Below are 56,847 nucleotides of genomic sequence, written 5' to 3'. Positions count from 1 at the left end.
GGAGCGTCGCGCGGCGGACATGGTCAGCGCCGCGGAGGAGACCGCCCAGCAGGTGCGCGACTCGGTCACGGGTCTCCACGAGCGTGCCGAGGAGGAGATCGCCCAGCGGCGGGCCGCGGCGGAGAAGGCGGCCGCGGAGCTGCGCCAGGAGGCCCAGGAGGAGTCCGACGCCGCCAAGTCGATGGCGGAGACGACCGTTTCGGAGGCGCTGGAGGAGGCGGAGCGCTCCCGTACCGAGTCCGAGCGGGTCCTCGACGAGGCGCGCGAGGAGGCCGCCCGGCGGCGCAACGACGCGGCGGAGCAGGCCGACCGGCTGCTCGCCGAGGCCCGCGAGGAGGCCCGCCGTACGCAGACGTCGGCGGAGGAGCAGGCCGACAGCATGGTGGGCGCGGCCCGCCGGGAGTCCGACCGGCTCCTCGGCGAGGCCCGCGACGAGAGCCGGCAGATGGTGGAGAAGGCGCGCAACGACTCCAACACCATGCTGGAGGAGTCCCGTAGCGACGCCGCCGCCATCAGGGAGCGTACGCAGGAGCAGCGCACCCGTGTGGAGCGCGAGATCGAGAAGCTGCACGAGCGTGCACGCAGGGAGTCCTCCGAGGCCATGCAGGCCGCCGGGGAGCGCTGCGACAAGCTCGTGAAGGCGGCGCAGGAACAGCTGCGTGACGCCGAGGAGAAGGCGGCTCGCGTCGTGCGCGAGGCCGACAACGAGGCGGGCAACGTACGCGTGTCCGCCGTGAAGAAGGCCGAGGGGCTGCTCAAGGACGCAGAGCAGCGCAAGGCCCAACTCGTGCGCGAGGCCGAGCAGATCCGTGACGAGGCCAGGGCCGAGGCGGAGGCGACCGTCGAGGCCGGGCAGCGTGAACTGGAGGTGCTGGAGCGCCGCCAGGACGACATCAACGCGGAGATCTCGCGCGTGCAGGATGTACTGGAAGCACTGGAGTCCTTTGAAACACCCGGAGCGGGCGGCGGAGCCGAGAGCAAGAGCGGCAAGAAGGGCAAGCCCGACTCCGGCTCAACCAATGGCGTGGCAGCGGGAGTTGGCGCAGGTACGACTCGGTCCGCCGGCAAGGAGTCCGGAAGTTAGCCACTCGAACGAGCGCACATTCTCCAGATCAAACCCGCAATGGCTCGATGACACGCCGTCTTGGCCCCTAGGATTCCCCTATCACTCCCCGTCTGATAACCCGTCTGACTCGACAGGAACCCCATGAGCGACACTTCCTCCCCCTTCGGCTTCGAGCTCGTGCGACGTGGCTACGACCGCGGGCAGGTGGACGACCGCATCACGAAGCTCGTCGCCGACCGTGACAGCGCACTCTCCCGTATCACCTCGCTGGAAAAGCGGATCGAGGAACTCCACCTCGAGACGCAGAACGCCCAGGCCCAGGTAAACGACGCCGAGCCCTCTTACGCCGGGCTGGGCGCACGGGTCGAGAAGATCCTCCGCCTCGCCGAGGAGGAGGCCAAGGACCTGCGTGACGAGGCACGCAGGGCCGCCGAGCAGCACCGCGAGCTCGCCGAGGGCGCCGCCCAGCAGGTGCGCAACGACGCGGAGGCGTTCGCCGCCGAGCGCAAGACCAAGGCCGAGGACGAGGGCGCGAGCATCGTCGAGAAGGCCAAGGGCGAGGCCACCGCGCTGCGGACCGAGGCGGAGAAGGACGCCCAGTCCAAGCGCGAGGAGGCCGACTCCCTCTTCGAGGACACCCGCGCCAAGGCCGCCCAGGCCGCCGCGGACTTCGAGACGAACCTCGCCAAGCGGCGCGAGCAGTCGGAGCGCGACCTCGCCTCCCGCCAGGCGAAGGCGGAGAAGCGCCTCGCCGAGATCGAGCACCGCGCGGAGCAGCTGCGGCTGGAGGCCGAGAAGCTGCGTACGGACGCGGAGCGCCGTGCCCGTCAGACGGTGGAGACGGCCCAGCGCCAGGCCGAGGACATCGTGGCCGACGCCAACGCCAAGGCGGACCGCGTGCGCAGCGAGTCCGAGCGCGAGCTGGCGGCCCTCACCAACCGCCGCGACAGCATCAACGCTCAGCTCACCAACGTGCGCGAGATGCTCGCCACCCTCACGGGCGCGGCGGTCGCCGCCGCGGGCCAGGGCGGCGAGGAGGGCGAGGCCGCGGTCGACGAGGAGTCGGCCGCGCGCAGCGTCCCCGCGCAGCAGTCGCGCTGACGCGCACCCGTCGCGCTCCGGCGCACGGCACATCGCGGATACGGGCCCGGCACATCGTGTGCCGGGCCCGTACGCGTGTCCGGGGCCGTGCGCGTGGCGGGCCCGTGGCTCGTAACGGCGGGCCGCCCGCCACCGGCCGTGGTGCAGGGCCGGTGCACGAGCGAGCGTCTGCGGGCGGTGCGGATGACGCGCGTCGTCCCGCCGGCACCGCTCACTTCCGTTACGTCCATATACGCCCGCAACCTCCCGAAGGCCCGTTACCTGCGGCGACGCCTTGCGCACGCAGGTGAGTGAGCCCGCGTACCCACTGGCATCGGCGCCTGCGCACGCATAGCGTCGGCGCATGATTGAGCTGCGCGGGCTGACCAAGCGGTACGGGGACAAGACGGCCGTCGACCACCTGACGTTCACCGTGCGACCGGGCATGGTCACCGGCTTCCTCGGCCCCAACGGTGCGGGCAAGTCCACGACGATGCGCATGATGCTCGGCCTGGACAGCCCCACGAGCGGCGACGTGCGCATCGACGGCAAGCGCTACGACCAACTGCGCGACCCCCTCGGCCACATCGGCGCGCTGCTGGAGGCCAAGGCCGTGCACGGCGGGCGCAGCGCCTACAACCACCTGCTGTGCATGGCGCAGGCCAACAACATCCCGAAGAAGCGGATCAACACGGTGCTCGATCTCGTCGGGCTCGGCGACGTCGCGAAGAAGCGCCCCAAGGGCTTCTCGCTCGGCATGGGCCAGCGGCTCGGCATCGCGGCGGCGCTGCTCGGCGACCCGAAGATCCTGATGTTCGACGAACCCGTCAACGGCCTCGACCCCGAGGGCATCCACTGGATCCGCAACCTGATGAAGCACCTCGCCTCCGAGGGCCGCACCGTCTTCGTCTCGTCCCACCTCATGAGCGAAATGGCGCTCACCGCCGAGCACTTGGTGGTCATCGGGCGCGGCAAGCTGCTCGCGGACACCACGATGGCCGACTTCATCGCCAAGAACTCGCGCACGTTCGTACGGGTGCGGACCCCGCAGCCGGAGAGGATGCGGGACGTGCTGGGCAGCGTCGGCGTCATGCCGGTCTTCGAGCAGGACGGCGCGATGCAGGTCGAGGGCGTCGAACCGGCCCGCATCGGCGAACTCGCCGCCTGGTACCAGGTCGTACTGCACGAACTGAGCCCGCAGAAGGCCTCGCTGGAGGAGGCGTTCATGCAACTGACGGCGGAGTCCGTCGAGTACCACGCACACGATCAGGCCCAGCAGCAGCCGGCCCGCCGGGCGGACCAGGGCGGCGGCGCCAAGCCCGTCAGGAGGAAGCGGTAGACCATGCCACATACGACGCGCGTACTCCGCTCCGAGTGGACGAAGATCCGTTCCGTGCGCTCCACGCTGTGGACGCTGGCCACCGCGCTGGTGGTCACGGTCGGGCTCTCCGCCCTCATCTGCGCTTTCACCGCCACCCAGTTCGACAAGCTCGGCAAGCAGCAGCAGCTCACCTTCGACGCGACGCAGACCAGCTTCTCGGGCTCGGGCCTCGGACAGCTCGCGATGATCGCGTTCGGCGTGATGGTCGTCTCCAGCGAGTACAGCACGGGCATGATCCGCAGCTCGCTGGCGGCCGTGCCGCAGCGCACCGTCTTCCTGCTCTCCAAGATCTTCGTCGCGACCACGCTCGTACTGGTGGTGGGGATGGCCACCAGCTTCCTCGCGTTCTTCGTCGGCCAGGCGCTGCTGGGCGAGCACAGCGTCTCGATCCAGGACGAGGGCGTGCTGCGTGCGGTGCTGGGCGGCGGCGCCTACATGACGCTGATCGCGCTCTTCTCGATGGGGCTGAGCTTCGTGCTGCGCAGCCCGCTGCTGGCCTTCGCGATCCTGATGCCGTTCTTCTTCCTGATCTCGAACATCCTCGGAACGGTCAGCGCGACGAAGAAGTACGCGCAGTATCTGCCCGACCAGGCGGGCAAGACGATCACGGCCGTGGTGCCGGAGTCGCTCAACCGTCCTTACGGGCCTTACGAGGGGCTGGCGATCATGGCGGCCTGGGCGCTGGCGGCACTGGTGGCGGGCTGGATCGTCCTGAAGCGCCGCGACGCGTAGCCCTTGCCGGGCGGGCGCTCATCCGTCCCGCGGAGCGGCCCGGGGGCGGTGCGAGGAGCGTGCGCCGCACTTCACCGACTCCGGCGACTCGGGCGGGCGGGCCCGCGGCCCTCGCCCCTCGGCCCGGCTCGCCTCCGGCCCGGGGCGGGCGAAGCCGGGCCGACTCCGGCTTCAGGGCCGCCAGTTCGGGCCCAGAGCTTCTGCGCCGGGCCTGCGGCCCGGGTTCCCGTGGGCCGTTGCGGTGGGCGTCGGCTGGAACCGAAACGGCGCCTTGTAGCCTCCTAGGCCATGTCCGGGGGCGAGTGCGCCCCGAACTTCGTCCAGGGACAAAACGGATGATTGAGGCGTACGGCCTGACAAAGCGCTACGGCGCCAAGACGGCCGTCTACAACCTGTCCTTCCAGGTGCGGCCGGGGACCGTCACCGGCTTCCTGGGACCCAACGGCTCCGGCAAGTCGACGACGATGCGGATGATCCTGGGCCTGGACGCGCCGACGGCGGGCCAAGTCACCGTCGGCGGCCACCCGTTCCGCAATCTGCCCAACGCGCCGCGCCAGGTCGGTGCCCTGCTCGACGCCAAGGCCGTGCACGGCGGCCGCTCCGCGCGCTCCCATCTGCTCTCGCTCGCGCAGCTGTCGGGCATTCCCGCGCGCCGGGTCGACGAGGTGCTCGGCGTGGTCGGACTCCAGCAGGTGGCCAGGAAGCGCTCGCAGGGCTTCTCGCTCGGCATGGGCCAGCGGCTCGGCATCGCGGCGGCGCTGCTGGGCGATCCGCAGGTGCTGCTCTTCGACGAGCCCGTCAACGGACTCGACCCCGAGGGCATCCTCTGGGTCCGGAACCTGATGAAGCAGCTGGCGAGCGAGGGCCGCACCGTCTTCGTCTCGTCCCACCTCATGAGCGAAATGGCGCTCACCGCCGAGCACTTGATCGTCATCGGCCGCGGGCAGTTGATGGCCGACACCTCGGTCAAGGAGTTCATCGCGCAGAACTCGGTGGGCTTCGCCCGCGTACGCACGCCCGAGGGCGACCCGGCGCAGCGGGAGAAGCTGACGTCGGCGCTCCGGGAGGCCGGCGGGCAGGTGCAGCCGGAGGAGGACGGTGCGCTGCGGATCAGCGGGCTGCCGCTGCCGCACATCAGCGATCTCGCGCACAAGGCCGACGTACGGCTGTGGGAGCTGTCGCCGCATCAGGCGTCGCTGGAGGAGGCGTACATGCGGCTGACGCAGGGCGCCGTCGACTTCCGTTCCACCGCGGACCAGCGGTCGGGGCTCCAACACCAGCAGCAGCCGCAGCAGTTGGCGCCCGGGCAGCTCGGGGTGCCGATGCCGCCCGGCGGGCCGGGGGCGCCGGGCGTGCCGCCCGGTGTGCCGGGCATGCCCGGGGCGATGCCACCGCAGGGACCGCCGCAGGGACCGCCCCCGCAGGGTCCGGCGCAGGGTCCGCCCGTGGTCCCGGGAGCGCCTGGCGGTGGCTGGGGGCCGCCGCCGGGTGGAGCACAGGTGCAGCAGGGTCCGTACGGGAGCGCACCGGACCCGTACGCGCACATCGCCGCTCAGCAGCCGCAGGGCGGCCCGCCGCCGGTGCCGCCGACGCCGGGCGCACCCGCGGCACCCACGGCGCCTGCCGCCCCCTCCGACGCTTCCCGGCCCGACAGCGAGGACGACGCCCGATGAGCACGCCGAACCCGCAGCAGCAGCCGTACCAGGCCCCGCAGCCCGCGCAGGCCCCGCAATCCGCGCAGGGCCCGCCCCCGCCGCCCGCCGCGCCGCAGGCCCAACAGCCGCACCCGGCCCACGACTTCCAGCACCGGCAGCCGCAGCCGCAGCAACCACCGCAGCAGCAGTACGCGGGCGGCCCCCCGGCCGGCGCCGCCGCGACGGCGACCGCCACCGCGCCGCCGCAGCAGCAGTACCAGCCGCAGCCGCAGCCCGGCCCGCCGCCCGGCGGCGGCTACGCCTCGCCGATCCCCGTCACCCGCACCCACCTCGGCCACGCGATCGTCTCCGAGTGGACGAAGATCCGGTCGGTGCGCTCCACGGTGTGGACGCTCGGCGTCATGTTCGTCGTCACCGTGGGGATCGGATTCCTCACCGCGTTCGCGCTCAGCGGCACCGAGTTCGTCGGGATGCCGCTGCTCGCCCCCGGGCTCTTCGGGCTGATGCTCGGGCAGATCTGCGTCATCACCCTCGGGGTGCTGGTGGTCACCTCCGAGTACGGCACCGGCATGATCCGCACCACGATGACCGCGTGCCCCAAGCGGGGCCGGGTGCTGATCGCGAAGTCGTTGATCTTCTTCGTGCTGGCGTTCGTGATGACGACGGCGGCCTGCTCGGTCACCGCGCTCGTCAACTCCGCGATGCTCAGCGGCCAGAAGGTCCCCGCGTACGCGGGGAAGGTGGACGCGTTCAAGGACTCCGTGGAGAACGGCGAACTGGTCGCGAGCGGCAGCCAGTGGCTCGGCGCCACGGTCGGCGCGGGCCTGTACGTCGCACTGCTCGGCCTGCTCGCGCTCGCGGTCGGCGCCCTGCTGAGGCACTCGGCCGGGGCGATCACGACGATGCTTGGGCTCGTGCTCCTGCCGCTGGTCGTGTCCCTCTTCATGCTCGGCGAGACGCTGGGGAAGGTGCGCGAGGTGCTCATGGAGTACTCGCCGCTCAACGGGCTCGCCTCGCTCTACCGCATCCCCATGTCGGAGGATCAGAGCGCCACGGGCTGGCCGTTGCTGGGCATCCTCGCGGCGGTCACGGCGGCGACGCTGATCGCCGCCTACGCGCTGCTCAACCGCCGGGACGTGTGACCCGCAACCCTCAGGGCGTCTGACCCGGGCACGGACCACCGAGCACGAGTGACCCGGCACATGTGACGCGGCACATGTGACGCGGCGTCCGGGCCGCGGGTGCGCGCACGCCGTGACCCCGCGCCCCGCGACCCCGCGCGCCCCGTCGCCCGCCCTCTCCACACGTCCGCCGGATCCCGCCCGCCCCCACGCGTAAACCCGGACCAGGGGGGCACTGGTCCCGCGCTATGACGTGAACGCGTGGACGGAGGACGGCGATGGGCGTGCGCACCTGGCTCGAGAGCTGGCCCGTGTACCGGCAGCTCACCGGAGACGATCCGCTGGGGCGCGGCGCCGCCGCCGCCTCCGCGTACACCCGGCAGCTGCGTCCCCGCACCGAGGACGCCGACCGGGTCGTGAAGTCGGTCTGCCCGTACTGCGCCGTGGGCTGCGGGCAGAACGTCTACGTCAAGGACGGCGATGTCGTCCAGATCGAGGGCGACCCCGACTCCCCCGTCAGCCGCGGCAGGCTCTGCCCCAAGGGCGCGGCGACCCTCCAGCTCACCACCGGCGACGCCCGGCGCCACGAGGTGCTCTACCGGCGCCCGTACGGAGAGGACTGGGAGCGCCTGGATCTGGACACCGCCATGGACATGGTGGCGGAGCGGGTGATCCGCACGCGCCGTGAGACCTGGGAGAGCGAACACGAGGGCCTGCGCGTCAACCGCACGCTCGGGATCGCGACGCTGGGCGGCGCGGCTCTCGACAACGAAGAGAACTACCTGATCAAGAAGCTCTTCACGGCTCTCGGCGTCGTCCAGGTCGAGAACCAGGCCCGGGTGTGCCACAGCTCGACGGTCGCCGGCCTCGGCACGTCCTTCGGGCGGGGCGGCGCCACGACGTTCCTCCAGGACCTCCAGAACTCCGACTGCATCGTCATCGAGGGCTCCAACTTCGCGGAGGCGCATCCCGTCGGGTTCCAGTGGGTGATGGAGGCCAAGGCCCGCGGTGCCAAGGTGATCCACGTCGATCCCCGGTTCACGCGTACGAGTGCGCTGGCCGATCTGCACGTGCCGATCCGCGCGGGCACCGACATCGCCTTCCTCGGCGGCATCGTCAACCATGTGCTCAGCACGGGCTCCGACTTCCGCGAGTACGTGCTGGAGTACACCAACGCGGCCACGATCGTCGGCGACGAGTTCCGCGACACCGAGGACCTCGACGGCGTCTTCTCCGGGCTGAACCCCGAGACCCGCCGCTACGACATGACGACCTGGCAGTACGAGGGAGGCGGCCCGATACAGGCCGCCTCCGGCGAGCGTGACGCGCTGTACGACGAGCGGGTGCAGGGTCCGCGCGCCCCCGCGGGCTCGGGCAAGGCGGAGGCCGCGGGCTCCGGCGGACCGGCCCTCTCCGGCGAGTCGGAGTCCCGCCAGGACCGCACGCTCCAGGACCCGCGCTGCGTCTACCAGATCCTCAAGCGGCACTACTCGCGCTACACCCCGGAGATGGTCGAGGAGACGTGCGGCATCCCGAGGGAGACGTTCCTGGAGGTGTGCCGCGCGCTGGTGGAGAACTCCGGCCCGGAGCGCACCAGCGAGTTCTGCTACGCGGTCGGCTGGACGCAGCACACAGTGGGCGCCCAGTACATCCGTACGGCCTGCATCCTCCAGCTGCTGCTGGGCAACATCGGCCGCCCCGGCGGCGGGATCCAGGCGCTGCGCGGCCACGCCAGCATCCAGGGCTCCAGCGACATCCCCACCCTCTTCAACCTGCTGCCCGGCTACATCCCGATGCCGCACGCGCACGAGAACGAGGACCTGGAGAAGTACATCGAGGCGGTGCGCGCCGACAAGGGCTTCTGGGGCAAGATGCGCTCCTACTTCGTCAGCCTGATGAAGGCCTACTGGGGCGACGCGGCCACGGAGGAGAACGACTACTGCTTCGACCACCTCCCCCGCCTCACCGGCTCGCACAGCACGTACGACACCGTGCTCAACCAGCTCGACGGCGTGTGCAAGGGCTACTTCCTCATGGGCGAGAACCCGGCCGTGGGCTCCGCCAACTCCCGTATGCAGCGCCTGGGAATGGCCGCTCTGGAGTGGCAGGTCGTGCGGGACTTCTCGCTCATCGAGTCGGCGACCTGGTGGAAGGACGGACCGGAGATCGAGAGCGGCGAGCTGCGCACCGAGGACATCGGCACCGAGGTCTTCTTCTTCCCCGCCGCGTCGCACACCGAGAAGGCCGGGTCGTTCACCAACACCAACCGGTACGTGCAGTGGCACCATCCGGCGAAGGAGCCGGGCGGCGAGGCCCGCAGCGACCTGTGGTTCGTCCACCACCTGGGCAGGCGCATCCGGCAGCGGCTGAAGGACTCCACGGACCCGATGGACCGGCCGCTGCTCGACCTCACCTGGGACTACCCGGCCGAGGGGCCGCTTGAGGAGCCCAGCGCCGAGGCGGTGCTCGCCGAGATCAACGGCCACGACGCCGAGGGCCGTCCCCTCAGCCGCTACCAGGAGCTGAAGGACGACGGTTCGACCGCGTGCGGCTGCTGGATCTACTGCGGCGTGTACGCGGACGGCGTCAACCAGGCGGCCCGCAAGAAGCCCCACACCGAGCAGGACTGGATCGCCTCCGAGTGGGCGTGGGCCTGGCCGGCCAACCGCCGCATCCTCTACAACCGCGCCTCGGCCGACCCGGAGGGCAACCCCTGGAGCGACCGCAAGGCCCTGGTGTGGTGGGACGAGACCAGCCGCCGCTGGACCGGGCACGACAACCCCGACTTCGTCGCGGACCGGCCGCCCTCCTTCCGGCCCGGTCCGGACGCGAGGGGCCCCGACGCGCTCAGCGGCGTCGACCCGTTCATCATGCAGGCCGACGGCAAGGGCTGGCTCTACGCGCCCGCGGGACTCCTCGACGGCCCGCTGCCCACGCACTACGAGCCGCAGGACTCCCCCGTCGCCAACCCGCTGTACGGGCAGCAGCGCAGCCCCGTGCGGCAGATCTTCGACGAAGAGCACAACCGCTACCACCCCAGCGGCTCGGAGCCGGGTCACGGCGTCTTCCCGTACGTGGTCACGACGTACCGCCTCACCGAGCACTTCACCGCCGGCGGCATGACCCGCTGGTCGCCTTATCTGGCCGAGCTCCAGCCGGAGTTCTTCTGCGAGGTCTCGCCGCAGCTGGCCGCCGAGCGCGGCCTGGAGCACGCGGGCTGGGCGACGATCGTCACGGCGCGCGGCGCGGTCGAGGCGCGGGTGCTGGTGACCGAGCGCATGTCCCCGCTGCGGGCGGGAGGCCGCGTCGTGCATCAGATCGGCCTGCCGTACCACTGGGGCCGCAACGGCTATACGACGGGCGACTCCGCGAACGAGCTGACGTCCATCGCCCTCGACCCGAACGTGCACATCCAGGAGGTCAAGGCCCTCACCGCGGACATCCGTCCCGGGCGCAGGCCCCGCGGCCCGGACCTGCTGCGGCTGCTGGAGAAGTACCGCGAACGCGGCGGCATCGGCGCGGAGACCGGAATGGAGGTGCGCGGATGAGCTCGCTCATCGGCCGCAATCTGCTGGCGGGCCCCGAGCGGGATCCGGCCGGGGACGCGGGGCACGGCGCGTCCGGCGAACACCCGCCCCGCATGGGCTTCTTCACCGACACGTCCGTCTGCATCGGCTGCAAGGCGTGCGAGGTGGCCTGCAAGGAGTGGAACGCCATCCCGGAGGACGGGCTCGATCTCACCGGGATGAGCTACGACAACTCCCAGGGCCTGGGCGCCTCGACGTGGCGGCACGTCGCGTTCATCGAGCAGAGCAAGCCCGTCGGGCACGCGCACGCGGACGTCGACCACGGCGAGGTCGACGTGCTCGCGCTCGCCTCGCGCGGATCGGGCACGGCGCCGGAGGACGCGGCGATCACGCCGACGACGCCCGCTGACAGCGCCGGCCCGGGAGACGGAGACGGCCATGGCGACGGCCGCGGCGAGCTGCGCTGGCTGATGTCCTCCGACGTCTGCAAGCACTGCACGCACGCCGCGTGCCTCGACGTGTGCCCCACCGGCTCGCTGTTCCGTACGGAGTTCGGGACCGTCGTCGTACAGGAGGACATCTGCAACGGCTGCGGCTACTGCGTACCGGCCTGTCCGTACGGCGTCATCGAGCAACGGCCCCACGACGGGCGGGCGTTCAAGTGCACGATGTGCTACGACCGGCTCGGCGCCGGGCAGGAACCGGCGTGCGCCAAGGCCTGCCCGACGGAGTCGATCCAGTACGGGCCGCTCGACGAGCTGCGCGTGCGAGCGCAGGAACGCGTCGACCAGCTGCGCGAGGCGGGCGTGAGCGACGCACGCCTGTACGGGCACGACCCGGAGGACGGCGTCGGCGGCGACGGGGCGTTCTTCCTGCTGCTGGACGAGCCGGAGGTCTACGGACTGCCCCCGGACCCGGTCGTCACCACACGCGACCTGCCCGCGATGTGGCGGCACGCGGGAGCGGCGGCGCTCACGCTGCTCGGCGGGCTCGCGGCCGTATTCGCGGCACACGGACGCAACCGCGCACCGGCGAGGAGGTTCTGGCGATGAGCGGCGGCACGGAACACGGCGACGGCACGGGAGAGGGCCCGGCAAACGGCTCGGGAAACGGCTCGGGCAGGCGTTCCGGGAACGGCTACAAGCCCGGTGAGACGTACGGCAATCCCGCGGAGGAACGGGAGCACGGCAGCGTCGCGGACGTCACGAAGGAGGGGCTGCGCGGCGTACGTCCCGGACGTGCCGCGCTCGTCGGCGGACAGGACCTGACGGACGGAGGGGGCGACGGCTCGCGGGCGGCGGAGCACGGCGGACGCGGGGGTGCGGGACAGGCCGCGGAGGCGGATTCGTGGGCGCGCGTCGAAGCGGACGCGGGCGCGAGCGCGAGCGCGGGCCCGGCGTACGGCGAAGGAAAGGGCTCCGGCAGGGGCAGGGGCCGTGGCAGGCACCGCGGTGGCCGCCGGCGCGGCCGCAAGGGCGAGCAAACCATGGTGCCGGAGGCCGAGTTCACCTCGTACTACGGCAGGCCGGTGCTCAACCAGCCCGCGTGGCAGCCGCTGAACATCGCCGGCTACTTCTTCCTCGGCGGCCTGGCCGGCGCCGGCTCGGTGCTCGCGGCGGGCGCGGAGACGACGGGACGGCCCGTCATGGCACGGGCGCTGAAGACGAGTTCGGCCGTCGCGGTCGCGGGCTCGGCCGCAGCCCTCGTCCACGATCTGGGCCGTCCGTCGCGGTTCGTCAACATGCTGCGGGTGTTCAAGCCGACCTCGCCCATGAGCGTCGGCTCGTGGCTGCTCGCGGCGTACGGACCGGCGGCGGGCGCGGCGGCCCTGTGCGCACTGAGCGGCAGGCTGCCGCGGCTGGGGCGCGCCGCCACCGCCGGTGCCGCCCTGCTCGGCCCGGCGGTCGCCGCGTACACGGCGGTGCTGGCGGCGGACACCGCGGTGCCGGGCTGGCACGACGGCTACCGCGAGCTGCCTTTCGTCTTCGTCGGCTCCGCGGCAACCGCCGCCTCCGGCATGGCACTTGCGATGTCGCCGACCGCGGAGAACGGCCCGGCGCGCAGCGCCGCACTCGCCAGCACCGCGCTGGAGAACGCGGCGCTGAAGGCGATGGAGCGCAGGCTCGGACTGGTCGCCGAGGTCTACCGGGACGGCACCGGGGGCCGCTGGATGCGTGCCGCGGAGGTGCTGTCCGCGGCGGGCGCGGCGGGCGCCGGGCTGCTCGCGGGGCGCAGCCGCGTGGCCGCGGGTGTCAGCGGGCTCGCCCTGCTGGCGGCCTCCGCGTGCACGCGGCTGGGGGTCTTCCACGCCGGGCTGGAGTCCTCGAAGGACCCCAAGTACACGGTCGTGCCCCAGCGGGAACGGCTGCGCCGCCGCGAGCAGGACGGCGAGGGCGCCGGCTGAGCGGACGGCGGCCCCCGCGCCCCGGCGGCGGCGCCCTTACGTCCCGTCGGGTGCCGCGCCCGGTCCGGGTCCTGCTCCCGCTCCGGATTCCGCACCCGCTCCGGATTCCGCATCCGTTTCGGATCCCGGTCCCGCTTCGGATCCCGCTCCCGCCAGCAGCTCTCGGACCTCGTCCGCACCCGCGCTCCCGCCCGTCTCGTGCAGCTCCTCTCCGACGAGCAGCCAGCGTGTGACCCCGACCGCCTCCAGGAAGCGCAGGTCGTGCGCGGCGATCACCATCGCCCCCTCGTACGAGGCGAGCGCGGTCGTCAACTGCCGTACGCCGCCCACGTCCAGGTTGTTCGTCGGCTCGTCCAGCATCAGCAGCTGCGGTGCGGGCGACGCCAGCAGCATCGCGGCGAGGGCCGCCCGCAGGCGTTCCCCGCCGGAGAGGGTGCCGGCGAGCTGTTCGGCGCGTGCCCCCCTGAACAGGAACCGCGCCAGCTGCGCCCGGATGTGGTTGTCGGTCGCCCCGGGGGCCGCGCGCGCCACGTTCTCGGCGATGCTCAGCGTCCCGTCGAGCACGTCGAGACGCTGCGGCAGGAAGCGCAGCGGCACGGACACCTCTGCCTCGCCGGACAGCGGCTCGATCTCACCGGCGAGCGTGCGCAGCAGCGTGGTCTTGCCCGCGCCGTTGCGCCCCACGAGCGCGACCCGCTCGGGCCCCCGCACCTCGAACGAGGCCTCCCGCAGCCTCCCGTGGCGCGGACGCAGCCCGTGCACGCGCAGCACGGTGCGGCCCGCGGGCACCGCGGTACGCGGCAGGTCCACCCGGATCTCCGCGTCCTCGCGCACGGAGCCGGCCGCCTGCTCGCGCCGCTCCCGCGCCTCCTCCAGGCGGTCCTCGTGCAGGCCGCGCAGCTTGCCCGCCGACTCCTGCGCGGAGCGCTTCCGTCCGCCCGCGACGATCTTCGGGGCGCGCTTCTCGGCGTCCATCTTCCGGCTGTTGCGACGGCGGCGGGCCAGCTTCACGTGCGTCTCCTCCAGCTCGCGCTTCTGCCGTCGTACGTCGGCGTCGGCGACGCGCAGCATCCGGACGGCCGCCTCCTGCTGGGCCGCGAGCCCCTCCTCGTACGCCGACCAGCCACCGCCGTACCAGCTCACCGAGCCCGAACGCAGCTCAGCGATACGGTCGACGCGCTCCAGCAGCTCACGGTCGTGGCTCACGACGAGGAGCACGCCGGAACGCCAGGTGTCCACCGCCTCATAGAGACGCTGCCGGGCGAACAGGTCGAGGTTGTTGGTGGGCTCGTCGAGCAGCAGCACGCCGGGGCGCTCCAGCAGCAGGGCGGCCAGCCGCAGCAGCACGGTCTCGCCGCCGGACAACTCCCCGACCGTGCGGTCGAGTCCGACGTCGCCGAGGCCGAGCGAGCCCAGCGTCACCAGGGCCCGCTCCTCCACGTCCCAGTCGTCGCCGACGGTCTCGAAGTGCTCCTCCGCCACGTCCCCCGCCTCGATGGCGCGCAGCGCACGCCGCCGCGCGTCGATGCCCAGCGCCTGATCGACCCGGAGCGCGGTGTCGAGGGTGAGGTCCTGCGGGAGGTAGGCGACGCCGCCGGCGGCCGTCACGCTGCCCGCGGCGGGACGCAGCACGCCCGCCACCAGCCGCAGCAGCGTCGACTTGCCGGAGCCGTTGGCCCCGACCAGTCCGGTGCGCCCGCGGGGGACGGTGAGCGAGAGGTCGTCGAATACGGCGGTGCCGTCCGGCCAGCGGAAGGAGAGGGCGGAGCACGTCACGGAGGGGCCCGGCGTCTCGGGGCTGATACGGGCGTTGGTCATGATCTGTTCTCACAGTCGTGTGCGCGGGGTGGCAGGGGCTTCGTATGCGAGCACCACGCGTCGGCACGAGCCTGAGAGAACGAGATGAGTGGGGGTGCTGCCCTGGCCCTGACGGGCGGGGGACGGCTCATGCACCGAGGTCGCATCCACGCGGTTCACGGCGGCGGGCGTTCACGGGCGGCGGGAAGCCTGCTCTGCGTGACGCTCGTACGGAGAGTGCCCGTACGGGAGTGCTCGTACGGACCGTGCCGTGGCGCGTGGTGATCGCGGACCTCAGATGCGCAACGTCCACCTCAATCGGAGACGACAGGACCCTGCTGAGGATACCGGCCCGGGTCCCGCCGCGGCACCCGGATTTCCGGCCGCCCCGGCAGCGGGGGCAGGGGCAGGGGGCAGGGGGCAGCCGTCCGGGCGCCGCACGCGACAGCCCTGCGGACGTCCAACTGCCCTAGTACCGGGGCGCGTTGCGCGAGCGCTGGATCCGCGTCCCGCGCCTGTCCCGCGCGTTCCAGCACGCCTTGTGCCAGTGCCGCCGGTCGTCCACGCCGCCCGTCCGCGGCCATGCGACGACATGCGGCACTCCCGGCGGGATCTCCTGGTCACAGCCCGGGCAGCGATACCGCTTGCCCGTGGTGCCGCCGATCTGCCGTACGGCCCACTCCTCGCCGCGCCACTCCTCCGTGCGCTCGATTCCGTACCGGGTGCCGGCCCCCTCCTCGCGGCCGCCGTCGGCGGAGGACTTGGCTGCACCGCTGCGGGGGCGGTTACGACGCGGCGACACGGAACACCTCGAAAGCTCGGAGAGCGCGGATCGCTCCCACAGTAGCCACAGACCTCGCGTATGCCCGCAGCCCGGGCGGCAGAACCGTTGCGTCCGGTCCACAGACTGTTGCCACGTGCCGTTCATCGGAAGAATCTCCTGTCCAGGCCGTGCCTTTGGCACGTGTCAGCCGTTATTGCCTGGAGGCCGGAAAGATCAAGAGGACGGAGCAGCATGCGAGTTGGAGCATTCGTACTCGCCGCGCAGTTCCCCGGGCAGGGCCAGAGCGAGCCGCTGCACCGTGCGGTACGTACGGCCGAGACGGCTGAGGCGGCGGGGCTCGATTCGGTCTGGCTGGCCGAACACCACTTCGTGCCCTACGGGGTGTGCCCGTCCGCCGTGACTCTCGCCGCGCTGCTGCTGGGGCGCACCCGGCGCATCGGCGTGGGCACGGCAGTCTCCGTACTACCCAATGCGCATCCGGTCGCCCTCGGCGAGCAGTCGGCGCTGCTGCACCTCACATCCGGCGGCCGCTTCACGCTCGGCGTCGGACGGGGCGGGCCCTGGATCGACCTGGAGGTGCTGGGCGGCGGTCTCGACGCGTACGAGCACGGCTTCCCGGAGGCGCTGGACCTGCTGCTGCGCTGGCTGCGGGAGGAACGGGTCGGCGCCGACGGCGAGCGCTACCGGTTCCGCGAGGTCGACGTGGTGCCGCGCTGCGACGAGCCGTTCGCGCTCGCACACGACGTGGGCGGACAGGGTGCGGGCCACCAGGTCACGGGCGCCGGCGACCTACCCGCCCGCGACGCACCGGCCGCCGACACCACCGCGGACGCACCCGGGGAAACCGCTCCCGGCGAGGGCCACACGGGCCCGGCACCGTCCCGCCCGGCGTCCCACCCGGCGGTCGTCGTCGCCTGCACCTCGCCCACCTCGGTACGGCTCGCGGCCCGGCGCTGTCTACCGATGCTGCTGGGCATGCACTGCGGCGACGCGGAGAAGGCGGAGGTCGTCGCGCTGTGGCGGCGCGAGGCACGCGAGGCCGGGCACGACCCCGATGAGATCGCGCGGGCCGCCGCGCTGCACATCTCGGCGGGTGTGGCACAGGTCGCCGACACCACCGCCGAAGCGGCCGAGTCGCTGACGAAGGCGATGCCCGGCTGGTTCCGCACCGGACTCGGCGCGCACCGCACCGTCGACGACCGCAACCGCACCATGCGCGATCCGCTCGCCTACACCGAACTGCTCTGCGGGCTGCATCCGGTGGGCACTCCGCGGCTGTGCGCGGACCGGCTGGCCGCCACGTACGAACGCACCGGAATCGGCCGCTTCGCGCTCCTCGTGGAGGGCACCGGCGACCTGGCGGCGACCGAACGCAATGTGCAGCGACTGGGCGAGGAGGTCCTGGCTCTGCTCCCCCCGGGGCCATAAGTCCCTTGGGCCTCCCCGCCGTTCACTCACCGCGCGGCTCGCTCACCGCGCGGGGCGGAACGCGCCGCACGGGCTCACGCACCGCACGGCCCGTCACCGGCATCCACGGCACGCTGCCGCTGCCCACGGGAGCAGCGGCAACGTGGCACAGGTGCCGGCCGCCGGGTCAGCAGTCGCGAAGCGCCGGCGACTGGTTGAGCAGCTGCCCGCGGACGGAGGTGAAGCGCGCCAGCCTCTCGTCGACCGCCGGGTCCAGGGGGAAGACCGCGACACGGTGGCAGTTCTGGAAGGCGAGCCGTACTCCGAAGTGACGTTCCAGCGCGCCGCGTATCGCATTGCTCGCGAGCGCACGCAGCAGCTGACCACGGGCCTGTTCATCCGGTGGCGGCGTCTGGTTGTCGGCGAATTCGCCGCCGTCCACCTTGAGCCGTGCCACCAGGTTGCTGACCATCTCCCATGCGTACGGGAGCGACGTACGGACGCAGTCGACGAAGTCACGCTCGTCGACTTCGCCCCGTTCTGCCTGTGCCAGCAGGTCCGGTGAGACGTCGAGCGACATTGGGATCTCCTCTCGCGACCCCTGGGGATTTAGGGGTCTTCCTGATGGATTGGAAGGGACCCCGCTCGGCGCCGGGTGATTACACGACTCCGTACGGCGACACCCCCCATCGTTAACGGTAAGGGGCGGACAGTGACCGCACCATGCGAATGGGCATACATCCGGCCACACTCGAAGAGGGCGATCCAGGGGCGAATCGCATCGCCGGGGCCGGGCCGGTAGCGTGACCGCCCATGCGTCTCGTCATCGCCCGGTGCTCCGTCGACTACGCCGGCAGGCTCACCGCTCATCTCCCGCTCGCCCCACGGCTGATCCTGGTCAAGGCCGACGGTTCGGTCTCCGTACACGCGGACGACCGCGCCTACAAGCCGCTCAACTGGATGTCGCCGCCATGCACCGTGAAGGAGTCCGAGGACGGCGCGGGCTCCGTGTGGACCGTGCAGAACAAGTCGGGCGAGAAATTGATCATCACGATGGACGAGATCCTGCACGACTCCTCGCACGAACTCGGCCCGGATCCGGGGCTGATCAAGGACGGCGTCGAGGCCCATCTCCAGGAGCTCCTCGCGGACCGCATGGAGACCCTCGGCGAGGGCTGGACGCTGATCCGGCGCGAGTACCCGACCGCGATCGGGCCCGTGGACATCCTCGGCAGGGACGAGTCGGGCACGACGGTGGCCGTCGAGATCAAGCGGCGCGGCGAGATCGACGGCGTCGAGCAGCTGACCCGCTATCTCGACCTCCTCAACCGCGATCCTCATCTCGCCCCGGTCAAGGGCGTGTTCGCCGCCCAGGAGATCAAGCCGCAGGCCCGTGTGCTGGCTTCCGACCGCGGCATCGGCTGCGTCACCCTCGACTACGACTCGCTGCGCGGTATCGAGGACGACAAGCTGCGGCTCTTCTGAACGGCAGCGCGACCACGGGCCGCTCTGCGCATGCTCTGCGCATGCCCGTCCGGTTGATCCGTTCTTCTGAGAAGCGCGCGTCCGTAAGGGTCGTGTCCCCGCCGCACACCTCATGGCTCACGGAACGGCCCGCCGGGCGGGGGTAGCGTCCGGCTGTTCGCGCCGGGGGCCGCCCGGGCCCCCGGCCCGTGGGACCCGGGAGTGTGCGGTGCGGATTCTGCTCGTGGCCAGCGCGTTCAACAGCCTCACTCAGCGCGTGTACGCCGAACTCACCGATCTCGGCCACGAGTTGGACCACGTATGCGGCGGGGACGACGACGCCCTGAGGGAAGCCGTACGGCGCCACCGCCCCGAGCTCGTCGTCGCGCCGATGCTCAGGACGGCCCTCCCGGAGGACGTGTGGTCGCGGCACGTCTGCCTCGTCGTACATCCCGGACCGCCCGGCGACCGCGGCCCCTCCGCCCTGGACTGGGCGATCGACTCCGGCGCGCGCAGTTGGGCGGTGACCGTGCTCCAGGCGGACGCCGCGATGGACGCCGGTGACGTATGGGCCACCGTCCCGTTCGCGCTGCCGGAGGACGGCGCGGGCAAGAGCGACGTGTACCGGAACGAGGTGTCGGACGCCGCGTCTGCGGCGGTGAAGCTCGCCGTCGCCCGCTTCGCTTCGGGCGACTTCAAGCCGCAGCCGCAGGCGGAGGCGGCACACGAGGTGGTGTGGCGGCCGTACTTCCGGCAGGAGCTGCGCCGCATCGACTGGGCCTCGGACCCGACGGACACTGTGCTGCGCAAGCTGCGCGCGGCGGACTCCCAGCCGGGCGTGCTCGACGAACTGCTCGGCGCGGAGTGGTTCCTGCACGGCGGCCACCCCGAGCGCGAACTGCGCACGGACGGGGCGGCGCCGGGCGAGATCGTCGCGACCCGTGCCGGTGCCGTCTGCCGGGCGACCCGCGACGGCGCGGTGTGGATCCCCGAACTGCGGCCGCGGCGCACTCCGGGCGGCCCGCGCACGTTCAAGACACCGGCGGTGGACGCGCTGGGCGCACGCCTGCCGCAGTCCGTACCGGAGGTGCCCGCCCCCCTCGAAGGCGATCACGGCGGCTGGTCGGACATCCGCTACGAGGAGCGGGGCGCGACCGGCTTCCTCTGGTTCTCCTTCCCGGGCGGCGCGATGAGCACCGGCCACTGCCGGCGGCTGCTGACCGCCTACCGGCACGCGCTCACCCGCCCCACCTCGGTGCTCGTCCTCGGCAGCCGCCGCGACTTCTTCTCCAACGGCATCCACCTCGGCGTCATCGAGGCCGCCGCCGGCCCGGGCGAGGAGTCCTGGGACAACATCAACGCCATGGACGACCTGGTCGAGGCCGTGCTGCGCACGAGCGACCGGCTGGTGGTGGCGGCGCTGGGCGGCAACGCCGCCGCCGGCGGCGTGATGCTCGCGCTCGCCGCGGACGAGGTGTGGTGCAGACGCGGCGCCGTGCTCAACCCGCACTACCGCCTGATGGGCCTTTACGGGTCGGAGTTCTGGACGTACGCCCTTCCCCGCCGCGCCGGCGCGGAGACGGCGGGACGGCTGATGCGCGAGGCGCTGCCGATGAGCGCGCAGGCCGCCGCGGAGGCGGGGCTGGTGGACCGTCTGGTGGCGGCGGCGCCCGCGGACTTCGCGGACGAGACGTCACGGATGGCGGTTGAGCTGGCGCGGACGCCGGTGCTGCGCGAGCGCGTCGCAGGAAAGGCGGCAGCGCGGGCGCGCGACGAGGCGGCGAAGCCGCTGGCGGAGTACCGCGGTGCCGAACTGGCCCGCATGCACCGGCAGTTCTTCGGGCGGCACGAGCCGTATCACGCGCTGCGCGGGGCGTTCGTACGCAAGGAGCCGGTGCGCGGCACGGGCGGCGGGCGCGGTACGGGCCAGGCGGGCGGCGCGGGCGCTGCGAGCGGCGCGGCGGGCACGGCCCGTCCGTAGCGTCCACGGCGGTCGCAGCGGCCACCGCGGTCGGGCGAGCGTCCGGCCGGGCCGCCGGGCGGGCGTCGGCTCGGCCCGTGGCGACGACCGGGCGGTGGCCGCACCGGCGGTGTCGTGACCGACGACATCATCGGGTCCCTGACGATCAGCCGACGGGCCTCGGCACGCGTTGCGTGGTGCTCATCCACCACACGGGATGCGGCTTGGCCGTCAGACGGCGAAGTAGCCCGGGTCGGTGGTCGGCGCGAAGCCCATGGCGCCGAGGATCGTGCCGCTCGTGGTCCCTCCGGTGCCGGAGCTTCCGCCGCCGTCGTTGCCGCCGTTGTTGTTGCCTCCGGTGGTACCGCCGGTGTTGGTGCCGCCGGTGTTGGTCCCCCCGGTGCTGGTACCGCCGGTGGTATCGGTGCCGCCGTCGTCCGTACCACCGTCGTCCGTACCACCGTTGTCGGTACCGCCGTCGTCCGTACCACCGTTGTCGGTACCGCCGTCATCGGTACCGCCGTCATCGGTACCGCCGTCGTCCGTGCCGCCGCTGTCCCCCGGACTGCCGGTCGGGGAGCCGTCGCCCGAGCCTCCGGCGTCGCCCGGCTCGCTGCTCGACGACGGGTCGTCGGGTGCCGAACTGCTCTTGCTGGGCGACTCCTTGCTCGCGCTCTCGGACGCCTCGGGGGAGTCACTGGATTCGCTGGGGCTGCCCGACTTGCTGCTCTCCCGGCTGCTGGGGCTGCCGCTGCCGGGCTCGTCCGCGTTCAGTTCGCTGTGGTCGTCCCGCTGCGACGTCGACCCGGGCTTGCCTCGGTCCAGCGGGCCGGTGCCGTCGTCGGGCATCCGGCCCAGCCCGACGATCGTGGCGAGCACCGCGATCAGCACGGCGCCTGCGCCCGCCGCGGCCAGATTCCTGCGGGCCCCGTACGCGACCGCGTTGCGGGCGGAGTGGACGAGCACGGGCCTGGTGTCGGCGGCCTGGCCCACCGCGCCGGCCCGCGGACCGGCGATCGAGGCGGCGACCGTACGTGCCGTCTCGGGCTCCTCGTCCCGCCGCTCTCCCCGTCTGTGCCCTCTGAGAGAGGCCGCGAGCGAGCGCGTGGGTCTGTCGTCGCCGTCGTATGCGACGGGTTCCGCCCCGGCCTGACCGTGATGAGCGGCGGCAGCGGGCTTGTGCTCTCCCGGTACGGAGGGCGCACCGGGCCGCCCTCCGGCGCCCGGCACCCCGGGACCGTCCGCGGGGCCGGGCCCCACCGGAGCCGCGGGATGCTGGGCGACGAGCAGGTCCGTGGCCAGCGCGAGCGCGCGCCGCCCCGCGAAGGTGCCCTGCTGATCAGCGAGTGCGCCGCGCAGCGCGATGGACGCCTCAAGCTCGGCGACGGCCCGCGGCAACTGCCCGGCGCAGAGCGCCAGCACACCCAACTCGTGGTGGAAATACGCCTCTTGAGCCACTTCGCCCGATGTGCGCGCGGCCTCCAGACCGCCGCGCAGCACCTTGTCCCACGCGCTCCAGCGCAGCGAGGCCGCCAGCGCCGGAGCCGCCGAGCGCGCCAGCAGCACCGCCGCGCTCGCATGGCCGCCGCGGTGCGCTCCGTGCAGGGCGGCGAGCACGGTGTCCGCCTCGGCGGCGGCCATCGCGGGAGTCACCGAGGGGTGGCCGGCCCACCAGCCGTAGTGATGCGCCGCCATCAGGGCGCGGCCGCCCGTACCGTCGGCGAACCCCGCCGCGGACAGCGCGTCGGCCACTCCGGCCGCAAGCCGGTAGTGCCCGCCCGCGGCGGTGACGAGCCCGGCGCGTGCCAGCTCGCCCTCCGCCTCGTCGGCCTGCGGATCCCCGACGAGCGCGGGCAGTTGGGTGCGGTGCGGCAGTTCGCCGCCGAGGGAGAGCGCGAATCGCAGCACGTCGCGTGCGGCGGCGGACAGCCGCTCGGCGACACGTGCGCTCATGGCGCTGTTGCGGGTCCCGCTCAGCTCGCCGGTGCGGCCGCCGTAACGCAGCAGCGCGCCCGCTTGTACGAAGCGCAGCGGCAGACCGCCCGAGGACTCCTCGGAGGCGAACCACATGTCCTGCGCGGCGTCCGCCTCCTCGTCGGTCAGCGGTCTTCGTACGGCGTGCTCCAGCAGCTCCAGGCATGCGGTGCGGCTGAGCCCGGCGAGCCGGAACTCCTCCACGTGGACGTCGCCGGAGGCAGGCGCGACGTCCGGGGTGACCGCGAAGAGGAAGGCGCATTCGGGCGTGGCTTCGAGGAGTTGATCGAGTGCGTCACCGCCGAAGGAGAGGTCGTCGACGACGACCACGGCGCCCACGCCGTGCAGCGCCGCGCGTATCTCCTCGTCGTCGGGGCGGTGGAACGGTGCGTCGTGCACCGCGGCGAAGAGTTCCTGAAGGAGGTCGGAGACCGTACGGCGGTGGCCGCTCAGCCGGATCACGCCGTCCGGCGCGAGGTCCGCGACATCGGAGGCGACCGCGTCCAGGAGCGTGGTGCGTCCGGAACCGGGAAGGCCGGTCAGCCGTATGGAACGGCCGCGGGCCAGCTGCCCTGCCAGGCGCTCGCGGTCCTCGTCCCGTTCGAGCATGGGTATCGCGCGTCTGCCGGGAGCGCCGGGCGCCGGCGGCTGCCCGCCGTCAGCCTCCCCGTGCGGCCCGGCTGTGGAGTCCGGTATGGAACCGGGTCGGCCGCCGCCGGTGTCACGCGCGTACGCCGGGCCTTCGCCGCCCGGGCTCCGGCCTCCCGCACGCTCGCGCTCAGCGCGTTCGCCAAGGGTCAGCCGTCGGGGCTCGCCGGGCGCCTCGGTGGGCGGGCAGGGCTCCACCTCGCTGCCGTCGACGGGGTTCACGGTGAGCAGCTGCCTGCCGACGACCAGCCGTACGGGGCGTCCGGGGCCGGGCTCCGCCGCGTATCCGCCCATGCCGCCGCTCTCCGCGCCGCCGTGTCCGCCGCCGTGCTGAGTGTTGCCGTGCTGAACCATGGTGGAATGCCCCCAGTTGCTCCGGTACGAGCACGCCCCGCCTAGATCGGCATCTCCCGTCGCAGGTCGGCGCGAACGGCAGCACCGGGCGCTGCTTCCGGCACAGTATTACCGCGAGCGCTCAGGCTGAACCGCCGTGCACGTCAAGCTTGGTGAGAATCTGCGCCTCGGAGGCCGTCAGCCCGCCTTCGATGGCGAGGATCCGGTGCAGCCGGGTGGCCACCAACAGCCGCTGCATCTGGGGCGGAACGTCGCGCAGCACCAGTCTGCGGCCGCAGCGGCCGGCTCTGCGGTGCGCGCCCATGATGACGCCGAGACCGGTCGCGTCCCATGAGTCGAGTCCGGCGAGATCCAGCACCAGGTCGCCGTCGCCGGAGTCGACGGCGGAGTGAAGGACCGTACGGGCGTCCGCCGCGCTCCGGACGTCGAGGCGACCCCCGACGGCCAGCTCGGCGTGGTCGCCCCTGATCTGCATAACCGCTCCCCGGATGTGTCTCTGCTGCGCGTACCTTCACGTCTTGTATGTCTCACCACAACTGACTGCGATTCCCGCAGCCCGGTTGCCGTCCGTGCTCGAACCGATACGGAAATCACCCTCGCGGGCGATGCCCTCTCGAACGCGCCGCCGTAGAGCGGCAGTCGGTCCGTCGTGTGTGCGTTCCTGCGTGTGCGTGCGGTGCGTGCCCGCGTCTGTGCGTGTGCGTGCGTGTGGTCAGTGGTCGTAGTAACCCCGGCCGCTCTTACGGCCGATGTCGCCCGCGTCGACCATCCTGCGCATCGATTCGGGCGGCGCGAACTTCGGGTCGCGCGACTCGGTGTAGATGTTCTCGCTGGCGTGCAGCAGGATGTCGACGCCTGTCAGGTCTGCCGTGGCCAACGGGCCCATGGCGTGCCCGAACCCCAGCTTGCAGGCCGTGTCGATGTCTTCGGCGGTGGCCACGCCGGACTCGTGCAGCTTCGCCGCCTCGACGACGAGCGCCGAGATGAGCCGCGTGGTGACGAAACCGGCGACGTCGCGGTTGACGACCACGCAGGTCTTGCCGACGGACTCCGCGAACTCGCGTGCGGCGGCGAGGGTTTCGTCGCTCGTACGGTGACCGCGCACCAGCTCGCACAGCGTCATCATCGGCACGGGCGAGAAGAAGTGTGTGCCGACGACCCGTTCGGGACGCGACGTCGCGGCCGCGATCTTCGTGATCGGGATGGCGGAGGTGTTGGAGGCGAGGATCGCGCCGTCCTTCACCAGGGTGTCCAGCCGGCCGAAGATCTCCTGCTTGACCTCGATCTTCTCGAATACGGCCTCGACGACGACGTCCGCGTCGGCCGCCGCGTCCAGGTCCGTGGTGGTCGTGATGCGCGCGAGCGCGGCCTCCGCCTCGGCGGCTTCGAGCTTGCCCTTGCTCACGAACTTCTCGTACGACGCCTTGATGCCGTCGGTGCCGCGGGTGAGCGCCTCGCCGGTCACGTCGCGCAGGGTCACGTCCCAGCCCGCCCGGGCCGAGACCTGAGCGATCCCGGACCCCATGAGTCCGGCACCGACGACGGCGAGCTTCTTCCCCACGACAGCCACCTGGCCCTACCTGCCCTTGCCTTTGCGAGAACGCCTGTTGGGCGGACATTAGCGCTTCGTGCAGGCCTTGTGGCGGCGAAGAGACACGCGTCACGTCTCACATGGCGGACATCACACCGGAGGTGTCCAACCCGCACGGCTCGCGGGAGCAGGGGCACACAGGGGCCGTTCTTCCCCGCGCTGCGCGGCCCGCCGGAGCGGACCACCCGGACCGGGTCCGCGGCTCATTCCCCGGGCCGCCGCGCGTAGTTGAGCAGCTCGTCGGCGACCAGCGACTCGAAGACGTCGACGCGGTGCAGGGCGTCCTTTACCACCTCGTCGCGGTCGGTGCCACGGGAGACGGCGATGGTGGTGTCGCGGAACAGGGCGTTGGTGAACTGGAGCAGCTGCCCCGCCACCAGTTCGGGACGCGGATCGCCGGGGGCCGCGCCGGTCTCCTCGCGGAGGGTGGCCGCGAGCCGGTCGGCCGTGCGCTGGTGCATCACCATCATGCGGGCCATGAGGGTGGACGCCTCGTGGATGCACCGGGCGAACCGGTCGTATCCCTCGACGACTCCGCCGTGCAGGCTGCGGTCGGCGATGTCCTCGCGGAGGCGGGCCAGCAGCGCGCCGGCCGCGGACTGACCGGGCCCGCGCTCCCGGACGATGCGCGAGGGGCGCTCCGTCATCTCCCCTTCCCGGTCGAAGAAGATGTCCTCCTTGGACGGGAAGTAGTTGTAGACCGTGTTGACGGAGACGTCGGCGCTCTCGGCGATCTCGGCGACGGTCACGGCGTCGAAGCCGCGGTCGAGCATCAGGCCGGTGGCGACGTCGGAGATCCGCTGCCTGGTCTCCCGCTTCTTGCGCTCCCGACGGCCCTCCGGCGCCGCGTCCGATGCGTCCGCAGCGCCCGTGGCGTCCGCGGCGTCCGCCTCGACTCGCGCACCCCGCGCACCCCGCGCACCTGCACCTCGCGCACCCCCCGCGTTCCGCCCGCTCCGGGCACCGGTCGCCCCTCGTCCACTCGCCATGGCGCCCATCGTAGGCACATCGCTGCATACGTTGAAAACTTGGCCACAGGCCAAAGTTGGGGGCGGTTGCAATTTTTAAGCCGCTCTGTTTTTGTAATCGCCATGACTTCACCCGTACTGCTGACCTCGCGGCTGGCCCGCACCTTCGAGACGAAGCGCGGCACCGTCGAGGCCGTCCGCGGCATCGACCTCACCGTCCGGCGCGGGGAGATCCTGGGCTTCCTCGGCCCCAACGGCGCCGGCAAGACCACCACGCTCCGCATGCTCACCACGCTGCTTCCGCCGACCTCGGGCAGCGCGACCGTCGCGGGTCACGACCTCGCCCGGGACCCGGCGGGCGTACGGACGAAGATCGGGTACGTGGCGCAGTCGGGCGGTGTCGATCCGGCCGTGTCCGTACGCGAGGAGCTGACCACCCAGGCGCGGCTCTACCGCCTCACCAAGCCCCAAGCGGCCGCCAGGGTCGCGGAGTTGGCGGACGAGCTCGGTCTCGGCGACGTAATGGAGCGGCCGTGCGCCACGCTCTCCGGCGGGCAGCGGCGCCGGCTGGACATCGCGATGGCGCTCACCCACCGCCCCGGGATCCTCTTCCTCGACGAGCCGACGACCGGCCTCGACCCCGGAAGCCGCGCCGGACTGTGGGCGCTGATCCGGAGGCTGCGCGACACCTCCGGCACCACGGTCTTCCTCACGACGCACTACCTGGACGAGGCCGAGGCCCTGGCCGACCGCCTCGTCATCGTCGACCACGGCGGGATCGCGGCCGAGGGCACGGCGGAGGAGCTGAAGATCCGGTACGGGGGCGGGCCCGGCGCCACCCTCCAGGAGACCTTCATCAGCATCACGGGCCGCGGCACGGTCACCGGCGACAGCGGCACCGGCGAGCCCGTCGCGGTCTGACGGCGCGGACCTACGGCCCGCAGGAAGCACAGCCACAGCCACGACCACAGCGGAACGACCACAGCCACAGCGGAACGACCGCAACGGAAACGACCGCAACGCAAGCGAAGGAAGAACCCCCATGCTCCGCCTCTTCACGGACACCGGCGTCATCTTCGGCCGCTACGTCCGGCAGACCCTGTCCTCACGGGTCTCCCTGCTCTTCGGCCTGCTCCAGCCGCTGATGTTCCTGATCCTCTTCGGGCCGCTGCTCCAGAAGGTCCCGCTGGGTGGCGGAGGCGACTCCTGGCAGACGCTCGTACCCGGGCTGCTCGTCCAACTCGGCCTGTTCAGCTCGGCGTTCGCGGGTTTCGGCATCATCCTCGAGAAGCACCACGGGGTGATCGAGCGGATGCGGGTGACGCCGGTGAGCCGGCTCGCGCTGCTCCTGGGCCGCCTGCTGCGCGACGTGCTCCAGCTGCTGTTGCAGTCGCTCGTGCTGGTGGCCGTCGGGGTCGCCTTCGGTCTGCGCGCACCCGTCGCGGGAGTGGCGGTGGGCTTCGTCTTCGTGGGGGTGCTCGCGATGTCGCTGGCGTCGCTGTCGTACGCGCTCGCGATGCGGGTCGGATCACCGCAGGAGTTCGCCCCCGTGGTCAACGCCTTCAATCTGCCGGCGATGCTGCTCTCGGGCATCCTGCTGCCGATGGCGCTGGCGCCGGGGTGGCTGGACGCGGTGTCGCGGTGCGTGCCGTTCCGGTATCTGGTGGACGCGGTGCGGGCGGCGTTCGTCGGGGAGTACGGGGACGGAAGGCTGGCTCTGGGGGCGCTCGTCTCGGTGCTGCTGGCCGCCGTCTCCACGACGACAGGGGCACATCTCTTCCGCCGCGCCGGCGCATGAAGCACACAAACGAAACTTGTGCCTTTCGTCACGTCATCGCTGGAATTCCGCCCAAAATAACGGCCTCAGTTCCTGGGGGTTTTCCGCGAAACACAGCTCGTACTGGACAGATATGGGGTAGCGCGCGCACCCTGCTGTGGTTCCGTCGAGCCGTGTACCCGATCACGGCCGCGCAGGCGAGTAGGACACGGTAATCAGGAGGAGGCCGCTACATGGCCGTGGACAGCAGCCCCGAGGCACCACTTCACGAGGGCGGCGACGACAACAAACTCAAACGGGAATTCGGCACAATCGGGCTGCTCTTCACGGCGGTCGGCTCCATCATCGGCTCCGGCTGGCTCTTCGGAGCTCTCGACGCGTCTCAGCTCGCGGGGCCCGCATCCATCGTCTCCTGGGCCATCGGCTGCGTCATGTTCGTCATCATCGGGATGACCTACTCGGAACTCGGCACGATGTTCCCGCACTCGGGCGGTGTGGCCCGTTATCCGCACTATTCGTTCGGTTCCTTCACGAGCTTCTCCATCGGGTGGGTCACGTGGATCGCCGCCGCCGCGGTGGCACCCGTGGAAGTCCTGGCGGTCGTCCAGTATTCCACCAACTACATTCCGTGGCTTCAGGAGATCAAGGAGAAGGAAGCCGTCCTCACGCCTGCCGGCACCGCGGTCTCCGTCGTACTCATGGCGGTCTTCGTGATCGTCAACTTCTTCGGCGTGCGGTGGTTCGCCCGGATCAACAACATCCTGGTGTGGTGGAAACTCGTCGTCATCCTGGTCGTCATCGGGGTCTTCTTCGGGCTGAGCTTCAACCCGGAACACATCACGTCGCCCGAATTCGGCGGATTCGCACCGTACGGCTCACAAGGGGTGTTCTCCGCGGTCGCCACCGCGGGCATCGCCTTCTCCTTCTTCGGATTCCGTCAGGGCGTGGAACTCGCGGGCGAGACCGACAACCCGAAGCGGAATGTGCCGCTGACCCTCATCGGTTCCGTCGTCATCTGCGGCATCATCTACATCCTGCTCCAGATCGCCTTCCTCGGCGCCGTGCCGAGCAGCGCCATCAAGGCCGAGGGCTGGCAGGCAGTCGGAGCCCACTTCAGCTCCCACGGGGACGTACTGGCGACGTTCGGTCCGCTCGCGGCGATCGCGGGCATCCTCGGTGCGGTGTGGCTGGCCGGCATCCTCTACGCCGACGCCATCATCTCCCCCGGAGACACCGGCCTGATCTACGCCGGCGTCACGGCCCGCATCTCCTACGCGATGGGCCGCAACGGCAACGCGCCCGCCGGTCTCTCGAAGGTCAACGCCACCGGCGTCCCCTGGGTCAGCCTCATCCTGGCCTTCGTCGTCGGATGCTTCTTCTTCCTGCCCTTCCCCGGCTGGAGCAAGCTGGTGGAGTTCGTCACCAACTCCACGGTCCTCTCCTTCGGTTGCGGACCGCTCGTCCTGCTGGCGATGCGCAAGCAGATGCCGGACCACCCGCGCCCGTTCCATCTCGGCAACAGGTTCGGCTGGGTCATCGGATTCCTCGCCCTGTGGTCGACGAACCTGATCATCTACTGGACGGGCTGGGACACCAACTGGAAGCTCTTCGTCGCGATCATCCTGGGCTATGTGCTGATGGCCGTGTACTACGCGGTCGCCAAGCAGCAGACGCCCCCGCTCGACTTCAAGCACGGCTGGTGGATCCTGGTCTGGTACGCCGGGCTGGCCGTCATCAGCTACGTCGGCGACTACCCGGAGCAGAAGGAGAAGGCCGGAAACCTCGGCCTCCTCGACTTCAACCTCGGCGCCGTGGCCTGCCTCGTCCTCACCGCCATCGTGCTCTGGCTGGCGCTGCGCTCGGCGCTGCCCAGGGAGCGGGTGCAGGAGATCCTCAACAGGCAGGACGCATCTGAGGGTTCACCGCCGCAGGCCCACTGAGCCTCCGGCCGGACCGCGCAGAACAGGAGGGCGGGTCCACGGCGTACCGACGCCGTGAACCCGCCCTCTGCCATGAGTACGGCCCGTCCGTCGGCTCACCCAGGGCGGGCGGGGAACGTCCCGTACGCCGCCTGATGCGGACGGACCCGCCGGGCCCGTCCGGGCGTGACACCGTACGCTCGGTACATGGTCAACCTGACGCGCATCTACACACGTACCGGCGACTCCGGCAGCACCGCCCTCGGCGACATGAGCCGCACCGCCAAGACCGACACGCGCATCGCGGCCTACGCCGACGCCAACGAGGCCAACGCCGCGATCGGCGTCGCCCTCGCCCTGGGCGAACTGCCGCAGGAGATCACCACCGTGCTCGTACGCGTGCAGAACGACCTCTTCGACGTCGGGGCCGATCTGGCCACACCCGTCGTCCAGGACCCGGAGTTCCCGCCGCTGCGCGTCGAGCAGAGCTACATCGACAAGCTGGAGGCGGACTGCGACGCCTTCCTCCAGGAGCTGGACAAGCTGCGCAGCTTCATCCTCCCCGGCGGCACGGCGGGCGCGGCGCTGCTGCACCAGGCGTGCACCGTCGTACGCAGGGCCGAGCGCTCGACGTGGTTCGCGCTGGACGAGCACGGCGACACCATGAACCCGCTGACGGCGACCTATCTCAACCGCCTCTCCGACCTGCTGTTCATCCTGGCGCGCTCGGCCAACAAGGCCGTCGGCGACGTGATGTGGGTGCCGGGCGAGAACCGCTGAGCGACCACTGAGCGGACTGGTGGCCTTCGCGCCGCACGGCCTGCACAGCCCCGACAGAGCGTCAGGAGTGCCTCCGGCCGCGGCAGATCCGGGGATCCGCCGGTATCGCGACGGCGAGTGGCATGCCCTCGCGGCCGGCCTGCCGGCAACGGCCTAGTCGCAGTCGAGGAGGCCCGCCGCGGCCTTCGCCTCCACCACGCGCTTCGCGTCCGCCTCCACGCGGGCGCGGAACTCCCCGTCCGTACGGGCCCGTTGGAGCACCGCGTCGACCATCGCGGGGACCGCGTGCGCGTCGACGCTGAGCACGACCGTCCCGCCCGCCGTGAGGAAGCGCAGCGCGCGCTCCCCCACGGGCACGTCCTCGACCGCCTTGGCGGCGCCGAGGTCGTCGGAGACGATGACGCCGTCGAAGCCGAGGTCCTCGCGGAGCATGCCGGTGAGCACCGTGGAGGAGAACGCGGCCATGGCGTCCGGATCGATCCTGGTGTAGCGGGCGCTGGAGATCATCACCATCGGCGTACGGGCGGAGGCGACGGCCTTGCGGAACGGTTCGAGGTAGGCGTCGTCCCGCGTGGTGACGTCGTCCCGCACGTCCTTGGTGTCGTCGGTGTTCCCGCGCACCCGTCCGAGTCCGGGGAAGTGCTTGACGGCGGGTGTCACGCCCGCGTCGGCCATGCCCGACTGAAAGGCGGTGCCGAGGGAGGCGACCGCTCCGGGCTCGGTGCCGTAGTTGCGCTCCAGGAAGCCGACCGGCTTGTTGCCGCTGCCGAGTTCCGGGGGGGGACGGTGTCGAGCACGGGCGCCAGATCGACGTTGACGCCGGCCGCACTCAGCTGCCCGCCCCAGCGCTTCGCGCGTGAGCGCAACTCCTGCGCACCGAGCCTGCCCTGCCCGGGCGCCGTGGGCATCGCGTCGAAGCCCGGACCCTTCAAGTGCTGGACCTTGCCGCCCTCCTGGTCCGCCGAGACCCACAGCGGCACGCCGCCCGTTGTCGCCGCCTCCTGCACGCGGTCGCTCACCCGGCGCGTGGTCCCCGTGCCGGCGCCGGTGCCGCCGGTGAGCACGACACCGCCGAGGTGCAGATCGCGTACGGCGGCGATCTCGGCGTCCGCGGGTGCGTCGGCGTCAACCCCGCTGACGAACAGCTGGCCCGCCTTCTGCTCCAGGCTCATCTCCGCGGACTGCCGTACGGCACACGAAGGGGCGTCGGCCCGTGCGGTGGGGACCGCACCGTAGCGGCCCGCCGGGGAGGCGTCGGCCGTGAGCGCCAGGGGAACGACGGCGGCGAGGGCGGCGGCACCGGCCGCTGCGCGGGCGGTCGGGGTCTTCGGCATCTTCCCGGGGCCTCCAGGTCGGGGCGGCGTGCGTGGCGTTCGGGATCGCGCGGGGTCGGGTCGGGATCGGGTCTCGTCGGCGGGCGGGCGGCGCCAACCGGCGTGGCGCGCACGGGTGTCGGGCAAGCGCGCCCGGTGCGGGCACGCAGCACAGTAGGGGTCACGCGGTCCCTCGCGCACGTGTCCGCCGGGCACGCACATCGCGTGATCCGGCCGTGCCCCCGGGAGTCACCGGTGCGCCCGATGCGCCCCGATGGGCCCGCAGGACGAGTCCCATCAGGCCGGAGATGCCCGCAAAGCACCCGCCCTGCGTCCGTTTCCGTACCGTTCCCCGGATCCCTCCGTACGCTTCCGCATACATGCTCTGCCGAATGGGCAGAACGATTCCGATCCACCGCTCAAGACACTTCCATTTTTACGGGGAACGGTTCTGCACGCCTTCTTAAGGAAGCCTTAAGGTTAATTTGAGGCTCTCCTGAGGTTTCTCTGTGAATAGTGCTTCCATCGCGGATCCCACGAGCCGAAACCCCAGGTCAGACGGCGTACAAGACCTGCAATCCGCATTGCTGCGACAGATTCTGCAAACCATCGGACCCGCGGACGGACTTACCTAATCCGGACGTACGGCATTTCTTTTCCACGCCGGTCGCGCCCGCGCCGGTGAGAGCTACGCCACATTCACCGCGGGCGACCTCGTGGTCTTCCCGCGTAGCGGCCGTGCAACGGCAATGAGTTTCCGATTTCTCTTTCAATTCTGCTTTCTGTGAGTACCATCACTCCTACAAGGCCTGTACCAAAAATGCTGGTCAGGCACGAGGGGTTGGAGTCCCGTATGGCCACCGACACAAGAAGGCGTACTCGCATCACCGTTGCCGCAGTGGCACTGCTCGCCGGCGTCATCGCCGTACCGGTCGCGAACGGCGCGGTCTCAGGGCAGGGGAGCGGCAGCGCCGCCAAGGGGCAGGGGAACCACTGCCGGCTCGACGCGAAGAGCGGCAAGACGCAGTGCTTCAAGAGCCTCGACTCGGCGACGGGCATCCAGGGCAGCGAGCGCCTCCTCGACGCTTCCACCGGCAAGGCCAAGGCCCTCGGCGAGACCCGCGCCGGGGACAAGCCGGTCGCCTCGTCCGGTGTGTCGACGAAGGACGAGAGCAACATCATCGGCGCGACGGTCTTCGAGGACACCAAGTACGGCGGCGCCTCGCTGACCATCACCAACACCGCGCTGTGCGACGGCGACGCCGACGACGTCGACTTCAAGATCGACCTGGGCGACGACTGGAAGAAGAAGATCTCCTCCATCCAGCCGTGGGGCAACTGCACGCTCAACCTGTACTCGGAGCCGGGACAGGGCGGCGACCGTGACGGCCCCTTCGACGAGCTGACTCCCAACATCGGCAACGTGATGGACGACCGCACGCAGTCCATCACCTTCAGCTGAGGCGGCAGCACCCGTTGCGTTCCATGCACCCGGTGCACCAGGCGCGCTCCGCGCGCACAGCCCGTCCAGAGGCGAACCCGGCAAGAGCCGACTTACCCCCACCCTCGTCGGAGGCATCATGACCCGCCGCAAGAAGCTGTCCATGCTGGTGATAGCCATCACCACCGCGGGCACGACGGCGCTCTTCCCCACGGCCGCCCAGGCCGACGATGAGCAGCCCACCACCAGAGAACTGCTCGAGAAGTGCAACGACGGCACCGACCTGTGCGTCTTCCACCCCTCCGGCCAGCCCGTGGACTCCATGGGGGACGCACACCAGGTCGGCGACAGCGCCTTCAACTGCACCAAGGACCTTCAGCGTTCGACCGTCGGATGGTCCGACACCACCGGTGAGACCAACACCGTCGGCGTCTCCATGAGCGCCGAGTACGGCTTCACCGAGCTGTTCAAGGTGACCATCACCGCGAGCTACGAGCACTCCTGGCAGAGCTCGCACACCGAGGAGCAGCAGACCAACGTCGAGGTCAAGCCCGGCGAGGTCGGCTGGATCACCCGCGAAGCGGCGATGGAAGAGGTCAACGGCACCTACGAGATGCACTTCGAGGACGAGTTCTACGGCCACCGCATCTGGTACGTCCCCTTCACCGCCAAGGGCCCCAAGGCAGACGCCCCCAGCACCAAGACCCAGCACACGCGGAAGATGACGAAGAAGGAGAAGCAGGAGCACTGCGGCTGATCCCGACCCGTCCTCCTCGAAGGCAGCCGTCCTCCGCGCACCAGGTCCTTCGATGAGCCCCCAGCGACAACCGCCTTACCCCCACCCTCATCGGAGGCACGATGAACCGCCGCAAGAAGCTGTCGATGCTGGTGGTCGCCATCACGACCGCAGGCGCCACAGCCATGACGCCGTTGGCCGCGCAGGCCGACGACGCGGAGCAGCCCACGACCAGAGAACTCCTCGACCAGTGCGACAACGGCACCGACAAGTGCGTCTTCCACCCCTCCGGCCAGCCCGTGGACTCCATGGGAGACGCACACCAGGTCGGCGACAGCGCCTTCAACTGCACCAAGGACCTTCAGCGTTCGACCGTCGGATGGTCCGACACCACCGGTGAGACCAACACCGTCGGCGTCTCCATGAAGGCCCAGTACGGCTTCACCAAGCTCTTCAGCGTGACCATCGAGGCGAGCTACTCGCACGCCTGGGAGAGCTCGCACACCGAGCAGCAGCAGACCAACGTCGAGGTCAAGCCGAACGAGGTCGGCTGGATCACCCGCGAAGCAGCCATGCAGGAGGTGAACGGCACCTACGAGATGCACTTCGAGGACGAGTTCTACGGCCACCGCATCTGGTACGTCCCCTTCACCGCCAAGGGCCCCAAGGCAGACGCCCCCAGCACCAAGACCCAGCACACGCGGAAGATGACGAAGAAGGAGAAGCAGGAGCACTGCGGCTGACCCCTCCGCTACGGGCTCCGCTTCTCCCCACTGGCCCACCCCCCACACTGATCGGCCCGGCCACGCGTTCCCCTGCACGCGAGGCCGGGCCGTTCCATGTGCGCCCGGGCGCTCACCGGGAAGCCGCTCTATGGTGAAAAGAGCGTTCTGCCCGTATTCGCACCGGCAGGGAGCGGCATGAGCGACACGGATCACGGAGCTGAGCAGGGGAATCCGGAGGAGTACGGCCCGGACTACGACGACGAGTACGAGGAGCCGTACGAGCCGTACGACGCGTACGACGACGGGGGCGGCGAGGGGGACGGCGGCCGGGAAAGCGAGGCCGGTCTCCCCGCCACGGCAGGCCACGAGGACCCGGACGTCCTCCTCGACGTACCGCAACTGCACGTCGAGGAGATCGATCTCGAGGTCGAGGACCTGCGGGCACGGGTCTCGCTTCAGGCCGAGGTCCTGGACATGCTCAAGCTCAACGTCGGCGCGGACGTCGCCCTCGGCAAGGTCCAGCTGGACATCAAGGGTGTGGACGCCCAGGCGCTGCTCAAGGTCCGCCTGGACAACGTCGCCCAGATCATCGGGCGCGTGCTGACCACCATCGACCGCAACCCGCAGATCCTGGAGCAGATCACCGCCGGACTCGGCTCCGCGACGCGCGAGCTGGGCAGCGGGGCGGGCGAGGCGGTCGAGGAGGTCGGCGAGGGCGCGGGCGGCGCGGTGCAGGACGTCGGCAAGGGCGCGAGCAAGGCGGTCGAGGACGTGGGCGAAGGCGCCGGAGAGACCGCGAAGGAAGTCGGCCGGGGCGCGGGCAGAGCCGTCGAAGATGTGGGCGGCGGCGCGGGCGAGGCCGTCGGAGACGTGGGCGAAGGCGCCGGCGGCGCTGTCGGAGACATCGGCAGGGGTGCGGGCGAGGCCGTCGAGGACGTGGGCGGCGGCGCCGCGGAGACCGCCGGAGAGGTCGGCCGGAGCGCGGGCAGGACGATCGACGAGTCCGGCCGTACGGTCCGTAAGGCGGCCAAGACCGCCAGGTCCGCCACCCGTACGGCAAGGCGGGCAGGCGAGGATGCGGCCGGAAACGGAAACGGGCACCGCTCGGAGCGTTCCGCGCGCTCCGCCCGTTCCGCCCGCTCCGGCGAGCGGCCCGCGCGCCGCGCCCCGCGCAAGCGCGGACGCGAGGAACCGCCCTGAAAGCGCGACGGCCGCCGCGACAGCAGCACAAACGGCACCCCGGGCCCCGGTCCGGGTCCCGGTCCCGGCTCCCGCACCGCTGACCCGGGCTCCCCCGCCCGGCCCGACATCGAGCTGACTGCATCGGTCGCGGCCGATCGCCTCCGCTTCGGCAGCGAGCCGGAGACCGAGGTCCGCTTCCACGGCTCTCCCGGGCGCGACACCGCCTCGGGCGACGACCGTACGAACCTTCCCGAGCACGTCGAGGCCGCCACCGACTACCACGACGTACGAGTGAACTACCTGCTGGCCACCGCCCTGCGCCGCGGCGACGCCCGCCGCCTCCGCGAATCCCGCGATCCCGCGAACCCCCGCGAGGACCGCGAGAACCACGAGAACCACCACCGGGACAGGAGCCGGGCCCACCCCCACCACCGGGACCGGAGCCGGGACCGTGAGAACCGGCGCTAGCCGGACGGCAGCGCGATGCGGCGGGCGACGCGCGAGGCGGCGTCCGGGACGGCGCCCGTCAGCGGCGCTCGCTCACCGAGGGCGACGCGACCCGGCCGTCGGTCCCCGCCGCACGACGACGGGGCCGCTTCTTCGGCCAGATCGTGTAACTCAGCGCCACGATCAGGCTGATGCCCGCCACCAGGCCCATCCGCATCTGCCACATCCGAAGCGACTCGCTCTGCGCCGCGTCGCCCACGTACCAGCTCGCGAGCTGGAGCAACGCCGCCGCGATCGCCGCACCGCCGATGGCACGCGCGCTCATCTTCCACTCGTGCACGGCCCGGGCCGTTCCGTGACGCGGCGGCTTCACGGGCGCCGGACCACCGCCGAAGCGGTGCAGGAAGTGGCCGTCCGCCCACTTGACCATGTAGTGGCCGTGGGTCGCGGTGAAGCCGATGTAGACGGCGGCCAGCCCGTGCTTCCAGTCGGGCTCCGCGCCTCCTCGCAGGTCGACCGCCGTGACGACCAGCAGCACCAGCTCCAGCAGCGGCTCGCACAGCAGCACCGCGGCACCCGTACGCGGCATCCGGGCCAGGTAGCGCAGCGCCAGTCCGGCCGCCAGCAGCACCCAGAAGGCGACCTCGCAGATGACGATCAGCGTGACGATCACGCCGGCCTCCCCGTTCCTCGTCCGTCCATCTGCCACGACGGTCCCATCAGGGCGAGCCCCCGCACGTCCTCACCAGCGACGATCCCTGCGAGCGTGCCTGCATCCTTCGATGTAGTACGGGCCTTGCGCGCTGGTCCCCGGGGCCGACGCCCCCGGCCGCCCGGCGTGCTGAGATGGACACATGCCTCGCCCACTGCCCCTGACCCCGTTGCCGTCCCGGCGGCTGCGCCCGCACCGCGACGGAGTGCTCATCGCGCTCGCCGGGCTCGCTGGCGGCCTGGTGCTCTGGTGGTTCGGGCTCTTCAACAACCCGCGCGTGGGCGGGAGTTACGGCGCCTGGCTGCTGATCCCCCTCGCCGTCATGTGCCTCACCGCGCTCGGGCGCAGGTCAGCGCAGCCCTGGGTGCTCCCGGTGGCACTGGCCGCACTCGCCGCCGATGTCGCCATGGGCTCGCTGCTGGCTACCATCGTCGTCTTCACCGACATCGTCTACGCGGCCGTGATGTACGGGCCGCCGCGCGTCTCCCGCTCGATCCTGCCCGTGAGCGTCGCGGTGTCCGTCGCGGTCACGCTGGGCATGATGGCGGCCTTCCGCAAGCCCGAGATGCTGCTGCTGGGGGCGTTCTGCGCGGGCGTCACGGTCGCGCCCGCCTGGACGGGGGTGGTGATCCGCGACCACCGCAACTCCGCCGCGGCCGAGCGGCTGCGCGCCGAACAGACCGCGCTGCTCGCGGAGATGGACCGCGTCCAGGCCGTGACGTCCGAACGGGCCCGCATGGCGAGGGAGTTGCACGATCTCGTCGCCAACCACCTCTCCGCGATCGCCATCCACTCCACGGCCGCGCTGTCCCTCGACCCTCCGGACGACGACGCCGTACGCGACTCCCTCGGGGTGATACGGGAGAACAGCGTGCAGGGCCTGGCGGAGATGCGGCGCCTCATCGGGCTGCTGCGCGACGCCTCGGCCGACGGTACGGGCGACACCGCCACAGGCGCCGAGGCGGACGGCACCGGCGGCGTCACGGGCGGCACCCCGGCAGACGGCACGGGCGCCCGTGCGGCCTCCGGCGCCGCGCTCTCCGCCGCCACCCCCACGCTCGCCGGGCTAGACGCCCTGCTGGAACGGGCGCGCTCCGGCGTCGGCAACCCCGGGCTCACGTTCTCCCTGTGCGACGAGCGCGGGCCCGCCGGCGCCTCGCTGCCCGCTCCGGTCGAACTGGCCGCGTACCGCGTCGTACAGGAGTCCCTCACGAACGCGCTCAAGCACTCCGCTCCCGGCCACGTCACCGTGGAGGTCGCCCGCGCCCGTAACCCCGGACCGCTCACCGTCCGCGTGACCAGCCCGCTCGGCGGACTGCCCGCCAGCCCAGGCCCGCGGGCGCCCGGCTCCGGCGCGGGACTGATCGGCATGCGAGAGCGCGTGGAACTGCTCGGCGGCGCACTGCGCGTGGGCCCCGCCGACGCCGCCCACGAAGGCGCGGAGGTGTGGGAGGTACGGGCCGAACTGCCCGTCGAGGAAGGGAGCCTGCTGTGACGGGCGCCGGGAGCGGCACGGGGCGGCACGGCACCGGAGGACGGCACGGCACCGGCGACGGCACAGGTGCGGCGGCGGACGCGCACGCCGGCACACACCCGGGGTCCCGTCCTGCGACGTCAGCACCGCCGGAGTCCGAGCCCGGCGCTGCGCCCCCGCCCCCGCACCCGGTCCGCGTGCTCGTCGCCGAGGACCAGCTGTCCGTACGCGCAGGGCTCGTGCTCATCCTGCGCGGCGCCCACGGAATCGAGGTCGCCGGCGAGGCGGGCGACGGCGAGGAAGCGGTGCGCCTCGCCCGCGAACTGCGGCCCGACATCGTGCTGATGGACGTCCAGATGCCCCGCCTCGACGGCGTCTCGGCCACCGCGCGCATCACCGGCGAGCAACTGGCCGACGTGCTGGTGCTGACCACCTTCGACCTCGACGAGTACGTCTTCGGGGCACTGCGCGCGGGCGCCTCCGGCTTCCTGCTCAAGGACAGCGAGGCGTCGCAGGTCGTGGACGCCGTACGCACCGTGGCGCACGGCGACGGCATCATCGCTCCGGCCGTGACCCGGCGGCTGATCGCCGAGTTCGCCCGCACCGGAGGCACGGGAAGGACGCCGCTGCCCGGGTCCGCGCCGGGCGCCCACCCCGGCCTGCATGAGCTGACGCCCCGCGAGCAGGATGTTCTGCGCTGCCTCGGCCAGGGCCTCTCCAACGCGGAGTCGGCGCTGCGGCTGGGACTGGCGGAGGCGACGGTGAAGACCCACGTGAGCCGGCTGCTGGGCAAGCTGGGGCTGCGCAGCCGTACCCAAGCGGCGGTGCTGGCACAGGAGTCGGGCCTGACCGGAGGCTGATCGCCCGCCTCCGGCGCGCTGCCCGGGGGCGGAACGGAACTGGCGGGACGGGCCCGCGGGCACCTCATGGACGGGCCCCGGCCGCAAGCGTTTGCGGGCCACGCGGACAATCGAGACGTGAACGATGTGACGAAGGCGCCCCCGCACACCCGGCGGACGGGACCACGATGGGCGGAGTGATAGCGGGCTTCGGCGTCATAGCCTGCGTCATCGTCACCGGCTATGTGCTCGGCAGGCGGGGCCTCCTCGGCAGCAGCGGGCCCGAGATCCTCACCAGGCTCGCCTTCCATGTGGCCACGCCCGCCCTGCTGTTCGAGACGATGGCGAAGGCCGACCTCCGGGTCCTCGTCTCGGACCAGATCCTGATCACCGCGCTCACCACGTTCGCCGTGGCGGCGCTCTACTGCGCGGCGGCCGCGCTGCGCCGGTGGCCACCCGGCGAGAGCACCGTCGGCGCCATGTGCGCGTGCTACGTCAACGCCGGCAACCTCGGCATCCCGATCTCCGCATACGTACTGGGCGACGCCTCGCTGGTCGCCCCCGTGATCCTCTTCCAGCTGCTGGTTGTCTCACCGGTGGCGCTCACCGCGCTCGACGTCTTCTCCGCGCCTTCCGGCCGCGAGCCCGGCGAACGCCCGGGCGTCATACGCGTGTTGACGACGCCCCTGCGCAACCCCATCGTGATCGGCTCGCTCGGCGGCGTCGCCGTCGCGGCCACGGGCGTGCGGCTGCCGGCGCCCGTGCTCGAACCGTTCCACCTGGTCGGCGCGATGTCCGTGCCCGCCGTGCTGCTCGCCTTCGGGATGTCCCTGCGCGGCAGCGCCGTACTCTCACGCGAGCACGACCGGTCTCCGGTGCTGCTCGCGGTGGTGCTGAAGACGGTGGTCCAGCCGCTCGTCGCGTGGGCGCTGGGAGCGGGCGTCTTCCAGCTGCCGCGTGCCGCGCTGTTCGCGGTGGTGGTGACCTCGGCCCTGCCGTCGGCGCAGAACCTCTTCGCCTACGCGTCGCGCTACGGCACGGGCACGCGCCTCGCCCGCGAATCGATCCTCGTCTCGACGCTGGCGGCGGCCCCGGCCCTCGTCCTGGTCGCGGCCCTGCTGGGCTGATCAGACTGCGGCGCCGGCCGCGCCCCGTGCTGCGGCGGACTCACGCAGAGCCCTCAGGCGACATTGACGCGCTGGCCGGGCGGCGCCGCCTCCAGCCAGGCGAGAAAGCCGGTGAGCGCGTCCTCGCTCATGGCCAGTTCGACGCGGGTGCCGTGCAGGGAACACGCGAGGATCACGGCGTCGGAGAGCAGCGCCAGCTCCTCCTCGCCCTCCGGATCCCGGCGTTGCAGCACCTCGATGCAGTGGCGCTCCAGAAAGCGGCGGGGACGCGGTGCGTAAGAGAAGACGCGGAACCACTCGATCTGGTCGCCGTTGTAGCGAGCGACGCCGTACGCCCAGCCCTTGCCGCCGCCCACACCACGGCCCCCCGCACCGTGGCCGTCCGCGCCCGCGGTGCCCTGTGCGTCCCCGGGCCCCTGCCCCGCCCCGCGGTCCGCGTCGTCGCCGGCCGCCTCGCCGGCGTACTCGGCGAGCGGCGCGGGAGCGTTCCAGCGCAGATTGCAGTCGAAGGTGCCGCCCGAGCGCTGAAGCAGACGGCGCCGCAGACCGAAGGCGAACAGGCCCGCCAGCGCCAGCAGCAGGGCCACGCCGCACAGGGACAGAACGAGGACCATCATCACCGACCTCCTCGCACTCTCTCGTACCACGCGTGGCGCGGTGCTCGCGGAGCCGAAGGACCTCGTGGATCCCGCGTCCCCCTCTGTATGGGCTCAGCCGCGGGTCGCTCCGGGATGGTGACCCGGAACAGCCCGCGGCTGAGCTTCGTACCTGTCGTGCCCGGCTCCGCGCCCGGCGTCGGCCGCCTCCTCAGCGGACCGCCACCGCTCGCATACGGACCTCGGCACGCCGTTCGGCTGCGGAGTCTTCCTCCGACTTGGCCCGCTCCAGCGCCCGCTCCGCCCGGTCGGTGTCGATCTCGTCGGACAGCTCGGCGATCTCCGCCAGCAGCGACATCTTGTCGTCCGCGAAGGAGATGAAGCCGCCGTGCACCGCCGCGGTGACCGTGCCCTCGCCGGTCTCCCCGGCGGTACGGATGATCACCGCGCCGGGCTCCAGCACGCCGAGCAGCGGCTGGTGGCCGGCCATGACGCCGATGTCGCCGGACGTGGTGCGCGCGACGACCAGGCTGGCCTCGCCGGACCAGACCTTGCGGTCCGCGGCGACCAACTCGACGTGCAGCTCAGCCACTGTGGCTCCTTCGTAGGTTAGGAAAAGGATAAGGGGTGCGGGAACGGCGCCGGACCGAAGGGCTGTGCCCCGCGGTCCGGCCCCGCCCGGCGCCGGACCCGTACGTCAGGAGACGCCGAGGTCCTTGGCCTTGGCCTTCAGGTCGTCGAGGCCGCCGCACATGAAGAACGCCTGCTCCGGATAGTGGTCGAAGTCACCGTCGGCGATGGCGTTGAACGCGGTGATCGACTCGTCGAGCGGCACGTCCGATCCGTCGAGACCCGTGAACTGCTTCGCCGCGTGGGTGTTCTGCGACAGGAAGCGCTCGATACGGCGGGCCCGGCTGACGGTGAGCTTGTCCTCCTCGGACAGCTCGTCGATGCCGAGGATCGAGATGATGTCCTGAAGGTCCTTGTACTTCTGGAGGATCCCGATGACGCGGTTCGCGCAGTCGTAGTGCTCCTGCGAGATGTAGCGCGGGTCCAGGATCCGGGACGTCGAGTCCAGCGGGTCCACCGCCGGGTAGATGCCCTTCTCCGAGATCGGCCGCGAGAGCACCGTCGTCGCGTCGAGGTGCGCGAACGTGGTGGCCGGGGCCGGGTCGGTGAGGTCGTCCGCGGGCACGTAGATCGCCTGCATCGAGGTGATGGAGTGGCCACGGGTCGAGGTGATGCGCTCCTGGAGCACACCCATCTCGTCCGCCAGGTTCGGCTGGTAACCCACCGCGGAGGGCATGCGGCCGAGCAGGGTGGAGACCTCGGAACCGGCCTGGGTGAAGCGGAAGATGTTGTCGATGAAGAACAGCACGTCCTGCTTCTGCACATCGCGGAAGTACTCCGCCATGGTCAGACCGGCCAGGGCGACCCGGAGACGGGTGCCCGGCGGCTCGTCCATCTGCCCGAAGACCAGCGCGGTCTGCGGGAGCACGCCGGACTCGGCCATCTCGTCGATGAGGTCGTTGCCCTCACGCGTGCGCTCGCCGACGCCGGCGAAGACGGAAACACCCTCGTGCAGCTTCGCCACACGCATGATCATTTCCTGGATGAGGACGGTCTTGCCGACGCCGGCGCCGCCGAACAGGCCGATCTTCCCGCCCTTGACGTACGGGGTCAGCAGGTCGACGACCTTCAGGCCCGTCTCGAACATCTCGGTCTTCGACTCGAGCTGGTCGAAGGCCGGTGCCTTGCGGTGGATGGACCAACGCTCGGTGACCTCGGACTCGGCCTCGGGGTCGTTGAGGATCTTGCCCAGGGTGTTGAACACCCGGCCCTTGGTGACGTCGCCGACGGGGACGGTGATGCCCTCGCCGGTGTCGGTCACCTCGGCCTGGCGGACCAGGCCGTCGGTGGGCTCCATGGAAATGGCCTTGACGAGGCCCTCGCCGAGGTGCTGAGCGACCTCCAGCGTGAGGGTCTTCTTCTTGCCGGCCTGAGCCGGGTCGGCGACCTCGACGGTCAGCGCGTTGTAGATGTCCGGCATCTGGTCGACGGGGAACTCCACGTCGACCACCGGGCCGATGACGCGTGCGACGCGGCCCGCCGCCGTCGTCTTCTCAAGAGTTTCGGTCATGGTTAGCGGTCACTCCCCGCAGAAGCGTCAGCCAGCGCGCTCGCGCCACCGACGATCTCGCTGATTTCCTGGGTGATGTCGGCCTGGCGGGCCGCGTTGGCAAGCCGCGTCAGCGACTTGATGAGGTCTTCGGCGTTGTCCGTCGCCGACTTCATCGCACGGCGCGTGGCCGCGTGCTTCGAGGCGGCGGCCTGGAGCAGCGCGTTGTAGATGCGGCTCTCGACGTACCGCGGAAGCAGCGCGTCGAGCACCTGCTCGGCCGACGGCTCGAAGTCGAAGAGCGGACGGACCTCCGGGCCTCGCTTGATGTTGTCCTGGATGACCCCGGCCGACTCCTCCGCGGTCGCCTTCAGCGTGAGCGGCAGCATCCGGTCGCTGACCGGCGTCTGCGTCATCATCGAGACGAACTCCGTGTAGACGATGTGGAGTTCGTCCACGCCGTTCTCCGCGCCCGTGTCCGCCGTGATCGCTTCGATCAGCGGCGCGGCCACGGCCTTGGCGTCCGCGTAGGTCGGGTTGTCGGTGAAGCCGCTCCAGGACTCCTTGATCACACGCTCACGGAAGCGGTAGTACGTCACACCGCGGGTGCCCACGATGTAGTTGACGACTTCCTTGCCCTCGCCGATCAGCCGGTTGGTCAGCCGGTCGGCCGCCTTGATGGCGTTGGAGTTGTAGCCGCCCGCCAGTCCGCGGTCGCTCACGATGAGCAGGACCGCGGCCCGGGTCGGGCGCTCCGCCTCCGTGGTGAGGGTGTGCTTCACGTTCGAGCCGGTGGCGACCGCGCGCACGGCGTTGGTCAGCTCCTCGGCGTACGGCTCGGAGGCCGCCACCCGGCGCTGCGCCTTGATGATGCGCGAGGCGGCGATCATCTCCATCGCCCTGGTGATCTTCTTGGTCGCCGTGACGGACTTGATCCGCCGCTTGTAGACCCTGGTCTGAGCGCCCATGCTCAGTCCTCGCCCAGCAGCTTGCCGTCCGAGGTCTCGAACTGCTTCTTGAAGGAGTCCACCGCTTCGCCGAGCTCCTGAAGCGTGTCGTCGGACATCTTGCCGCCCTCGACGATGCTGGTCAGGAGGCCCTTGTTCTCGCGGTGCATGAACTCCAGCAGCTCGCGCTCGAACCGGCGGATGTCCTCGACGGGGACGTCGTCCATCTTGCCGTTGGTGCCGGACCAGACGGAGACGACCTGGTCCTCGGTCGAGAACGGCTGGTACTGGGCCTGCTTGAGCAGCTCCGTCATCCGCTTACCGCGCTCCAGCGCGCCCTTGGAGGCGTCGTCCAGGTCGGAGCCGAAGGCGGCGAACGCCTCCAGCTCGCGGTACTGGGCGAGGTCCACACGGAGCGAACCGGTGATCTGCCGGATCGCCTTGTGCTGCGCGGAACCACCGACGCGGGAGACCGAGATGCCGACGTTCAGCGCGGGCCGCTGGCCGGCGTTGAACAGGTCGGACTCCAGGAAGCACTGGCCGTCGGTGATGGAGATGACGTTGGTCGGAATGAACGCCGACACGTCGTTCGCCTTCGTCTCGACGATGGGCAGACCCGTCATCGAGCCCTTGCCCATGTCGTCGGAGAGCTTGGCGCAGCGCTCCAGCAGACGGGAGTGGAGGTAGAAGACGTCGCCCGGGTAGGCCTCCCGGCCCGGCGGGCGGCGCAGCAGCAGGGACACGGCGCGGTAGGCGTCGGCCTGCTTGGTCAGGTCGTCGAAGACGACGAGCACGTGCTTGCCCTGGTACATCCAGTGCTGGCCGATGGAGCTGCCGGTGTACGGGGCGATGTACTTGAAGCCCGCCGGGTCGGACGCCGGGGCCGCGACGATCGTCGTGTACTCCAGCGCACCGGCCTCCTCCAGGGCGCCGCGCACGGACGCGATGGTGGAGCCCTTCTGGCCGACGGCGACGTAGATGCAGCGGACCTGCTTGTCCGGGTCGCCGGAGCGCCAGTTGTCGCGCTGGTTGATGATCGTGTCGACGCACAGCGCGGTCTTGCCGGTCTGCCGGTCGCCGATGATCAGCTGACGCTGGCCGCGGCCGATCGGGGTCATGGTGTCGACGGCCTTGTAGCCCGTCTCCATCGCCTCGTGGACCGACTTGCGGTCCATGACCGAGGGGGCCTGGAGCTCGAGGGCGCGGCGGCCCTCGGACTCGATGTCGCCCAGGCCGTCGATCGGGGCGCCCAGCGGGTCCACGACGCGGCCGAGGTAGTTGTCGCCGACCGGAACCGACAGGACCTCGCCGGTGCGGCGCACCTGCTGGCCCTCCTCGATGCCGCTGAACTCACCGAGGATCACCGCACCGACCTCGCGCTCCTCGAGGTTGAGGGCGAGGCCGAGGGTGCCGTCCTCGAACTTCAGCAGCTCGTTCGCCATGGCCGAGGGAAGACCCTCGACCTTCGCGATGCCGTCGCCGGCAACGCTGACCGTTCCGACCTCTTCGCGCGAGGCCGCGTCCGGCTCGTACGACTGGACGAAATTCTCCAGCGCGTCCCGGATCTCATCCGGCCGGATCGTGAGCTCCGCCATCTGGGTTCCCTGCTCTCCTTGTTGGGACCGTATCGATCTTCTACGGCCCAACTCGGGCCGCTAAGTGATGCTGTTGAGTTGGTGTGGCGCGGCCGCCGCCGCGCCCCGGGGCCGTCCTCAGCCGGCCAGCCGCCGCTCGGCCTCGCTGAGCCGGTCCGCGATGGAGCCGTTGATGACCTCGTCGCCCACGCGCACCCTGATCCCTCCGAGGATCTCCGGGTCCACGTCGAGATTCAGATGCATCTGGCGTCCGTACAGCTTCGCCAGCGCCGAACCGAGACGCTGCCGCTGCTGGTCACTGAGCGGCACCGCGGAGGTGACGACGGCCACCGACCTGCCGCGTCGCTCCGCCGCCAGCCGGGAGAGGGCCTCCAGCCCGCCTTCCAGGCTACGTCCTCGCGGCTGGGCCACCAGCCGCGTGATCAGCCGCTCCGTGGCCTCCCTGGACTTGCCGCCGAGCAGCGTGTGCAGCAGCTGCACCTTCGCCGAGGGCGCGGCCTTCTCGCTGGTCAGCGCCGTCCGCAGCTCGGGAGCCGAGGCGACGGTGCGCGAGAACCGGAACAGCTCGTCCTCGGTCTCGTCCAGCGTCCCGGCACGCTCCGCGGCGATGAGCTCGGCGGTGTCCGCCAGCTCCTCCGCCGCGTCCACCAGGTCACGCGGGGCGGACCAGCGGGACCGCACCATCCCGGAGACCAGGTCGACGGTCGCCCCGCCCACCTGCTCGCCGAGCACGGTCGCTACCAGCTCCGCCTTGCGCTCGCCGCTGCGCGACGGGTCGGCCAGCACACGGCGCAGCGCGACCTCGCGGTCCAGCAGCGCCGTCACCACGGCCAGCTCGTCCGCGAGGACCTTCGGGTCGGCCGACGTGCTGTCGGTCAGCGCCGTCAGGCTCTCCCGGGCTGCGGCGAGTGCGTCACGGCTCGCGCCGATCATCGTGCGGCCTCTGCCTTCTCCTCGAGGTCCTCGAGGAAGCGGTCGACGACGCGGCTCTGCCGTGCGGCGTCCTCAAGGGACTCGCCGACGACGCGGCCCGCCAGGTCGGTGGCCATGCGCCCGACCTCCTGGCGCAGCGCGACCGTCACCTGGCGGCGGTCCGCCTCGGTCTGCGCGTGGCCCGCGGCGATGATCGCGTCACGCTGCCGCTGCCCCTCCTCGCGCATCTCCGCGATGATGGACGCACCCTGCTCGCGGGCCTGCTCGGTGATCCGGGCCGCCTCGTGGCGGGCCTCGGCGAGCTGGGCCTTGTACTCCTCGAGTGTCTGGTTCGCCTCGGTCTGGGCCTCCTGCGCCCGCTCCAGGCCGCCCTCGATCGCGTCCTGCCGCTCGTCCAGGGTCTTCTGGATGGTGGGCAGCAGCTTCTTACCGAGGACGCCGAAGACGATGAAGAAGGCGATCAGGCCGATGACCAGCTCCACGGGCTCGGGAATGAGCGGATTCTGCGCCCCCTCCTCGGCCAGGAAAGTCATCATGTCCGATCCTTTCGTCGAAAAATGGCTACGGGTCGTCCCGGCTTACTTGAAGATGAAGGGGACGACGAGGCCGAGGAGCGCGAGCACCTCACAGAGGGCGAAGCCCAGGAACATGTTGGTGCGGATGATGCCCATGGCCTCGGGCTGACGGGCCATGGCCTCGATGGAGTGACCGAAGACCACGCCGATACCGACACCGGGGCCGATGGCGGCGAGACCGTAGGCGACGGCTCCCAGGTTGCCCGTGACTCCGGACGCGGCGATGTTGACAAGCTCAGCAGACATCTTCTTCTTCCTGTGTGATGCGGTCCGCTGGGGTGGTTTCCAGCGAAGTTCCGTTCGTACGAGGGGAGTTCGGTGGGGCTGTCGGTCAGTGGGCCTCTTCGAGCGCACCGCTGATGTAGATCGCGGCGAGCAGCGTGAAGATGTACGCCTGAAGGAACTGGATCAGCACCTCGAAGGCCGTCATGCCGACCGCCAGGAGGAACGAGCCGCCCGCGGCGACCGCCAGGAACGACGGGGTGACCAGGTACCAGGCGGCGATGCTGAACATCACGATCAGCATGTGGCCCGCGAACATGTTGGCCCAGAGCCGCACCGCGAGGGTGAACGGCCGGGAGATCACGTTCTGGATGAACTCCAGGAGCACCATCAGCGGCACGAGGGGCTTGGGCAGCCCGCTGATCCAGACGAGGTTCTTGACGCCGCCCCTGAAGCCGTGGGTCTTGAACGTCAGGAACATGTACGTCACGAACACCAGCGCCGCGAGCGCCACCGGGTACGCGAAGTGCGACGTCGAGGGGAACTGCGCGAGCGGCACGATGGCCATGATGTTCATGATCCATACGAAGAAGAAGATCGACATCAGGAAGGGGACGTACTGCTTGCCCTTCCTGCCGATCACCTCGGTGGCGATGCTCCGCGCGACGAACTGGTAGCCGATCTCGCCGATCAGCTGGAGCTTCCCCGGGACCAGCTTCGGCTTGTTGAACGCGGCCCAGAAGAAGCCGACGACGATCACCATGGAGACGACGGCGATCAGGCTCGGCTTGTTGAACTCGACGCCGCCGACGGTGAAGAGCGGCTTGAACTGGAACGAGTGGAGGCCCGGCGCGGGAAAGGCGCAGCCTGCGTTGATGTGGCAGTCGGTGTTAGCCAGCAGCGTTAGGGCGCTCACCCGTGACTCCTTCGTCGTGACGCATAAGTGACGGCAACCTTGTGTGTCAGCGCGGCTGGTGAGACCGCTTTTCGGCACGGGGGACAGAGTGTGGCGGTGCCACTGCGGTCGACTCGGAGAGTGCACCGAGGACCGGGCACCCGGGATCCACGCTGCGGCCACAGCTGGGGATCCGAGTACACCGCAGGCCGCCGGGGCGCTGCGCTCCTCAGACGAGCGGGCCCCACACGGCCGGATGCGTTTCCGGACGATAGCAGATGCGGATCAAGCCCTTTCCGCCTCCCCTCACCTCTCATCGCGCGACTCCGAACTCCCCTTGCGCGCGGGCTCTTCGGCCGGCACGGAAGGCACGGGATCGACGTAGAGCATCCTGCTCGTGAGGCTGTGGCGGACCTGGCCTCCCACCCACGCCAGGGCGGTGACGAGCAGAGTGAGGGCGAACGCCCGGCTGTTGAAGAGCGTGGTCCCGCTGAAGACGATGATGAAGACGCCGATCATGAGCATCTGCACCGTGTAGACCAACATCCCCGCCATCATGGTCACTTGGGGCTTGTCCTGGGTGAGGCGCATGAGCGCCGCGAACCCGAGTCCGAAGAAGACGGCGACGACCGCGAGCGCCACGAGGGCGCCGATGAGACCCTTCCCACCGGCCAACACCGCACTGGCAACGGTGGCGACGAGTCCCACCGGGGCGGCGAAGACGGCCGCGCCCCGGAGGATCCGGGCATCGTTGGACTGCATGAGGGCAGCTCCGGCGAGGTCGGGGGCGATTTGATGCTTGTCCCGGCCGGTCACGGGCCGTGAGGCCGCAACCTGCCGATGACTGACCGCCGGTGACGACGCCCTTTCTCCGACTCGGATACGGACTCGGCGACGAGGGGGTCGAAACCGCAGTTCCGGGGCAGCGTCCACCGCTCCGGTCTCCGGCTCATCCGGCTTTCGTGAACGCTATCACAAACTATTTGATGAGGTCTTTACCTACTTGGTGTGCTCGCCGTCACACGCGGGGTCCGAACTACGGGCGCCCCGTTGATCGTTGCGGCCGATCGCGGTGGCGCCGTTGAGCCCCGCGAATGCGGGCTGAGGTGCGCTCTTCGCCTTTTCCGCGTTCTCGGCGCGGGCCGGCTCGGCCGAATTCCCGTTACCCGCGGCGAATTGCGCATTCTTCTCGAAATCGACCAAAGAAGGCGAATCGGACGGATTGCTGGATTCCGCTCCGGACGGGCTGGAGTTGTCCGTCACGCTTTCCGCGGCGGCCTCCATCGCGGGCTCATCCGCGGGCTCCCCCGCGGGCTCCCCCGCGGCACCCTCCGCGTGCATCGCGTCCTCCCCCGGACGCCGGTAGCGCGGCGGCACGAACGCATAGGCCCAGCGCGGCACTTGCGGCGTGAAGCGCGGCAGCAGCAGCACCACCAGACCGATCGCGCTCAGCAGCACGATGGCGAGCACGATCGCGAGGCTGGAGGACTGCACCGAGAACGCCACCGCGCCGAAGGCGATCAGCGCCGACCAGAAGTACATGATCAGCACCGCGCGGCTGTGCGAGTGCCCGATCTCCAGCAGCCGGTGGTGCAGATGCCCCTTGTCCGCCGCGAACGGCGACTCCCCGCGCCAGGTCCTCCGTACGATCGCGAGCACCAGGTCGGCGACCGGGATCGCGATGATCGTGAGCGGCAGCAGCAGCGGCATGTACAGCGGAACCATCGTGTGCACCGCGGACCGCACGGAACCGGTGTGCTGCACCATGAGGTCCGGATCGACCTGGCCGGTGATCGAGACCGCGCCCGCGGCCAGTACGAGACCGATCAGCATCGAGCCCGAATCGCCCATGAAGATCCGCGCCGGATGCATGTTGTGCGGCAGGAAGCCCAGGCACATGCCCATCAGCAGCACCGCGAAGAGCGTGGCGGGAGCGGCCGCTTCGACGCCGTAGCCGTACCAGATCCGGTACGCGTACATGAAGAACGCCGCGGCCGCGATGGTGACCATCCCGGAGGCCAGGCCGTCCAGGCCGTCCACGAAGTTCACCGCGTTGATGGTGATCACGACGAGCGCGACCGTCAGCAGCGTGCCCTGCAACTGGGTCAGTGCGACGTTTCCCACACCCGGGACGGGCAGCCACAGGATCGTGAGCCCCTGGAGCACCATGACGCCCGCGGCGATCATCTGCCCGCCCAGCTTGACCAGGGCGTCGACGCCCCACTTGTCGTCCAGTACGCCCAGCAGCCAGATCAGCCCGGCGCCGGAGAGCAGGGCGCGCGGCTCGTCGGAGAGTACGAACAGCTCGCCGATGTTGGTGAGTTGGGCGGCGACCAGCAGACCCGCGCACAGACCGCCGAACATCGCGATGCCGCCGAGGCGCGGCGTCGGCTCACGGTGCACATCGCGCGCCCTGATCTGCGGCATCGCCTTCGCCGCGATGGCGAACTTCCGCACCGGCCCGGTCAGTAGATAGGTGACCGCGGCCGTGACACAGAGCGTCAGCAGATATTCACGCACTGGCTCCCCAGGGGTTTCGCTGTTCCTTGGCCCCACACCATAGGACACCTGCGCGGGACCGGCGGTTTCAGATGGCGCCGTATCGGCTGTGGCCCGTACCGCGGCTGCGGCGCCTCACGTGCGGCGGCTCGGGGCGGGAACGCCCGTCAGCGCCGTGACGACGGGGTCCAGGGCCTTGCTGATCTCGTCGCCCACCGACCGGAAGTACGGGATGGGCGCACCGTACGGATCATGGATCTCGTCCGCCTCCGGGCTGGGCGCGAGCAGCCAGCCACGCAGCGCCGCCGCGGCCTGCACGAGCGCCTGTGCCCGCTCGACGACGCCCTCGGCGGAGCGCGCGTCGGGCAGCGTCGCCGCGTCTATGGCCCGTACGAGCCGGGTGAACTCCTTCAGCGTGAACGTGCGCAGCCCCGCCGAGTGCCCCATCGAGACGACCTGCGCACGGTGGTCGCGGGTCGCGGTCAGCACGAGGTCGGCGCGGATGACGTGTTCGTCGAGCAGCTCACGGCCGCGGAAGCCCTCCGGGTCCGCTCCGTGCTCCAGCAGCACCTCCGCCGCGTGGTCCTCCATCGGTGCGCCCTCGTGGCCCCAAGTCCCGGCGCTCTCCACGAGGATGCCGCCGCTGCGGCCGCCGCCGAGGCGCTCCGCCAGGGCATGACGCGTCAGCCGCTCGGTCAGGGGCGAGCGGCAGACGTTGCCGGTGGAGACGTGGAGGATGCGGAAGGTGCCGGCGGCGCCCGATCCCGTGGCCGGGCCCGCTCCGGGACCCGTTCCCGGTCCCGGGCCCGCGCCCCGGCCCGTACCGGGCCCGCTGCCGCCGCTTATGCCGCCGGGGTCCGCGGTGCCACGCCCGTGCGGGGTGTTCACTGCGGGCATCTCCCGGCCCGCCCGTACGCGAGAGCGCCGCCGGGCCGCAGCGTCCGCTCCGCCCGCACGGTCTCCGTCCGTACGACCGGCAACGTACGCTCCGCCCGTGCGGCCGCCCCCGCCGCGCTCACGACGCCACCTCCAGCCCTGGTACCACCTTGCGCAGCTCCTCGGCGCTCACCGCGCCCGCGCGCAGCAGCACCGGCGTCGTGCCGGTGACGTCGACGATCGAGGACGGGACCGAGTCGGCGGTGGGGCCGCCGTCGAGGTAGACGGCCACGGAGTCGCCCAGCATCTCCTGCGCGGCGTCGCAGTCCTGCGGCGCGGGATGGCCGGTGAGGTTGGCGGAGGAGACGGCCATCGGCCCGAACTCCTTGAGCAGCTCGATCGCGACGGGGTGGAGCGGCATCCGCACGGCCACGGTGCCGCGTGCGTCGCCCAGGTCCCACGTCAGCGACGGCTGGTGCCTGGCCACGAGCGTCAGCGCGCCCGGCCAGAAGGCGTCGACCAGCTCCCAGGCGGACTCGGAGAAGTCGGTCACGAGTCCGTGCAGCGTGTTCGGGGAGCCGACGAGCACGGGCGAAGGCATGTTCCTGCCGCGGCCCTTGGCCTCCAGCAGGTCGCCTACGGCGTCCGGACTGAAGGCGTCGGCGCCGATGCCGTACACGGTGTCGGTGGGCAGCACGACGAGCTCACCGCGGCGTACCGCCGAGGCGGCCTCGCGCAGGCCGGTCTTGCGGTCGGTCGCGTCGGTGCACTCATAACGCCGTGCCATCACGGCACCTCCCTGCGGGCTGTGGCGAATCGGGGCCTGTTGTTGAGGTCGGGGTGGTCCGCCGCATCGGCCCAGCCGCGGTCCTCGGTGAAGATCCAGGGGACTTGGCCGCCCTGGGTGTCGGCGTGCTCGATCACGACGAGGCCGCCGGGGCGCAGCAGCCGGTGTGCCGTGCGCTCCAGACCGCGGATCGTGCTCAGTCCGTCCTCCCCGGAGAACAACGCCAGCTCCGGGTCGTGGTCGCGGGCTTCGGGTGCCACATACTCCCATTCGGTGAGCGGGATGTAGGGCGGGTTGGAGACCACCAGGTCGACCTGGCCGTCGAGTTCGGGCAGGGCGTTCAGCGCGTCGCCCTGATGCAGGGTGACGCGGCTGCCCTCGACGTTCTTCGCGGCCCAGCCGTACGCGCCCTCGTCCAGCTCGACGGCGTGCACACGCGAGCGGGGCACCTCCTGCGCGAGAGCGAGCGCGATGGCACCCGAACCGGTGCACAGGTCGACGATCAGGGGCTCGGCCACGTCCATCGCGCGTACGGCGTCTATCGCCCAGCCCGCCACCGACTCCGTCTCCGGGCGGGGCACGAACACCCCCGGCCCGACCTGAAGTTCAAGGTAGCGGAAGAAGGCTCGGCCCGTGATGTGCTGAAGCGGCTCACGCGCCTCACGGCGCGAGACGGCCTCCCAGTAGCGGGCGTCGAAGTCGGAGTCGGCCACCAGGTGCAGCTCGCCGCGCTTGACGCCGTGCACGTACGCCGCGAGCTCCTCGGCGTCGAAGCGCGGCGAGGGCACCCCGGCGTCGGCGAGCCGCTGGGTCGCCTGTGCCACTTCGGCGATCAGCAGGCCGCGTGGGTTCTGGGGCCGCCCCCCGGACGAATGCAGCATCTTCTCTTCCGTACCAGCCGTCCGTACGCGCGCTTACTGGGCCGCGGCCAGCTTGGCCGCGGAGTCGGCATCGACGCAGGCCTGGATCACCGCGTCGAGATCGCCGTCGAGCACCTGGTCGAGGTTGTAGGCCTTGAAGCCGACCCGGTGGTCGGAGATCCGGTTCTCCGGGAAGTTGTACGTCCGCACGCGCTCCGACCGGTCCACCGTACGCACCTGGCTGCGGCGGGCGTCCGACGCCTCCTGGTCGGCCTCCTCCTGCGCGGCCGCCAGCAGCCGGGCGCGCAGGATGCGCAGCGCCTGCTCCTTGTTCTGGAGCTGGCTCTTCTCGTTCTGGCAGGAGACGACGATGCCGGTGGGCTCGTGGGTGATGCGCACCGCGGAGTCGGTGGTGTTGACGGACTGGCCGCCGGGCCCCGAGGAGCGGTAGACGTCGATCCGCAGGTCGTTCGAGTTGATCTCGACGTCCACGTCCTCGGCCTCCGGCAGCACGAGCACGCCCGCGGCGGAGGTGTGGATGCGGCCCTGCGACTCCGTGGCGGGCACGCGCTGCACACGGTGCACCCCGCCCTCGTACTTCAGCCGGGCCCAGACCCCCTGCCCCGGCTCAGTCGCGCCGCCGCCCCCCTTGGTCTTCACGGCGACCTGCACGTCCTTGTAGCCGCCGAGGTCGGACTCGGTGGACTGGATCAGCTCGGTCTTCCAGCCGACGCGCTCCGCGTAGCGCAGGTACATCCGCAGCAGATCGCCCGCGAAGAGCGCCGACTCGTCGCCGCCCTCCCCCGCCTTGATCTCGAGGATGACGTCCTTGTCGTCGCTGGGGTCGCGCGGCACGAGCAGCAGCCGCAGCTTCTCCGTCAACTCCTCGTGCCTGGCCTCGAGTTCCTTCACCTCGGCGGCGAAGTCCGGGTCGTCGGCGGCGAGTTCGCGGGCGGTGCCGATGTCGTCCCCCGCCTGCTTCCAGGAGCGGTACGTGGCGATCACCGGGGAGAGCTCCGCGTACCGCTTGTTGAGCCTGCGTGCGCGCGCCTGGTCGGCGTGGATCGCGGGATCGGCGAGCTGCTTCTCCAACTCGGCGTGCTCGCCGACCAGTTCCTCGACCGCCTCGAACATCGTTTGTCCCTTTACGTGAAGAAGGAAGTGCCAGGCAGCGCGAAAGAGCGCCGGCCCCTCACGCCCGGGGGGCGTGCCGAGGAGACCGGCGCTCGGGTGGTGCTACTTCTTGGCGGAACCGGCGCCCTTGCCGAAGCGCGCCTCGAACCGGGCCACGCGGCCACCGGTGTCGAGGATCTTCTGCTTGCCGGTGTAGAAGGGGTGGCACGCGGAGCAGATGTCGGCGCGGATCTGGCCGCCGCTCACGGTGCTGCGAGTCGTGAAGGAGTTGCCGCAGGTGCAGCTCACCTGGGTCTCTACGTACTCGGGGTGGATGTCGTGCTTCAAGGTGTCTCCTATTTCCTGGAGGGCACCGGGTCGGAGGACGGGCTTGTCCCCCGTGAACCGGGGCCGACGGTCCAGTCTGCCATCACTGGCCGTACCTCCCAAAACCGGGGGCGGGCGGAGGATATTCCCACCGGAGAGGCGTCGAGCGGCGCCGCGGCGGGGGTGCGGACGGGGCCGAGCGCCGGGTGCGGGCGGTGCCGCGCCCCCGGATATGAGCGGGTGCCGCTCACGGATATGAGCGCGGGCCCGGCAGCCGCGAGACCCCTCACCGAGCCGTGCCACCGGGCCTCAGCCGACGACGCTGCCGGCGTCGTTGCCGTCGCTCGCTGAGCCCTTCTCCGCGGACTTCGGCACGTCGGCGTCCCGCTTGATCGCGGCCCACATCTTCTCCGCCTTGGACTTGATCGGCACGACGCGGTTGGGGTCCTGCGGGTCGTAGGTGACCGGCAGCGTCGACATGTGGATGTCGTCGGACTTGATGCCCTTGAGCATGTTCGCCAGCCCCGCCAGATCCCCCACCGAGTCGAGGTCGGAGTCGGTGGTGACGGCCGAGGTGGCGCTGTCCGCGAGGTCGTAGAGCTTCTTCGGGCTGCTGAACACCCCGACGCTGTTCACCTGGTCCATCAGCGCCTTCACGAACGCCTGCTGGAGCTGGATGCGGCCCAGGTCGCTGCCGTCGCCGACGCCGTGGCGCGTACGGACCAGGCCGAGCGATTGCTCTCCGCCCAGCTTGTGCGGGCCCGGCGACAGGTTCAGATGGCTGTCCGGGTCCTTGATCGGCTTCTTGGTGGTGACCTCGACGCCGCCGAGGTCGTCGATCAGCTTCTTGAAGCCCGCGAAGTCGACCTCCGCGTAGTGGTCCATGCGTACGCCGGACATCGACTCCACCGTCTTCACCGCGCAGGCGGGACCGCCCGTCTCGTACGCGGAGTTGAACATCGCGCGCTGCGGCGGCGCGGTGCCGCCGCCGTCGTCCCGCTCGCAGCCGGGGCGCTCGACGACGGTGTCGCGCGGTATCGAGATGACGCTCGCCTTGTCGTGCTTCTTGTTGATGTGGACGACCATCGCGGTGTCGGAGCGTGCGCCGGGCTGGTCCTGCCCGTACCGGCCGTCCGTGCCGGACCGCGAGTCCGAGCCGAGCACGAGGATGTCCATCGACCCGTCCGGGGTGTCGCCGGGCCTGTGCTTGCCGAGCTTCGCGTCGATGTCGACGCCGGAGATGTTGCCGTCGAGCTTGAAGTAGGCGAAGCCGAGGCCGGTGCCGCCGAGCACGACAGCGGCCGCGGCGGTCCAGGCCGCCGCCTTGAGGATCCGGCGACGGCGCGTGTGTGGCGCGCGCCGGCGGCCGGAGGGGCGGATCGCGCCTCCGGTGCGGCGCCTCGCCCCGGGCCGTCCGCTCGTGCTGTCGTCCGCCATCGTCGCCTGCCTCAGTCCTCAAGTCCTGCCGTGGTGTGGATGTGCCGGAGTGGTCTGCCGTGGGTCGGCCGTGCCGGCTATGCCTTGTGTGTACGGCCGTTGCGAGTACGGCCCGTTGACGTGGAGCCCTGGGCTGCGCACGCCCGCTGCCTGCGGTGGTCCGCGCCGCCGTGGACTCCCCGTACGCGACCGGACTCCCCGTACCTGCGAGGTGCCGCCGGAGGGCGTGGGCACCGCCGCGGACGCCGTACGCGCCAGGGCGCCGCACGCGGGCCCGCACATCACGCGTATGTCACGCCAACGGGAAGGGTTGCACACCCGGTGACGGTGCCGCCCTCTCCACGAAGGCCGCGCCGGTTTCGCGTCGACGGGGCGCTCTACCTCCTGTGACCTGGGCAATCGCATCCTTGGGACCCGGCTCGCGAGAGCATGCGACGCCGGGTGGCCTGTGGTCAAGCTCTCAGCCCTCGTCACACAGGGCGAGGGCCGCCCCACCTGATGTGGTGGAACGGCCCTCGCTGTGTTGCCTTCCGGTGTTGCCCTCCGCGAACCGGTCTGCGGCTGTCAGTCGCCGCCGTTGCCGGGTGTGGGGGTGGTCTTCTGGATCTGGAGGAGGAACTCGGTGTTGGACTTGGTCTGCTTCATCTTGTCCAGCAGCAACTCGATGGCCTGCTGCTGATC

51 protein-coding genes (1 of these 51 only partly in view) are annotated in these 56,847 nt (G+C 71.1%); 24 read left to right on the top strand and 27 right to left on the bottom strand.

Features of this window, described 5'->3' with window-relative positions:
* From scy to nrfD, 9 genes are all read left to right on the top strand, one after another.
* Positions 1-1,084: the 3' end of a polarized growth protein Scy gene (gene scy / locus HCC61_RS19645; RefSeq protein ID WP_169137136.1), read on the top strand. 2,270 nt of this gene lie to the left of the window's left edge; only the last 1,084 of its 3,354 coding nucleotides appear in the window; the start codon falls outside the window, past its left edge; its stop codon occupies positions 1,082-1,084.
* Positions 1,085-1,207: 123 nt separating this feature from the next.
* Positions 1,208-2,167: a cellulose-binding protein gene (locus HCC61_RS19640; protein ID WP_169137134.1), complete on the top strand. Its 960-nt coding sequence runs from the start codon at positions 1,208-1,210 to the stop codon at positions 2,165-2,167.
* A 343-nt stretch (positions 2,168-2,510) separates the two neighbouring features.
* Complete coding sequence (locus HCC61_RS19635) at positions 2,511-3,485, top strand: ABC transporter ATP-binding protein (protein WP_169137132.1); 975 nt, start codon at positions 2,511-2,513, stop codon at positions 3,483-3,485.
* A gap of 3 nt (positions 3,486-3,488) precedes the next feature.
* Positions 3,489-4,259 carry an ABC transporter permease gene (locus HCC61_RS19630; RefSeq protein WP_169137130.1) on the top strand — a complete coding sequence of 257 codons (771 nt, stop codon included), beginning with the start codon at positions 3,489-3,491 and terminating at the stop codon, positions 4,257-4,259.
* 335 nt (positions 4,260-4,594) lie between these two features.
* Entirely contained in the window at positions 4,595-5,932 is a 1,338-nt protein-coding gene (locus HCC61_RS19625; RefSeq protein WP_169137128.1) for an ATP-binding cassette domain-containing protein, read from the top strand.
* The gene (locus tag HCC61_RS19620) at positions 5,929-7,056 is read left to right on the top strand and encodes an ABC transporter permease (protein ID WP_169137126.1); all 1,128 of its coding nucleotides are present in this window, start codon (positions 5,929-5,931) and stop codon (positions 7,054-7,056) included. Before HCC61_RS19625 ends, HCC61_RS19620 begins: the two co-directional genes overlap by 4 nt.
* 257 nt (positions 7,057-7,313) lie before the next feature.
* On the top strand, positions 7,314-10,583 hold the full coding sequence (fdh, locus tag HCC61_RS19615) for a formate dehydrogenase (RefSeq protein ID WP_169137124.1): 3,270 nt from the start codon (positions 7,314-7,316) through the stop codon (positions 10,581-10,583).
* Positions 10,580-11,614, top strand: coding sequence for a 4Fe-4S dicluster domain-containing protein (locus tag HCC61_RS19610; RefSeq protein WP_169137122.1), 1,035 nt, complete (start codon positions 10,580-10,582; stop codon positions 11,612-11,614). Before fdh ends, HCC61_RS19610 begins: the two co-directional genes overlap by 4 nt.
* A 434-nt stretch (positions 11,615-12,048) precedes the next feature.
* Positions 12,049-12,966: an NrfD/PsrC family molybdoenzyme membrane anchor subunit gene (nrfD, locus tag HCC61_RS19605; RefSeq protein ID WP_169137516.1), complete on the top strand. Its 918-nt coding sequence runs from the start codon at positions 12,049-12,051 to the stop codon at positions 12,964-12,966.
* 36 nt (positions 12,967-13,002) lie between these two features.
* Here the strand turns inward: nrfD and HCC61_RS19600 are convergent, their stop codons facing one another.
* Complete coding sequence (locus tag HCC61_RS19600; RefSeq protein WP_169137120.1) at positions 13,003-14,784, bottom strand: ATP-binding cassette domain-containing protein; 1,782 nt, start codon at positions 14,782-14,784, stop codon at positions 13,003-13,005.
* A gap of 448 nt (positions 14,785-15,232) precedes the next feature.
* The gene (locus tag HCC61_RS19595) at positions 15,233-15,565 is read right to left on the bottom strand and encodes an ATP/GTP-binding protein (RefSeq protein WP_169137118.1); all 333 of its coding nucleotides are present in this window, start codon (positions 15,563-15,565) and stop codon (positions 15,233-15,235) included.
* A 213-nt stretch (positions 15,566-15,778) separates the two neighbouring features.
* Between HCC61_RS19595 and HCC61_RS19590 the strand changes: the two genes are divergently transcribed.
* The gene (locus HCC61_RS19590) at positions 15,779-16,975 is read left to right on the top strand and encodes an LLM class flavin-dependent oxidoreductase (protein ID WP_240969130.1); all 1,197 of its coding nucleotides are present in this window, start codon (positions 15,779-15,781) and stop codon (positions 16,973-16,975) included.
* Between the two features lie 166 nt (positions 16,976-17,141).
* Here HCC61_RS19590 and HCC61_RS19585 read toward each other — a convergent pair whose 3' ends face one another.
* On the bottom strand, positions 17,142-17,534 hold the full coding sequence (locus HCC61_RS19585; protein WP_169137116.1) for an SCO5389 family protein: 393 nt from the start codon (positions 17,532-17,534) through the stop codon (positions 17,142-17,144).
* A 233-nt stretch (positions 17,535-17,767) separates the two neighbouring features.
* Here HCC61_RS19585 and nucS point away from each other — a divergent pair, with 233 nt between their 5' ends.
* Both nucS and HCC61_RS19575 read left to right on the top strand, forming a co-directional pair.
* The gene (gene nucS, locus HCC61_RS19580; protein ID WP_169137114.1) at positions 17,768-18,439 is read left to right on the top strand and encodes an endonuclease NucS; all 672 of its coding nucleotides are present in this window, start codon (positions 17,768-17,770) and stop codon (positions 18,437-18,439) included.
* Positions 18,440-18,647: 208 nt separating this feature from the next.
* Entirely contained in the window at positions 18,648-20,399 is a 1,752-nt protein-coding gene (locus tag HCC61_RS19575) for a hydrogenase maturation protein (protein ID WP_169137112.1), read from the top strand.
* A gap of 210 nt (positions 20,400-20,609) precedes the next feature.
* On the opposite strand, the gene HCC61_RS19570 is transcribed toward HCC61_RS19575, so the two are convergent.
* The 4 genes from HCC61_RS19570 to HCC61_RS19555 all read right to left on the bottom strand — a co-directional run bounded on the left by HCC61_RS19570 (position 20,610) and on the right by HCC61_RS19555 (position 25,934).
* Positions 20,610-23,354 carry an ATP-binding protein gene (locus tag HCC61_RS19570; RefSeq protein WP_169137053.1) on the bottom strand — a complete coding sequence of 915 codons (2,745 nt, stop codon included), beginning with the start codon at positions 23,352-23,354 and terminating at the stop codon, positions 20,610-20,612.
* Positions 23,355-23,475: 121 nt separating this feature from the next.
* Positions 23,476-23,829, bottom strand: coding sequence for an STAS domain-containing protein (locus HCC61_RS19565; protein ID WP_169137110.1), 354 nt, complete (start codon positions 23,827-23,829; stop codon positions 23,476-23,478).
* A gap of 237 nt (positions 23,830-24,066) precedes the next feature.
* Positions 24,067-24,915 (bottom strand): 3-hydroxyacyl-CoA dehydrogenase family protein, encoded by an 849-nt coding sequence (locus HCC61_RS19560; RefSeq protein ID WP_169137512.1) that lies wholly within the window; start codon positions 24,913-24,915, stop codon positions 24,067-24,069.
* A gap of 233 nt (positions 24,916-25,148) precedes the next feature.
* Positions 25,149-25,934, bottom strand: a complete 786-nt coding sequence (locus HCC61_RS19555; RefSeq protein WP_169137108.1) for a TetR/AcrR family transcriptional regulator — start codon at positions 25,932-25,934, stop codon at positions 25,149-25,151.
* 102 nt (positions 25,935-26,036) lie between these two features.
* On the opposite strand from HCC61_RS19555, the gene HCC61_RS19550 reads away from it, so the two are divergent.
* The 4 genes from HCC61_RS19550 (at position 26,037) to HCC61_RS19535 (ending at position 30,389) form a co-directional block, all read left to right on the top strand.
* Positions 26,037-26,834, top strand: a complete 798-nt coding sequence (locus HCC61_RS19550) for an ATP-binding cassette domain-containing protein (RefSeq protein WP_169137106.1) — start codon at positions 26,037-26,039, stop codon at positions 26,832-26,834.
* Between the two features lie 121 nt (positions 26,835-26,955).
* Positions 26,956-27,711: an ABC transporter permease gene (locus HCC61_RS19545; protein WP_169137104.1), complete on the top strand. Its 756-nt coding sequence runs from the start codon at positions 26,956-26,958 to the stop codon at positions 27,709-27,711.
* 212 nt (positions 27,712-27,923) lie between these two features.
* Complete coding sequence (locus tag HCC61_RS19540) at positions 27,924-29,630, top strand: APC family permease (protein WP_169137102.1); 1,707 nt, start codon at positions 27,924-27,926, stop codon at positions 29,628-29,630.
* Between the two features lie 186 nt (positions 29,631-29,816).
* Positions 29,817-30,389 (top strand): cob(I)yrinic acid a,c-diamide adenosyltransferase, encoded by a 573-nt coding sequence (locus HCC61_RS19535; protein WP_169137100.1) that lies wholly within the window; start codon positions 29,817-29,819, stop codon positions 30,387-30,389.
* Positions 30,390-30,542: 153 nt separating this feature from the next.
* Here HCC61_RS19535 and HCC61_RS31270 read toward each other — a convergent pair whose 3' ends face one another.
* Together HCC61_RS31270 and HCC61_RS31265 are read right to left on the bottom strand one after the other, a co-directional pair.
* Positions 30,543-31,130, bottom strand: a complete 588-nt coding sequence (locus HCC61_RS31270) for a glycoside hydrolase family 3 N-terminal domain-containing protein (RefSeq protein WP_277349075.1) — start codon at positions 31,128-31,130, stop codon at positions 30,543-30,545.
* A complete protein-coding gene (locus HCC61_RS31265) occupies positions 31,046-31,723 on the bottom strand; it encodes a glycoside hydrolase family 3 N-terminal domain-containing protein (protein ID WP_169137098.1) in 678 nt (225 codons plus the stop codon). The genes HCC61_RS31270 and HCC61_RS31265 overlap by 85 nt, the downstream gene beginning before the upstream one ends.
* Positions 31,724-32,600: 877 nt before the next feature.
* Between HCC61_RS31265 and HCC61_RS19520 the strand changes: the two genes are divergently transcribed.
* From HCC61_RS19520 to HCC61_RS30250, 5 genes are all read left to right on the top strand, one after another.
* Positions 32,601-33,164, top strand: coding sequence for a hypothetical protein (locus tag HCC61_RS19520; RefSeq protein WP_169137096.1), 564 nt, complete (start codon positions 32,601-32,603; stop codon positions 33,162-33,164).
* A 118-nt stretch (positions 33,165-33,282) separates the two neighbouring features.
* Positions 33,283-33,900, top strand: a complete 618-nt coding sequence (locus HCC61_RS19515) for a hypothetical protein (RefSeq protein ID WP_169137094.1) — start codon at positions 33,283-33,285, stop codon at positions 33,898-33,900.
* A gap of 101 nt (positions 33,901-34,001) precedes the next feature.
* The gene (locus tag HCC61_RS19510; protein ID WP_169137092.1) at positions 34,002-34,622 is read left to right on the top strand and encodes a DUF4148 domain-containing protein; all 621 of its coding nucleotides are present in this window, start codon (positions 34,002-34,004) and stop codon (positions 34,620-34,622) included.
* A gap of 177 nt (positions 34,623-34,799) precedes the next feature.
* Positions 34,800-35,804, top strand: a complete 1,005-nt coding sequence (locus tag HCC61_RS19505) for a hypothetical protein (RefSeq protein WP_206322736.1) — start codon at positions 34,800-34,802, stop codon at positions 35,802-35,804.
* 273 nt (positions 35,805-36,077) lie between these two features.
* Complete coding sequence (locus tag HCC61_RS30250; protein WP_206322735.1) at positions 36,078-36,254, top strand: hypothetical protein; 177 nt, start codon at positions 36,078-36,080, stop codon at positions 36,252-36,254.
* 58 nt (positions 36,255-36,312) lie between these two features.
* Here HCC61_RS30250 and HCC61_RS19495 read toward each other — a convergent pair whose 3' ends face one another.
* Positions 36,313-36,906, bottom strand: a complete 594-nt coding sequence (locus tag HCC61_RS19495) for a hypothetical protein (RefSeq protein ID WP_169137090.1) — start codon at positions 36,904-36,906, stop codon at positions 36,313-36,315.
* A gap of 181 nt (positions 36,907-37,087) precedes the next feature.
* Here HCC61_RS19495 and HCC61_RS19490 point away from each other — a divergent pair, with 181 nt between their 5' ends.
* From HCC61_RS19490 to HCC61_RS19480, 3 genes are all read left to right on the top strand, one after another.
* Positions 37,088-38,440: a histidine kinase gene (locus tag HCC61_RS19490; protein WP_206322734.1), complete on the top strand. Its 1,353-nt coding sequence runs from the start codon at positions 37,088-37,090 to the stop codon at positions 38,438-38,440.
* Between the two features lie 176 nt (positions 38,441-38,616).
* Positions 38,617-39,279 (top strand): response regulator transcription factor, encoded by a 663-nt coding sequence (locus tag HCC61_RS19485; RefSeq protein ID WP_169137508.1) that lies wholly within the window; start codon positions 38,617-38,619, stop codon positions 39,277-39,279.
* A 167-nt stretch (positions 39,280-39,446) separates the two neighbouring features.
* The gene (locus tag HCC61_RS19480) at positions 39,447-40,385 is read left to right on the top strand and encodes an AEC family transporter (protein ID WP_169137088.1); all 939 of its coding nucleotides are present in this window, start codon (positions 39,447-39,449) and stop codon (positions 40,383-40,385) included.
* A 53-nt stretch (positions 40,386-40,438) separates the two neighbouring features.
* Here HCC61_RS19480 and HCC61_RS19475 read toward each other — a convergent pair whose 3' ends face one another.
* The 17 genes from HCC61_RS19475 to HCC61_RS19395 form a co-directional block, all read right to left on the bottom strand.
* Positions 40,439-41,005 carry a DUF2550 domain-containing protein gene (locus HCC61_RS19475; RefSeq protein WP_346777285.1) on the bottom strand — a complete coding sequence of 189 codons (567 nt, stop codon included), beginning with the start codon at positions 41,003-41,005 and terminating at the stop codon, positions 40,439-40,441.
* A 187-nt stretch (positions 41,006-41,192) separates the two neighbouring features.
* Positions 41,193-41,573, bottom strand: a complete 381-nt coding sequence (locus tag HCC61_RS19470) for a F0F1 ATP synthase subunit epsilon (RefSeq protein WP_169137086.1) — start codon at positions 41,571-41,573, stop codon at positions 41,193-41,195.
* Between the two features lie 105 nt (positions 41,574-41,678).
* Positions 41,679-43,121, bottom strand: a complete 1,443-nt coding sequence (atpD, locus tag HCC61_RS19465; protein ID WP_169137085.1) for a F0F1 ATP synthase subunit beta — start codon at positions 43,119-43,121, stop codon at positions 41,679-41,681.
* A 2-nt stretch (positions 43,122-43,123) separates the two neighbouring features.
* Complete coding sequence (locus tag HCC61_RS19460) at positions 43,124-44,068, bottom strand: F0F1 ATP synthase subunit gamma (protein ID WP_169137083.1); 945 nt, start codon at positions 44,066-44,068, stop codon at positions 43,124-43,126.
* Positions 44,069-44,070: 2 nt separating this feature from the next.
* Positions 44,071-45,642, bottom strand: a complete 1,572-nt coding sequence (gene atpA / locus HCC61_RS19455; RefSeq protein WP_169137081.1) for a F0F1 ATP synthase subunit alpha — start codon at positions 45,640-45,642, stop codon at positions 44,071-44,073.
* Positions 45,643-45,759: 117 nt separating this feature from the next.
* Complete coding sequence (locus HCC61_RS19450) at positions 45,760-46,575, bottom strand: F0F1 ATP synthase subunit delta (RefSeq protein ID WP_169137079.1); 816 nt, start codon at positions 46,573-46,575, stop codon at positions 45,760-45,762.
* Positions 46,572-47,111 carry a F0F1 ATP synthase subunit B gene (locus HCC61_RS19445; protein WP_169137077.1) on the bottom strand — a complete coding sequence of 180 codons (540 nt, stop codon included), beginning with the start codon at positions 47,109-47,111 and terminating at the stop codon, positions 46,572-46,574. The genes HCC61_RS19450 and HCC61_RS19445 overlap by 4 nt, the downstream gene beginning before the upstream one ends.
* Before the next feature lie 42 nt (positions 47,112-47,153).
* Positions 47,154-47,396 carry an ATP synthase F0 subunit C gene (atpE, locus tag HCC61_RS19440; protein WP_169137075.1) on the bottom strand — a complete coding sequence of 81 codons (243 nt, stop codon included), beginning with the start codon at positions 47,394-47,396 and terminating at the stop codon, positions 47,154-47,156.
* Positions 47,397-47,481: 85 nt separating this feature from the next.
* Positions 47,482-48,288, bottom strand: a complete 807-nt coding sequence (gene atpB / locus HCC61_RS19435) for a F0F1 ATP synthase subunit A (RefSeq protein WP_169137073.1) — start codon at positions 48,286-48,288, stop codon at positions 47,482-47,484.
* Between the two features lie 285 nt (positions 48,289-48,573).
* The gene (locus HCC61_RS19430) at positions 48,574-49,029 is read right to left on the bottom strand and encodes a hypothetical protein (RefSeq protein ID WP_206322733.1); all 456 of its coding nucleotides are present in this window, start codon (positions 49,027-49,029) and stop codon (positions 48,574-48,576) included.
* Between the two features lie 237 nt (positions 49,030-49,266).
* On the bottom strand, positions 49,267-50,787 hold the full coding sequence (locus HCC61_RS19425) for an undecaprenyl/decaprenyl-phosphate alpha-N-acetylglucosaminyl 1-phosphate transferase (protein WP_169137071.1): 1,521 nt from the start codon (positions 50,785-50,787) through the stop codon (positions 49,267-49,269).
* Positions 50,788-50,901: 114 nt separating this feature from the next.
* Positions 50,902-51,504 carry a protein-tyrosine-phosphatase gene (locus HCC61_RS19420; protein WP_346777304.1) on the bottom strand — a complete coding sequence of 201 codons (603 nt, stop codon included), beginning with the start codon at positions 51,502-51,504 and terminating at the stop codon, positions 50,902-50,904.
* Positions 51,505-51,781: 277 nt separating this feature from the next.
* Entirely contained in the window at positions 51,782-52,429 is a 648-nt protein-coding gene (locus tag HCC61_RS19415; protein WP_169137067.1) for an L-threonylcarbamoyladenylate synthase, read from the bottom strand.
* Positions 52,429-53,310, bottom strand: a complete 882-nt coding sequence (prmC, locus tag HCC61_RS19410; protein WP_169137065.1) for a peptide chain release factor N(5)-glutamine methyltransferase — start codon at positions 53,308-53,310, stop codon at positions 52,429-52,431. Before prmC ends, HCC61_RS19415 begins: the two co-directional genes overlap by 1 nt.
* A 33-nt stretch (positions 53,311-53,343) precedes the next feature.
* Entirely contained in the window at positions 53,344-54,423 is a 1,080-nt protein-coding gene (gene prfA, locus HCC61_RS19405) for a peptide chain release factor 1 (RefSeq protein ID WP_169137063.1), read from the bottom strand.
* Positions 54,424-54,525: 102 nt separating this feature from the next.
* Entirely contained in the window at positions 54,526-54,750 is a 225-nt protein-coding gene (gene rpmE / locus HCC61_RS19400) for a 50S ribosomal protein L31 (RefSeq protein ID WP_169137061.1), read from the bottom strand.
* 288 nt (positions 54,751-55,038) lie between these two features.
* A complete protein-coding gene (locus HCC61_RS19395; protein WP_169137059.1) occupies positions 55,039-56,166 on the bottom strand; it encodes an LCP family protein in 1,128 nt (375 codons plus the stop codon).
* Positions 56,167-56,847 lie beyond the last annotated feature (681 nt).

This window comes from Streptomyces sp. HNM0575, from assembly GCF_012726265.1.
In the GTDB taxonomy this organism is placed as follows: domain Bacteria; phylum Actinomycetota; class Actinomycetes; order Streptomycetales; family Streptomycetaceae; genus Streptomyces.
The sequence above is the reverse complement of the archived record's forward strand: the minus strand, read 5'-3'. Positions and strand labels throughout refer to the sequence as shown.

What these genes read in the sequence shown, in the direction of transcription:
- HCC61_RS19640 (WP_169137134.1), top strand. Translation starts at nt 1,208, where the DNA reads ATGAGCGACACTTCCTCCCCCTTCGGCTTCGAGCTCGTGCGACGTGGC.
- HCC61_RS19635 (WP_169137132.1), top strand. Translation starts at nt 2,511, where the DNA reads ATGATTGAGCTGCGCGGGCTGACCAAGCGGTACGGGGACAAGACGGCC.
- HCC61_RS19630 (WP_169137130.1), top strand. Translation starts at nt 3,489, where the DNA reads ATGCCACATACGACGCGCGTACTCCGCTCCGAGTGGACGAAGATCCGT.
- HCC61_RS19625 (WP_169137128.1), top strand. Translation starts at nt 4,595, where the DNA reads ATGATTGAGGCGTACGGCCTGACAAAGCGCTACGGCGCCAAGACGGCC.
- HCC61_RS19620 (WP_169137126.1), top strand. Translation starts at nt 5,929, where the DNA reads ATGAGCACGCCGAACCCGCAGCAGCAGCCGTACCAGGCCCCGCAGCCC.
- fdh (WP_169137124.1), top strand. Translation starts at nt 7,314, where the DNA reads ATGGGCGTGCGCACCTGGCTCGAGAGCTGGCCCGTGTACCGGCAGCTC.
- HCC61_RS19610 (WP_169137122.1), top strand. Translation starts at nt 10,580, where the DNA reads ATGAGCTCGCTCATCGGCCGCAATCTGCTGGCGGGCCCCGAGCGGGAT.
- nrfD (WP_169137516.1), top strand. Translation starts at nt 12,049, where the DNA reads ATGGTGCCGGAGGCCGAGTTCACCTCGTACTACGGCAGGCCGGTGCTC.
- HCC61_RS19600 (WP_169137120.1), bottom strand. Translation starts at nt 14,784, where the DNA reads ATGACCAACGCCCGTATCAGCCCCGAGACGCCGGGCCCCTCCGTGACG.
- HCC61_RS19590 (WP_240969130.1), top strand. Translation starts at nt 15,779, where the DNA reads ATGCGAGTTGGAGCATTCGTACTCGCCGCGCAGTTCCCCGGGCAGGGC.
- HCC61_RS19585 (WP_169137116.1), bottom strand. Translation starts at nt 17,534, where the DNA reads ATGTCGCTCGACGTCTCACCGGACCTGCTGGCACAGGCAGAACGGGGC.
- nucS (WP_169137114.1), top strand. Translation starts at nt 17,768, where the DNA reads ATGCGTCTCGTCATCGCCCGGTGCTCCGTCGACTACGCCGGCAGGCTC.
- HCC61_RS19570 (WP_169137053.1), bottom strand. Translation starts at nt 23,354, where the DNA reads ATGGTTCAGCACGGCAACACTCAGCACGGCGGCGGACACGGCGGCGCG.
- HCC61_RS19565 (WP_169137110.1), bottom strand. Translation starts at nt 23,829, where the DNA reads ATGCAGATCAGGGGCGACCACGCCGAGCTGGCCGTCGGGGGTCGCCTC.
- HCC61_RS19555 (WP_169137108.1), bottom strand. Translation starts at nt 25,934, where the DNA reads ATGGCGAGTGGACGAGGGGCGACCGGTGCCCGGAGCGGGCGGAACGCG.
- HCC61_RS19550 (WP_169137106.1), top strand. Translation starts at nt 26,037, where the DNA reads ATGACTTCACCCGTACTGCTGACCTCGCGGCTGGCCCGCACCTTCGAG.
- HCC61_RS19545 (WP_169137104.1), top strand. Translation starts at nt 26,956, where the DNA reads ATGCTCCGCCTCTTCACGGACACCGGCGTCATCTTCGGCCGCTACGTC.
- HCC61_RS19540 (WP_169137102.1), top strand. Translation starts at nt 27,924, where the DNA reads ATGGCCGTGGACAGCAGCCCCGAGGCACCACTTCACGAGGGCGGCGAC.
- HCC61_RS19535 (WP_169137100.1), top strand. Translation starts at nt 29,817, where the DNA reads ATGGTCAACCTGACGCGCATCTACACACGTACCGGCGACTCCGGCAGC.
- HCC61_RS31265 (WP_169137098.1), bottom strand. Translation starts at nt 31,723, where the DNA reads ATGCCGAAGACCCCGACCGCCCGCGCAGCGGCCGGTGCCGCCGCCCTC.
- HCC61_RS19515 (WP_169137094.1), top strand. Translation starts at nt 33,283, where the DNA reads ATGACCCGCCGCAAGAAGCTGTCCATGCTGGTGATAGCCATCACCACC.
- HCC61_RS19510 (WP_169137092.1), top strand. Translation starts at nt 34,002, where the DNA reads ATGAACCGCCGCAAGAAGCTGTCGATGCTGGTGGTCGCCATCACGACC.
- HCC61_RS19505 (WP_206322736.1), top strand. Translation starts at nt 34,800, where the DNA reads ATGAGCGACACGGATCACGGAGCTGAGCAGGGGAATCCGGAGGAGTAC.
- HCC61_RS19490 (WP_206322734.1), top strand. Translation starts at nt 37,088, where the DNA reads ATGCCTCGCCCACTGCCCCTGACCCCGTTGCCGTCCCGGCGGCTGCGC.
- HCC61_RS19480 (WP_169137088.1), top strand. Translation starts at nt 39,447, where the DNA reads ATGGGCGGAGTGATAGCGGGCTTCGGCGTCATAGCCTGCGTCATCGTC.
- atpD (WP_169137085.1), bottom strand. Translation starts at nt 43,121, where the DNA reads ATGACCGAAACTCTTGAGAAGACGACGGCGGCGGGCCGCGTCGCACGC.
- HCC61_RS19460 (WP_169137083.1), bottom strand. Translation starts at nt 44,068, where the DNA reads ATGGGCGCTCAGACCAGGGTCTACAAGCGGCGGATCAAGTCCGTCACG.
- atpA (WP_169137081.1), bottom strand. Translation starts at nt 45,642, where the DNA reads ATGGCGGAGCTCACGATCCGGCCGGATGAGATCCGGGACGCGCTGGAG.
- HCC61_RS19450 (WP_169137079.1), bottom strand. Translation starts at nt 46,575, where the DNA reads ATGATCGGCGCGAGCCGTGACGCACTCGCCGCAGCCCGGGAGAGCCTG.
- HCC61_RS19445 (WP_169137077.1), bottom strand. Translation starts at nt 47,111, where the DNA reads ATGATGACTTTCCTGGCCGAGGAGGGGGCGCAGAATCCGCTCATTCCC.
- atpE (WP_169137075.1), bottom strand. Translation starts at nt 47,396, where the DNA reads ATGTCTGCTGAGCTTGTCAACATCGCCGCGTCCGGAGTCACGGGCAAC.
- HCC61_RS19430 (WP_206322733.1), bottom strand. Translation starts at nt 49,029, where the DNA reads ATGCAGTCCAACGATGCCCGGATCCTCCGGGGCGCGGCCGTCTTCGCC.
- HCC61_RS19415 (WP_169137067.1), bottom strand. Translation starts at nt 52,429, where the DNA reads ATGGCACGGCGTTATGAGTGCACCGACGCGACCGACCGCAAGACCGGC.
- prmC (WP_169137065.1), bottom strand. Translation starts at nt 53,310, where the DNA reads ATGCTGCATTCGTCCGGGGGGCGGCCCCAGAACCCACGCGGCCTGCTG.
- prfA (WP_169137063.1), bottom strand. Translation starts at nt 54,423, where the DNA reads ATGTTCGAGGCGGTCGAGGAACTGGTCGGCGAGCACGCCGAGTTGGAG.
- HCC61_RS19395 (WP_169137059.1), bottom strand. Translation starts at nt 56,166, where the DNA reads ATGGCGGACGACAGCACGAGCGGACGGCCCGGGGCGAGGCGCCGCACC.